Source organism: Salinisphaera orenii subsp. orenii MK-B5 (genome assembly GCF_003788635.1).
Taxonomy (GTDB): domain Bacteria; phylum Pseudomonadota; class Gammaproteobacteria; order Nevskiales; family Salinisphaeraceae; genus Salinisphaera; species Salinisphaera orenii.
The window spans coordinates 111,989-161,560 of record NZ_AYKH01000042.1; the positions used below are offsets into that span (position 1 = coordinate 111,989).

The 49,572-nt window shown below is 66.3% G+C and carries 43 protein-coding genes (1 of these 43 running past the window's edge); 15 read left to right on the top strand and 28 right to left on the bottom strand.

Translation table 11 applies throughout. The features are described from left to right. Positions 1 to 1,594, top strand: the 3' portion of a protein-coding gene (locus SAOR_RS15130; protein WP_123632150.1) for a TonB-dependent receptor. The gene continues 437 nt to the left of window position 1, outside the view; 1,594 of the gene's 2,031 nt are visible here — the last part of the coding sequence; the start codon falls outside the window, past its left edge; its stop codon occupies positions 1,592 to 1,594. A gap of 87 nt (positions 1,595 to 1,681) precedes the next feature. Here the strand turns inward: SAOR_RS15130 and SAOR_RS15135 are convergent, their stop codons facing one another. The 6 genes from SAOR_RS15135 to SAOR_RS15160 form a co-directional block, all read right to left on the bottom strand. Continuing rightward, the gene (locus SAOR_RS15135; protein ID WP_123632151.1) at positions 1,682 to 2,821 is read right to left on the bottom strand and encodes a CaiB/BaiF CoA transferase family protein; all 1,140 of its coding nucleotides are present in this window, start codon (positions 2,819 to 2,821) and stop codon (positions 1,682 to 1,684) included. A gap of 54 nt (positions 2,822 to 2,875) precedes the next feature. Then, on the bottom strand, positions 2,876 to 4,546 hold the full coding sequence (locus tag SAOR_RS15140; protein ID WP_123632192.1) for a long-chain-fatty-acid--CoA ligase: 1,671 nt from the start codon (positions 4,544 to 4,546) through the stop codon (positions 2,876 to 2,878). A gap of 41 nt (positions 4,547 to 4,587) precedes the next feature. Continuing rightward, a complete protein-coding gene (locus SAOR_RS15145; protein ID WP_123632152.1) occupies positions 4,588 to 5,736 on the bottom strand; it encodes an acyl-CoA dehydrogenase family protein in 1,149 nt (382 codons plus the stop codon). Between the two features lie 42 nt (positions 5,737 to 5,778). Further along, positions 5,779 to 7,092, bottom strand: a complete 1,314-nt coding sequence (locus tag SAOR_RS15150; protein ID WP_123632153.1) for a TRAP transporter large permease — start codon at positions 7,090 to 7,092, stop codon at positions 5,779 to 5,781. 114 nt (positions 7,093 to 7,206) lie between these two features. Next, the gene (locus SAOR_RS15155; RefSeq protein ID WP_185015717.1) at positions 7,207 to 7,713 is read right to left on the bottom strand and encodes a TRAP transporter small permease; all 507 of its coding nucleotides are present in this window, start codon (positions 7,711 to 7,713) and stop codon (positions 7,207 to 7,209) included. A 43-nt stretch (positions 7,714 to 7,756) separates the two neighbouring features. Then, a complete protein-coding gene (locus tag SAOR_RS15160; RefSeq protein WP_185015718.1) occupies positions 7,757 to 8,863 on the bottom strand; it encodes a C4-dicarboxylate TRAP transporter substrate-binding protein in 1,107 nt (368 codons plus the stop codon). 418 nt (positions 8,864 to 9,281) lie between these two features. On the opposite strand from SAOR_RS15160, the gene SAOR_RS15165 reads away from it, so the two are divergent. From SAOR_RS15165 to SAOR_RS15180, 4 genes are read left to right on the top strand one after another with little or no spacing between them, the layout of a single operon-like run. Further along, positions 9,282 to 10,466: a thiolase family protein gene (locus tag SAOR_RS15165; RefSeq protein WP_123632156.1), complete on the top strand. Its 1,185-nt coding sequence runs from the start codon at positions 9,282 to 9,284 to the stop codon at positions 10,464 to 10,466. Between the two features lie 55 nt (positions 10,467 to 10,521). Beyond that, positions 10,522 to 11,280, top strand: a complete 759-nt coding sequence (locus SAOR_RS15170; RefSeq protein ID WP_221180027.1) for an SDR family NAD(P)-dependent oxidoreductase — start codon at positions 10,522 to 10,524, stop codon at positions 11,278 to 11,280. Next, positions 11,277 to 12,281, top strand: a complete 1,005-nt coding sequence (locus tag SAOR_RS15175) for an NAD(P)H-dependent flavin oxidoreductase (protein WP_185015719.1) — start codon at positions 11,277 to 11,279, stop codon at positions 12,279 to 12,281. The genes SAOR_RS15170 and SAOR_RS15175 overlap by 4 nt, the downstream gene beginning before the upstream one ends. 43 nt (positions 12,282 to 12,324) lie before the next feature. Further along, the gene (locus SAOR_RS15180) at positions 12,325 to 12,969 is read left to right on the top strand and encodes a TetR/AcrR family transcriptional regulator (RefSeq protein WP_123632158.1); all 645 of its coding nucleotides are present in this window, start codon (positions 12,325 to 12,327) and stop codon (positions 12,967 to 12,969) included. On the opposite strand, the gene SAOR_RS15185 is transcribed toward SAOR_RS15180, so the two are convergent. Next, positions 12,950 to 14,512, bottom strand: a complete 1,563-nt coding sequence (locus SAOR_RS15185; protein ID WP_123632159.1) for an AMP-binding protein — start codon at positions 14,510 to 14,512, stop codon at positions 12,950 to 12,952. The genes SAOR_RS15180 and SAOR_RS15185 overlap by 20 nt on opposite strands. Before the next feature lie 229 nt (positions 14,513 to 14,741). On the opposite strand from SAOR_RS15185, the gene SAOR_RS15190 reads away from it, so the two are divergent. Next, complete coding sequence (locus SAOR_RS15190) at positions 14,742 to 15,548, top strand: enoyl-CoA hydratase/isomerase family protein (protein WP_123632160.1); 807 nt, start codon at positions 14,742 to 14,744, stop codon at positions 15,546 to 15,548. A 489-nt stretch (positions 15,549 to 16,037) separates the two neighbouring features. Here SAOR_RS15190 and SAOR_RS15195 read toward each other — a convergent pair whose 3' ends face one another. Together SAOR_RS15195 and SAOR_RS15200 are read right to left on the bottom strand one after the other, a co-directional pair. Then, the gene (locus SAOR_RS15195) at positions 16,038 to 16,445 is read right to left on the bottom strand and encodes a CoA-binding protein (RefSeq protein ID WP_245965499.1); all 408 of its coding nucleotides are present in this window, start codon (positions 16,443 to 16,445) and stop codon (positions 16,038 to 16,040) included. Between the two features lie 10 nt (positions 16,446 to 16,455). Next, positions 16,456 to 17,304: a hypothetical protein gene (locus SAOR_RS15200; protein ID WP_123632161.1), complete on the bottom strand. Its 849-nt coding sequence runs from the start codon at positions 17,302 to 17,304 to the stop codon at positions 16,456 to 16,458. A gap of 53 nt (positions 17,305 to 17,357) precedes the next feature. Between SAOR_RS15200 and SAOR_RS15205 the strand changes: the two genes are divergently transcribed. After that, entirely contained in the window at positions 17,358 to 17,861 is a 504-nt protein-coding gene (locus SAOR_RS15205; RefSeq protein ID WP_245965500.1) for a hypothetical protein, read from the top strand. 433 nt (positions 17,862 to 18,294) lie between these two features. Here SAOR_RS15205 and gpmA read toward each other — a convergent pair whose 3' ends face one another. The 4 genes from gpmA to gorA all read right to left on the bottom strand — a co-directional run bounded on the left by gpmA (position 18,295) and on the right by gorA (position 21,921). Then, the gene (gene gpmA / locus SAOR_RS15210) at positions 18,295 to 19,044 is read right to left on the bottom strand and encodes a 2,3-diphosphoglycerate-dependent phosphoglycerate mutase (protein WP_123632162.1); all 750 of its coding nucleotides are present in this window, start codon (positions 19,042 to 19,044) and stop codon (positions 18,295 to 18,297) included. 44 nt (positions 19,045 to 19,088) lie between these two features. Continuing rightward, a complete protein-coding gene (locus SAOR_RS15215; RefSeq protein WP_245965501.1) occupies positions 19,089 to 19,502 on the bottom strand; it encodes a 3D domain-containing protein in 414 nt (137 codons plus the stop codon). Positions 19,503 to 19,548: 46 nt separating this feature from the next. Further along, positions 19,549 to 20,409: an alpha/beta hydrolase gene (locus tag SAOR_RS15220; RefSeq protein ID WP_123632163.1), complete on the bottom strand. Its 861-nt coding sequence runs from the start codon at positions 20,407 to 20,409 to the stop codon at positions 19,549 to 19,551. Positions 20,410 to 20,571: 162 nt separating this feature from the next. Beyond that, complete coding sequence (gorA, locus tag SAOR_RS15225) at positions 20,572 to 21,921, bottom strand: glutathione-disulfide reductase (RefSeq protein ID WP_123632164.1); 1,350 nt, start codon at positions 21,919 to 21,921, stop codon at positions 20,572 to 20,574. 161 nt (positions 21,922 to 22,082) lie between these two features. Between gorA and SAOR_RS15230 the strand changes: the two genes are divergently transcribed. Beyond that, positions 22,083 to 24,158, top strand: a complete 2,076-nt coding sequence (locus tag SAOR_RS15230) for a M3 family metallopeptidase (protein WP_123632165.1) — start codon at positions 22,083 to 22,085, stop codon at positions 24,156 to 24,158. Between the two features lie 45 nt (positions 24,159 to 24,203). On the opposite strand, the gene SAOR_RS15235 is transcribed toward SAOR_RS15230, so the two are convergent. Then, on the bottom strand, positions 24,204 to 28,475 hold the full coding sequence (locus tag SAOR_RS15235; RefSeq protein ID WP_185015721.1) for an EAL domain-containing protein: 4,272 nt from the start codon (positions 28,473 to 28,475) through the stop codon (positions 24,204 to 24,206). Positions 28,476 to 29,054: 579 nt separating this feature from the next. Between SAOR_RS15235 and xth the strand changes: the two genes are divergently transcribed. Both xth and SAOR_RS15245 read left to right on the top strand, forming a co-directional pair. Further along, on the top strand, positions 29,055 to 29,828 hold the full coding sequence (gene xth / locus SAOR_RS15240) for an exodeoxyribonuclease III (protein ID WP_123632167.1): 774 nt from the start codon (positions 29,055 to 29,057) through the stop codon (positions 29,826 to 29,828). A 383-nt stretch (positions 29,829 to 30,211) separates the two neighbouring features. Next, entirely contained in the window at positions 30,212 to 31,111 is a 900-nt protein-coding gene (locus SAOR_RS15245) for a DMT family transporter (protein WP_123632168.1), read from the top strand. A 377-nt stretch (positions 31,112 to 31,488) separates the two neighbouring features. Here SAOR_RS15245 and SAOR_RS15250 read toward each other — a convergent pair whose 3' ends face one another. Beyond that, complete coding sequence (locus tag SAOR_RS15250; protein WP_245965502.1) at positions 31,489 to 32,439, bottom strand: Gfo/Idh/MocA family protein; 951 nt, start codon at positions 32,437 to 32,439, stop codon at positions 31,489 to 31,491. Between the two features lie 200 nt (positions 32,440 to 32,639). Here SAOR_RS15250 and SAOR_RS15255 point away from each other — a divergent pair, with 200 nt between their 5' ends. Beyond that, entirely contained in the window at positions 32,640 to 33,029 is a 390-nt protein-coding gene (locus tag SAOR_RS15255; protein ID WP_123632169.1) for a DUF2267 domain-containing protein, read from the top strand. Between the two features lie 256 nt (positions 33,030 to 33,285). Here the strand turns inward: SAOR_RS15255 and SAOR_RS15260 are convergent, their stop codons facing one another. Beyond that, complete coding sequence (locus SAOR_RS15260; protein ID WP_123632170.1) at positions 33,286 to 33,552, bottom strand: hypothetical protein; 267 nt, start codon at positions 33,550 to 33,552, stop codon at positions 33,286 to 33,288. Between the two features lie 544 nt (positions 33,553 to 34,096). Here SAOR_RS15260 and SAOR_RS15265 point away from each other — a divergent pair. Further along, a complete protein-coding gene (locus tag SAOR_RS15265) occupies positions 34,097 to 34,306 on the top strand; it encodes a hypothetical protein (RefSeq protein ID WP_123592180.1) in 210 nt (69 codons plus the stop codon). A gap of 841 nt (positions 34,307 to 35,147) precedes the next feature. Here the strand turns inward: SAOR_RS15265 and SAOR_RS15270 are convergent. Beyond that, entirely contained in the window at positions 35,148 to 35,657 is a 510-nt protein-coding gene (locus SAOR_RS15270) for a hypothetical protein (RefSeq protein WP_123632171.1), read from the bottom strand. A gap of 401 nt (positions 35,658 to 36,058) precedes the next feature. On the opposite strand from SAOR_RS15270, the gene SAOR_RS15275 reads away from it, so the two are divergent. Next, entirely contained in the window at positions 36,059 to 36,550 is a 492-nt protein-coding gene (locus SAOR_RS15275; protein WP_123632172.1) for a hypothetical protein, read from the top strand. Between the two features lie 105 nt (positions 36,551 to 36,655). Beyond that, positions 36,656 to 37,414, top strand: a complete 759-nt coding sequence (locus SAOR_RS15280) for a class I SAM-dependent methyltransferase (protein WP_123632173.1) — start codon at positions 36,656 to 36,658, stop codon at positions 37,412 to 37,414. A 310-nt stretch (positions 37,415 to 37,724) separates the two neighbouring features. Here the strand turns inward: SAOR_RS15280 and SAOR_RS15285 are convergent, their stop codons facing one another. The 11 genes from SAOR_RS15285 to SAOR_RS15335 all read right to left on the bottom strand — a co-directional run bounded on the left by SAOR_RS15285 (position 37,725) and on the right by SAOR_RS15335 (position 49,356). After that, positions 37,725 to 38,762, bottom strand: coding sequence for an oligopeptide/dipeptide ABC transporter ATP-binding protein (locus SAOR_RS15285; RefSeq protein ID WP_123632174.1), 1,038 nt, complete (start codon positions 38,760 to 38,762; stop codon positions 37,725 to 37,727). A 5-nt stretch (positions 38,763 to 38,767) separates the two neighbouring features. Then, complete coding sequence (locus SAOR_RS15290; RefSeq protein ID WP_123632175.1) at positions 38,768 to 39,736, bottom strand: ABC transporter ATP-binding protein; 969 nt, start codon at positions 39,734 to 39,736, stop codon at positions 38,768 to 38,770. Beyond that, complete coding sequence (locus SAOR_RS15295; RefSeq protein ID WP_123632176.1) at positions 39,733 to 40,584, bottom strand: ABC transporter permease; 852 nt, start codon at positions 40,582 to 40,584, stop codon at positions 39,733 to 39,735. The genes SAOR_RS15290 and SAOR_RS15295 overlap by 4 nt, the downstream gene beginning before the upstream one ends. Then, entirely contained in the window at positions 40,584 to 41,603 is a 1,020-nt protein-coding gene (locus tag SAOR_RS15300; RefSeq protein ID WP_123632177.1) for an ABC transporter permease, read from the bottom strand. The genes SAOR_RS15295 and SAOR_RS15300 overlap by 1 nt, the downstream gene beginning before the upstream one ends. 3 nt (positions 41,604 to 41,606) lie before the next feature. After that, on the bottom strand, positions 41,607 to 43,226 hold the full coding sequence (locus SAOR_RS15305) for an ABC transporter substrate-binding protein (protein WP_123632178.1): 1,620 nt from the start codon (positions 43,224 to 43,226) through the stop codon (positions 41,607 to 41,609). Positions 43,227 to 43,501: 275 nt separating this feature from the next. Beyond that, positions 43,502 to 44,320: a transporter substrate-binding domain-containing protein gene (locus SAOR_RS15310; RefSeq protein WP_123632179.1), complete on the bottom strand. Its 819-nt coding sequence runs from the start codon at positions 44,318 to 44,320 to the stop codon at positions 43,502 to 43,504. A 182-nt stretch (positions 44,321 to 44,502) separates the two neighbouring features. Continuing rightward, positions 44,503 to 45,075 carry a DUF1989 domain-containing protein gene (locus SAOR_RS15315; protein WP_185015722.1) on the bottom strand — a complete coding sequence of 191 codons (573 nt, stop codon included), beginning with the start codon at positions 45,073 to 45,075 and terminating at the stop codon, positions 44,503 to 44,505. 131 nt (positions 45,076 to 45,206) lie between these two features. Further along, positions 45,207 to 46,835 (bottom strand): amino acid ABC transporter permease/ATP-binding protein, encoded by a 1,629-nt coding sequence (locus SAOR_RS15320; RefSeq protein WP_123632181.1) that lies wholly within the window; start codon positions 46,833 to 46,835, stop codon positions 45,207 to 45,209. A 262-nt stretch (positions 46,836 to 47,097) separates the two neighbouring features. Then, positions 47,098 to 48,204, bottom strand: a complete 1,107-nt coding sequence (locus tag SAOR_RS15325) for an oxamate carbamoyltransferase subunit AllG family protein (protein WP_245965503.1) — start codon at positions 48,202 to 48,204, stop codon at positions 47,098 to 47,100. Then, positions 48,201 to 48,848, bottom strand: coding sequence for an SRPBCC family protein (locus SAOR_RS15330; protein ID WP_123632182.1), 648 nt, complete (start codon positions 48,846 to 48,848; stop codon positions 48,201 to 48,203). The genes SAOR_RS15325 and SAOR_RS15330 overlap by 4 nt, the downstream gene beginning before the upstream one ends. Next, positions 48,838 to 49,356, bottom strand: coding sequence for a (2Fe-2S)-binding protein (locus tag SAOR_RS15335; RefSeq protein WP_123632183.1), 519 nt, complete (start codon positions 49,354 to 49,356; stop codon positions 48,838 to 48,840). Before SAOR_RS15335 ends, SAOR_RS15330 begins: the two co-directional genes overlap by 11 nt. A gap of 26 nt (positions 49,357 to 49,382) precedes the next feature. Here SAOR_RS15335 and SAOR_RS17005 point away from each other — a divergent pair. Then, a partial coding sequence (locus tag SAOR_RS17005; RefSeq protein WP_221180021.1) for a hypothetical protein occupies positions 49,383 to 49,572 on the top strand: 190 nt, incomplete at its 3' end.

The following is a 49,572-nucleotide window of genomic DNA, read 5'->3' on the forward strand; positions in this document are numbered from 1 at the left end:
CCTGCTCTACGGCTCCGGCGCCATCGGCGGCGTGGTCAACGTGGTCACCGATCGCATACCGCGCCGGGCGCCCGACGGCCTTGAGGGCAGCGCCGACCTGGAGCGCGGTTTGGGCGGCGGCGGCACGCGGCTCCAGCGGCTGGACGTCACCGGCGGGCTGGGCGACTGGGCGGTGAACCTCCAGGGCCTCAAGCGTCTGACCGACGATTACGAGGCCGACGACGGCCGCCGCATCGACAACAGCTACACCGATACCGACACCTACAGTCTGGGCAGTTCCTACGCCGGCGACTGGGGCTATGTCGGCGGTGCCGCCAGCCACTTCGGCCGCGAGTACGGCATTCCGGGCGAGGCGGCGCGCATCCGCATGACCCAGGACCACTACGACCTCGCCGGCGAGGTCTACGACGTCGCTCCCGGCATCACGCGGCTCGAGTTCTCCGGCGCCTACACGGACTATCTGCACACCGAGGGCGAGGCCGAACCGGAAGCGTTCTTCGACAATCGGGAGACCGAGGCGCGCGTGGCCGCCGAGCATGCCCCGATCGCGGGCTTCACCGGGGTGTTCGGCCTGCAGGGCTTCGACCGCGACTTCCGGGCCTACGGCGAGGAGGCGTCCTTCGTGCCGGCGACCGAGACCCGCTCGCTCGCGGCCTTTCTGGTCGAGGAGCGGCCGCTGGGCGAGGCCTGGACGATCCAGGCCGGGGGCCGCGTGGAATATCAGGAACAGGACACCCGCGCGCCCTACGACGACACCGACCACACCCCGATCAGTCTGTCGCTCGGCCTGCGCCGCGATATCGGCACGTACTACGTGCTCACGGCCAGCCTCGGCCGCTATCAGCGCGCGCCCGCCACCGAAGAGCTCTACAGCTTCGGCCCGCACGAGGCCACGCTCACCTACGAGCGCGGCGACAGCGGCTTCGACGAGGAGACCGCCGACAGCCTGGAACTGGGCTTTCGCAAGACGCGCGGACGCATGCGCTTCGACACCAGCCTGTTCTACACGGCCTACGACGACTACATCTTCGCCCGCTCCGTGGACGCCGGCCTGAACGCCGACGGCAGCGGCACGCCGGGCGGCGACGGCGTGGCCGACCGCGTCGACGAGGACGGCAACTTCACCCCGGACGGCGAGCTCCTGCTCACCGACTACGCCGCCGCGGACGCCACCTTCTACGGCGGCGAGGCCGAGATCGGCTACGACCTGCTGACCGGAACGCACCGGCTCACCGCGCGCGTGTTCGGCGACTACGTGCGGGGCGAGCTGGACGACCGCGGCGACCTCCCACGGATCACGCCCGGGCGCTACGGCGCCGGCCTGGACTACGACGGCCCCCGATGGCTCGCCAACGTCGAAGCCCTGCGGGCGAGCCATCAGGGCCGCGTCGCCGAGCTCGAGGAGGAGACCGCGGGCTACACCGACCTCAGCGCGTTCGTCGGCTACCGGATCGCCTCATCGGACGACACCGAGGCCATGGTCTATCTGCGCGGCGACAATCTGCTGGACGACGAGATCGTGCGCCACACCTCGTTCCTCCGCATCGCCCAGCCCGGCCGGAGCCTGCTCGCCGGCCTTCACGTGGAATTCTAGCTCGGCGCCTCTCGGGCCCGGATGCGGCCGGGCCCGGGCGGCCCGCGCGTGTCACCAGTGCATGATATATCGATGGCGGATCGTCGATCAGCCGGCTACGACGCCGGACGCATACAGTGCGTCACGCTCGGCTTGCCCGTATCCCAGCTCACGCAGCAGATCGCGCGTGTCCGCACCTGCCGCGCGAGCAGGAAACGCCACTTCAGGGCGGGTCCGGCTCAATTTCGGGGCCGGCGCCGGCGCCGGCGCCGCCCCGCGCTCCTGCGTCAGGAAGGTCCCGCGCGCCACATTATGCGGATGCGCCGGGGCCTCATCCATCGCCAGTACCGGCGCGAAACAGACATCCGTGCCTTCCATAATTTCGCACCACTCGTCGCGCGTCTTCTGGCGGAAGACGCGAGCCAAGGCGCGCCTCATTGCAGGCCAGTCCGACGACGACTGCCGGGCTCCCAACTCCTCCTGCAATCCGGTCTTTTCCAGTAGTAGCGCGTAGAACTGGGGTTCGATGGCGCCGATGGCCACATGGCGTCCATCCCGCGTTTTATACGTATCGTAGAACGGCGCACCGCCGTCGAGCAGGTTGGTACCGCGCTCATCCGCCCACCGCCCGCGACGGCGCATGTCATAGATCATGCCCATCAGGGCCGCCGAACCATCGGTCATGGCCGCGTCCACGACCTGACCCTGGCCCGAGCGCGCAACCTCCCAGAGCGCACACATGACGCCGAACGCCAGCATCATGCCGCCACCACCGAAGTCACCGACGAGGTTCAGCGGCGGGACCGGGCGCTCACCCGCGCGGCCCATGGCATGCAGCGCCCCACTCAGCGCGATGTAGTTGATGTCGTGGCCCGCGGCACCGGCCAGCGGGCCGGTCTGCCCCCACCCCGTCATGCGTCCGTAGACCAACCGCGGATTGCGTTCGTGACAGATCTCCGGGCCGAAGCCGAGACGCTCCGCCACCCCGGGCCGGAAGCCTTCGATCAAGGCATCGCAGCCGTCCGCCAGGGACAGCAGGATCTCTACGCCCTCGGAGGTCTTGATATCAATGGCGATCGACGCTTTCCCGCGCTCGCTGGCCGGGCGATCGCCGTCGTTGCCATCCGCTTTCGAAGGCCGCGTCACGCTGATGACGGTTGCCCCCATGTCGGCCAGCATCATGCCGCAGAACGGCGCTGGGCCCAGACCTTCGATCTCCAAAACCCGCAGTCCTTCCAGTGGTCCCATTCGCTCTCTCCCGGCCGGGCAGATCATCTGCCGCGAACCGCGGCCGTCAATCGATCAGGACGCCAGCCGCTCGGCCATGCGTGTTTGCACATCCTTCCATTGAATCTTGCCGGTACCCGAGCGCGGCAAGGCATCAACGAACTCGACCCGAGTCGGCACTTTATAGGCCGCCATTCGACTCCGACACCATTCCCGTACAGCGTCGGCGCCATTACCCGCCTCGTGGCCCGGCTTGAGCACCAGCGCCGCGACCGGCGTTTCGCCACGGCGAGGGTCGGCGATACCGACCACGCAGGCCTCCTGAACGGCCTCGTGTTCGTAGAGAATCGACTCGACCTCGGTCGGCCATACCTTGAAACCCGAGGCGTTGATCATGCGCTTGAGCCGATCGACCATGCAGAAATAGCCGTCCTCGTCGATCAGGGCCAGATCGCCGGTGCGCAGAAACCGCTTGCCGTCGACGTTCATGAACGATTCGGCATTGGCCTCCGGCGCGTGCCAGTACGACAGCATCACCTGAGGCCCGTGCAGAATCAGCTCGCCCGGCTCGCCGGGCGCCACCGGCGCCAGGGTGTCGCAGTCAATGATTCGCGCATCCACATCGAACGTCGGCACCCCCAGACACTGGCGTTTGCCGCGCTGAACCGGATTGCCGAGCACGAAAGCAGCGGTCTCGGTCATGCCATAGGCTTCGTTGAACACGATCCCGTAATCGTCATATAACCGTCTCGCCACGGCTTCCGGCATGGCAGCGCCGCCACCCATCAATAGATAGAGACTGCTGATGTCGGCGTCCTCGACCGCCGGCTGAGCGAAGAAATCCGTGATCATTGCCGGGGGCGCCGACCAGCAGGTGACGCGATAACGTTCGATGAGCGTCAGGGCGACTTCGCGATCCCAGCGCTGCATCAGCACCATCGTGGATCCAACATAGATCGGCACGTTCATGCCGCCCTGCATGCCGAGAAAATGGAAAAGAGGCGCAACCGCCAGATTGACATCGCTGGGCTTCGTATCACGCCACAGCGCCGAGCCCGAACACGCTGCCATCACGGTCGCGTGCGTATGCAAACAGCCTTTCGGGCGACCGGTGGTTCCGGAGGTATAGCCCAGCACCGCCCAGCTGTCCGGACCGGCCCCCGTCGCCGCCGGCGAATACCCGTCATTCAATGCCTCGTTCCATGACGTGACGCCCGCGACGTTAACGGGCTCGACGTCCGCGGTGACGTCGTCCGGCAGCATCAGATCCGTCGGCGTTGTCTGATATTCCGCGTAGGCGTGACGAATCACGCGGGACAGACGTCCGTCGTCGAGCAGCGGCACCACGCGCTCGTAGAGCTCCTGCGCCACCAGCGCAATCCGTGCCTGGCTATCATCGACGAGCTCGGCAACCTCGCGGGCCAGGTACATCGGATTCGCCGGAACCACCACACCGCCGGCTCGCAGCACCGCATAGTAGGCGATCACCAGTTGCGGACAGTTCTGCGAATAGATCAGCACGCGATCACCGACTTCGAGACCGCACGCCTGCTGCAGATAGCCCGCCATCGCCGTCACGGTGCGATCGAGCTGAGCGTAGGTCATTACGCTGTCGTAGAACACAATGGCCGGCTTGTCGGGGTATCGACGCGCCGAAATCTCGAGATTCTCGTCGAGCGTCGTCTGCGGCCGCGTCAAAGAATAAGGCAGGCCGCTGGGCCAGAAACGGTAGTGCGAAGTCTGCATGAGGCTATTTCTCTCCGGTCTCCAGGCGCACCGGTTATCGCCTAGTCGAGCGTGCGGGCGACCAGCTCTTTCATGATCTCGTTCGAGCCGCCATAGATCTTGCCCACGCGTGCATTCGCGTACATGCGGGCAATCGGATATTCCATGATATAGCCGTAGCCGCCGTGCAGCTGCAGGCACTCGTCGACGACTTCGCAGTTCTTCTGGGTCGTCCACCACTTGGCCATGGCGGCCGTGGCCGAATCGAGCTCGCCGGCAAGCAGGCGTACCATGCACTGATCCACGAAGGTCGTGGCGATCGTGGCCACCGTCTTGCACTCGGCCAGCTTGAAACGCGTGTTCTGAAAATCCGACAGGTTCTGGCCGAAGACCTTGCGGCTGTGTACATAGTCGCTGGTCAGTTCGATCGCACGGTGCATCGAGGCCTGGGCCGACAGAGCGATGATCATGCGCTCCTGGGGCAGCTGTTGCATGAGTTGCGCGAAGCCGTCGCCTTCCTTCGGGCCCAGCAGGTTGGCCCGCGGCACACGCACATCGTCGAAGAACAATTCCGCGGTGTCCTGCGCCTTCTGACCGAGCTTTTCCAGAATGCGTCCGCGCCGAAAGCCGGGCAGATCCGTGGTCTCGACCATCACCAGCGAAATACCCTTGGCGCCGCGCTCGGGATCGGTCTTGGCAACCACGCAGATCAAGTCGGCGTGGTATCCATTGGTGATAAAGGTCTTCGCGCCATTGATGACAAAGTCGTCACCGTCGGCCACGGCCTTCGTACGCACGCTTTTCAGATCGGAGCCCACGCCGGGCTCGGACATGGCGATGGCGGCAACCATCTCGCCGCTGGCCATCCGCGGCAGCCAGCGTCGTTTCTGCTCTTCGGTACCGTAGGAGAGGATGTAATGCGACACGATGCCGTTGTGCACGCCGATGCCGAAATTGACCAAGGCACGATTCATCTCGATGTTGAGCACCGCCTCATGGCCGAAATGGCCACCGCCGCCCCCGTACTCTTCGGGCACGCTGGCACACAGTAGCCCCACGGCGCCGGCTTTGGACCAGGCGTCCCGATCGACGTGGCCCTGCTTTTCCCAGCGCTCCTGATGCGGAGCGAACTCGGTTTCGAAAAAACGTGCGACCGAGTCGCTGAACAGTGTCAGCTCCTCGGTCATCCAGGGGGATGTATAACCGTCCATGTCATGTCCTTAGAGTCTTGTAATTCGTCACGCGCTGCGAAACTAGCCGGCGAATGACATCTGGGGCAGCCAGAGCGCGATCTGGGGGAACAGATATAGCAGCACGAGCACAAATATCTCCGCCGCAAAGAACCAGATCAGGCCACGGAAAATCGTGTTCAGCGGCACCAGATCGCCGACCGCGCCCTTGACCACGAACGCATTCAGCCCGAGTGGCGGCGTAATGAGGCCGATCTCGATGAATTTCACGACCATGATCCCGACCCAAAGCATGTCGAAACCGGCGCTTTCGAACAGAGGCAAGAAGATCGGCAACGTCAGCAACAACAGTCCCAGTGGATCGAGGAACATGCCGAGTACGATATAAATCAGTCCCGCCACGAACATGAGCATCAGCGGACTCGTACCGCTGCCACCGGCCAGATCGGCCACCATGAAAGGCAGACCGGTAAGCGCGAGAAAGCGCGTGAAAAGCGTGGCGCCGACGGCGATGAAAAAGATCATGCCGGTGCTGCGGGCGCTTTCCACGAGGCTGTCCTTGAGCACCTTGAAGGAGAGCCGGCGCATGCCCGCAGCAATCGCCAGCGAGGCGATGCAGCCGATTGCCGCGGCCTCGGTCGCGGTTGCGATCCCCGCATAGATCACGCCCACCACTGCCAGAATCAGCAACGGCAGCGGCCAGACTTCGCCGAGCACGGCCAGCCGATCCGACCAGCTGATCGATTCGTCGCTCTTGGGAGCGAGGCGCTTGTCGAAACGACAGCGCACGATGATCATCGCGCCATAGACGCAGGCGGTCAGAAGTCCCGGCAGCAGGCCAGCGAGCAAGAGCTGTCCCACCGGTTGCTGGGCAAACAGGCCATAGAGCACGAGCATGATGCTGGGCGGGATCATGGAGCCAAGCGTTCCCGACGCCGCCACGACTGCGCTCGATAACGCCGGCTGATAACCGGCCTTGAGCATCTCCGGAATCGCAAGCCGGCCCATCGCCGCAGCGGTCGCGAGCGACGAGCCCGATGCCGCTGCAAAACCGGCGGAGGCGAAGTTGGTGGCCACCGCGAGCCCGCCGGGCAACCCCGACAACCAGAGCCGCGCGGCGCGATAGATGCTGGCCGCCAGCCCGGCATGAAAACTGATCGCCCCCATGAGGATGAACAGCGGTATCGCCGACAGTTCCCAACTCGTGACAAAGGCGAACGACATGCTTTCGGCCGAGCCGAGCATCGCGCCGAAACCCCGCAGATAGTACAGCCCGCATAGCGCCACGGCCCCGAGTGCCACGCCGATCGGTACGCGTAGAGCAAGCAGGGCCAGTAACGCGGCCACACCGATTATGCCTACTGTTTCCGGCGCCATTACCCACACTCCCGGGCGGTCGTTCGTAAAGCGTTAACGCAGGGCTTGTCCGGCCGCTGGCGAACGCAAGAGTCCCGTATCGCAGCCATGCGCCACATCAATGCCGTTCTATAGCTACGCGGATTCGGCATCCCGATCCCGCGCCCGACCGCCCAGCAAACGGGCGATCTGAAGGCCGACAACCAGCGCCATACCCAGCACGCCGAAAAAGAACACCCAACGCATCGGCCAGGTCGGCAGATCGAACAGATACAGATCCTGATACTCGCCTCTGCGATATGCGCCCATGGCGCCCTGCAGACAGGCCCACCCCAGTACGGCGAGATAAATCAAGGTCAGAACGGCCGCCATGCCATCCATCAGACGCCGCCAGAGCGGGGTCAGCCGTTGCGTAAAGACTTCCACAATCACGTGTTCCCCGGCCGCGGCCACTGCAGCCAGCGGAAGGACCGTTACCGCGACCATGTAGTAGTACTTCACGATTTCGATCGTGCCGTAGAGCGGCGCATTGAACAGATACTTGCTCGCCACGTCGGCGCCGATATGGATGGCCATGGCAGCCAATGCCAAGCTGGCCACGAACACGAGCAGACGGCGCAGCCCATCGATCAGATGCGTCATCGACAGTACTCCGGGATCCATGCGATCAGGAGGCGCTGACCGTCTAGAACTCGACCTTTGAATAGATCCGCTCGTTGATTGCCTCGACGAGCTTTTCATTGTCGCCGTCGGCTTTCTCGACAATCCGCTCCCACTTGTCGAGCCGCGTCAGGTAGTCGTCGACGAGCTGTTCCGGATTGTTCACACCCCGCTTTTCGGCCAGCGCGGCCACGCGCTCACGTTCCTTGGCCAGGTACTTGTCGTAGCTGGTTTTCAGCGGCTCGCCCGGCTCGACGAACGTCACCCCACTGTTTCGGGCGGTTTCAAATGCTTCGGCCGCGTCATTGGCGTAGCCGCGCGAGACATTGACGATCGCCTGGGCCGCATTGCGCTTGAACAGCTCACGCTGCTCCGGAGTCAATGCCTGCCAGCGCTGCGTATTCATGTTGATGAAGCTTGCACCCATGAAAGTGCCCATCGGCATGTCGACGATATAATCGACGACATCGGCCAGCCCGTAGCTCTTGAGATAAGCGGCGCCCGCAAAAGCGCAGTCGGCCTGCCCACGACTGAGCGCTTCATAGGTTTCCGAGGTGGCAATACTCACCGGCGTCGCGCCGAAATGTGCCGCCAGCCCGTTCCAGGCCGTGGCCGACTTGATCCGCTTGCCGCGTATCGAGGCCAGATCGGAGACCGCGCTGTTGCACATCAAGTAGTACGGCGAGGTCGAATAGAAGGCGATCGGCTTGGCGCCGGCCTGCTTCCACTCCTCCAGACATTGAGGACAATGAAGCAGCACTGTTTCCGTCATGGCCGCCGCTGCACTGACCTCGTTGTCAGCGAACAGGGCGAGCTCGTTGAGCGTCGCTTCGGTAGGCAGAGTGCTGGGTATATAGACATCCACGACCAGCCCCATATCCACCGTCCCGTTGCGGATGCCGGTGAGCGTGTTGCTGCTACCCACCATCGTTCCATCCGACAGCAGGCGAAATTGCAGCTCGCCGTCGCTTTGCTCCTCGAGTGCCTCGAAGTAAGGCTCGAGACCGTCTACATGGAAGGTATGAGACCGGGGCACATAGCTGCCATAGACGAAATTCTCCGCTGCGTGAACGGAAACCGCAGCGATACAGCCGACAAGAATCAGCCCCGCGTATCCGATCTTCGTGAACAAACGCCTCATCGCTCTCCTCCTGATGCATCGATGGCCGCTCGCCTTGATGCTGGTTAGGGCTGGCCCGTTACACCGGGCTGCCATGGTTTTAATTGTTGTCGCCGACCGGCCTGCGCGATCGTTTTAAGTGTCCGTGCCGCACGTAGTAGCCGCCTTTATGTATACCGTATACAGAGTTCAAGGCGTACATCAACCGCTTTATCTCGCGCTTGTCGTTCTGGGCGGTGCCACCGTCTGCGCTCGTCAAGGTCGTCACGCTAGCGACCGGTTATTGGTATAGAAACATTACTTGCTTGTCGATTACAAGTATATAAATTATAGTCGCAGCCATTAGGGCATACGCATCGCCGCGGACCGCTTTGCCGAGCCGGACTCTGCTCGGCATCTCCGACACCACTCCCTGCAAGGAGGCTTCAGCATGCACCACGAGGCCGTCATCGTTGACGCAATCCGCACACCGATGGCCAAGGGCAAGGCCAGCGGTCGACTTGCCGGCACGCACCCCGTTGAGCTGCTGTCGACCGCTCTGGCCGCGGTGACCGACCGCAATCAACTGGATCCCGCGTTGATCGACGACATCCTGATCGGCTGCGTGGGCCAGGTCGGCGAACAATCGGCCACACCCGGCCGAATGGCGGCGCTGGCCGCCGGCTTTCCCGAGCATGTGCCCTCGACGACGATCGATCGCAAATGCGGCTCCAGCCAGCAAGCGGTCCACTTCGCGGCTCAGGGCATCATGGCGGGAGCCTACGACATCACGATCGCCGGCGGCCTGGAATCGATGAGCCGCGTACCGCTCGGCATGGCCCGCCAAGACAAGGACCCCTTCGGCCCCTCCGTCGGCGAGCGTTACGACCCCGGGCTGGTCGGCCAGGGAATCTCTGCGGAACTTGTCGCAGCACGCTGGGGTTTATCGCGCCGCGAGCTCGACGAGTACTCGGCGCGTTCGCATCAACGCGCGGAGGAGACCCGTGCCGGGGGCGGTTTCGATCGCGAAATCGTTCCCGTGGCAACCGAAAGCGGGCTTTTCGACGCCGACGAGACGATCCGGCCGGGCACTACGGCGGACGCTCTCGCCGAGCTGACACCCGCTTTCGAGAGCGCCGAATTTCAGGCGCGCTTCCCGGATATCGGCTGGCATATCACGGCCGGCAACTCGTCCCAGATCACCGACGGCGCGAGCGTGATGCTGATCATGAGCCGCGCGAAAGCAGAGGAACTAGGGCTGAAACCGCGCGCGCGTTTCATCGCCTTCGACGTCTGCGGCGACGACCCGCTACTGATGCTCACCGGCCCGATTCAGGGAACACGACGCGTACTGGCTAAGGCGGGCATGCAGATTGGTGGCATCGATCACTACGAAGTCAACGAAGCGTTCGCTCCCGTGCCACTCGCATGGCAACGCGAATTCGACGCCGACGATACACGCCTCAATCCGCGCGGTGGCGCCATCGCACTCGGCCATCCCCTGGGTGCCTCGGGTGCGCGGCTGATGACGACAATGCTGCACGCGCTCGAGGACAGCAACGGACGTTTCGGACTGCAGACCATGTGCGAAGCCGGCGGCATGGCCAACGCCACCATCATCGAACGGCTCGACTGACGTCGCCGCAAAGCGCCCGAACAACTTAAAACGCAGGGAGACGCAACAAGTGAAAATGCAGAACATGAGCGCAGTCGTCACCGGCGGCGCCTCCGGCCTGGGGCTTGCCAGCGCCCACCAGCTGATTGCCGACGGGGCCCATGTCGTCGTTTGCGACATCAACGACGAGGTCGGTGAACAGGCCGTGGCCCAGCTCGGCGATCGGGCGTGCTTTGTGCACGCAGATGTGACCGATACCGATCAGATGAACGCGGCTTTCGATAGCGCCGAGACGCTCGGCAGCTTGCGCGCGGTCGTGCACTGCGCCGGCCGCGGCGCGCCGTTGCGATTAGTCAACAAGGACGGCTCCCCCGGCTCGCTCGAGACATTCGAAGCGATCGTCAGGCTCAACGTCATCGGCAGCTTCAACGTCCTGCGCCTTGCGGCCACGCGCATGGCCCAGAACGAACCAATCGACGACGAACGCGGCGTATGCGTTCTCACAGCCTCGATCGCCGCTTTCGAGGGCCAGATCGGACAGATCCCATACAGCAGCTCGAAGGCCGGCGTGGTCGGCATGACGCTGGTTGCCGCTCGCGATCTGGCGAGCAAGCAGATCCGTGTATGCACCATCGCACCCGGGCTGTTCGATACGCCGCTGCTCGCCAATCTATCGGAGCCCGTACGCGAGTCGCTGGGCAGTGCCGTGCCGAACCCGTCGCGTCTGGGCAAGGCCGAGGAGTTCGCGAACCTGGCCGCCCACATCGTGGCCAATCCGATGCTCAACGGCGAAACCATACGGCTCGACGGGGCACTGCGGATGGCACCGCGATGACCAACCCGCAACAATCGGCCACGACACATGCCGGAGGCGCGCTGCCCGGCATGCTCAACGACACACTCGCACTGCCAGCGGTCGCGGCACCCATGTTCATCCTCTCCGGCCCCGAGCTGGTCATCGCGCAGTGCAAGGCCGGTGTGGTGGGCTCCTTTCCGGCACTTAACGCCCGCCCCGAATCGGAGCTCGCCATCTGGCTGACACGCATCGAAGACGCCCTGGAGCAGGCGCGCACCGAAGATCCCTCGGCCCGGATCGCGCCCTATGCGGTCAACCTGATCTGTCATCCGAGCAATGAGAGACTCGAGCACGATCTGGCGATCTGTGCCGAGCACGAAGTACCGATCGTGATCACGAGCCTCAGCGCGCCGGAGCGCGTGGTGCCGAGCGTGCACGCCTATGGCGGCCTGGTGTTTCATGATGTGATCAGCACGCGCCATGCGCACAAGGCGATTGCCGCCGGGGTCGACGGATTGATTCTGGTATCCGCTGGCGCCGGCGGTCATGCCGGCACGCTCAGCCCGTTCGCCTTCGTTTCCGAGGTCCGTTCTTTTTTCGACGGACCGATCCTGCTGTCCGGCGCAATCACCCAGGGGCGTCAAATACTGGCTGCCCGGGCGCTCGGCGCCGACCTGGCCTATCTCGGAAGCTTTTTCATCACCGCCCGAGAAGCCAACGCGGCGTCTGATTATCAACAGATGGTTCTAAACGCCGAAGCCGCTGATATCGTCTATACTGATTTGTTTTCCGGGGTTCATGCCAACTATCTAGCACCGAGCATTCGCGCGGCCGGGCTGGACCCGGTCGATCTTCCGGCCGGCGACAAAGCGCAGCTCAGGGTGGCTGAACACGGCACCAAACAGATCAAGGCCTGGCGCGACGTCTGGAGTGCGGGCCACGGGGTGGGCACCATCATCGAGACCGCTCCTGCCAATGTATTGATCGAGAGGCTGATCGACGAATACCGGCAGGCCCTGAGCGAGGTCCGCGCGCTATAGCAGAAACCGAGCAGATCGACGCAGCCGCCGTGAGGATCATCAAATGAGCAGCACCTCGACCGACCATCGTACCCCGCGTCGCCGAACTCAGGCCGAGCGCACCGAGGAATCGAGTCGTCGTCTCATCGAGGCTGCCATCGATCTGATCCTGGAACGCGGTTCGCGCGGCACCACGCTCAAGGAAGTCGGCGAACGCGCCGGCTACAGTCGCGGTCTGGCCAACTATCGATTCGGCTCGAAGGAGGGCCTGTTTCTCGAAGTGCTCCTCTACAGCCGGCGACACTGGCGTGAGCAGCTCGAACGCGAACTGGGCGACCAACGCGGTCTCGACGCGATCCTGGCAGCGACGGATGCATTTCGGCGCTATCTCCGCTGCGCGCCCCGGCACTATCAGGCCATGATCATGCTGTGGTACGACGCGGTCGGCCACCCCTCGGCGCTCAATGCGAAACTCGCTGCCCACCACAGCATCCAGCTGCGAGACGTGCGGGGCTGGGTCGAGCAGGGCATCGCCGACGGCACTATCGATGCCGCGACCGATCCCGCCGGCTTTGCGGCCAGCTTCTATTCATGCATGTTCGGCACGGTGTATCAGTGGCAGCTGCAACCGGAACTTTTCGACTTGGATCGTATGTTCGAGAACTACAAGTTCCTTGTATTACGCGCGCTTACCCCGGACCGCAACTAGCATTCCCGGCTGACCGATAGCGTGCTTTAAGCAGGCGACGCGGGATCTTGCCATTCTCCTGGCGCGGCGAGGCATCGAGGAACTCGATGCGACGCGGTACTTTGACATGCGATAACGCCTCGCGGCAGTGCGCCACCAGATCGGAGGCCAGCGCTTCCGAAGCGGCCACACCAGGGCACGGCAACACGCAGGCCAGCACGGCTTCGCCATACTCCGGATCGGGGACACCCACCACCGCGCAGTCGCCGACCTGGGCGTGCCGATGCAACACCTCCTCGATCTCCTTGGGATAGATGTTCACCCCACCCGAAATGATCAGGTCGGCGCGCCGATCGCTGATATACAGATACCCCGCCTCATCGACGTGGCCCAAATCACCCAGCGTCGCCATGCCGTCGTCACGATATACGCTGGCGGTCTTCTCCGGATCGTTGCGGTATTCAAATCGCGGTCCATTGGCGAAGTAGATCGTGCCTATCTCGCCCGGCGGCAATTCACGACCGTCGTCGTCCAGGATATGCAGCTCGCCCACGGTCGGGCGGCCGACCGACCCCTTGCGTTGCCGCCACTCCGCCGGGCCGATAACAGTCTGACCGATGCCTTCCGAGCCCGCGTAATACTCCCAGACCACCGCTCCCCACCACGCCAGCATCTGCTCTTTGACATGGATCGGGCACGGCGCGGCGGCATGAATGGCATAGCGCAGGCTCGACAGATCGTAGCGCCGGCGCGTCGCCGCCGGCAGATCGAGCAAGCGTACGAACATGGTCGGCACCCATTGGCTGTGGGTCACCCGATAAGTCTCGATGGCGGCCAGTGCGGCCTCGGCGTCGAAGCGTTTCATGACCACACAGTGGCCACCACAGGCCACGGTCCGCATGCAGTAGGCATGCGGCGCAGCGTGATAAAGCGGCCCGGTCGACAAATAGACGCTATCGGCCCCCACATCGAAGATGCGTTGCCAAAGCGCAATGTCGGGCTCCAGGTGCCCCCGGTATTCGGACGACAGCATGGGTTTGCATACACCCTTGGGCCGGCCGGTGGTTCCGGAGGAATAAAGCATCTCTCGCCCCACCGGCCGACTCGAAAGATCCGGTGTGTGCGTACACGCCGATATCGCTTGATCGTAATCACATACGGCGTCGCTCGCTCCGACACCGACTCCGTAGTGAACAATGTCGCGCGCAGTCGCACGGTGTCGGGCCTCACCGGCAACGGGCGTCAGTGCCGCACTGGAGAGCAACCAGCGTGCCTCGCTGTTGTCGAGAATGTAGGCGATCTCGTCAGCCTGCAGATGACGGCTGATCAGTGTGTAGTAGACCCCTGCGCGTTTGGCCGCCCAGGCGATCTCGAGCAGCCGCAGCCCGTTCTCCATCAATACCGCGATGACGTCGCCGGCCGCCAGACCGGCCGAGGCCATCCACCGGGCTCCTGCATCGGCACGGCGGTCGAGCTCGGCATAGGTCAGGTGTTCGCCGGTATCGGCGATCGTGTAGGCCGGTTTCCCGGGTTGGCGTTGCGCCCATTCCCGCAATGTCGTCATCTTGTCCTCCCGTACGCATATTCGGACGCACCCGGCGTCGAATGCGGTATCGCTTTTCTATCGAACGTTTTTCCAGGACCGGCACCGTTGCGGCCATCGGCCGGCCGGTTCGCCCGTAACGGTCCCATCCGCTGGACCGCGAAGCAGAACAGCCATGCTAGTTATTCTTGCTTGTCGCAATCAAGTTATTTCGTATAGAGTTTAATCAGCCTCATCATAGGACTTAGGCATGCGCGTATTCGATATCGATACTATCCCGGACGGTGCCGCACCCTGTGTCGTTCAAGATTTCGATGGCGTCCGCCTGATCCGACTCAACGAGCCACGTCGTCGCAATGCGCTCACGCTCGCGTTGCGCGCAGCCCTTGCCGATATTCTCGACAAGACGCTGGACCGGGACGATATTCGCGCAATCGTACTGGCGGGCTCGGGACCAGTCTTCTGCGCCGGTGGCGATATCACGTCGATGACAGAACTCGACGCGGTCAGCGGCCGGCCACGACTCCAACGTGTCCATCGTCTATTTCGCCAGCTCTACGAGGGACCGAAGCCCGTGATCGCGGCCGTCGAGGGCAAGGCGGTCGGCGCCGGTCTCTCGCTTGCCACTGCCTGCGATCTGATCATAGCTGGCGGAGATAGCCATTTCGGTGCGCCGTTCAACCGTGTGGGCGTGATGCCCGACCTCGGCCTGCTGTTCACACTCCCTGCGCGCATCGGCCTGGGCCGCACTAAACTGCTCGCGCTCACCGGCGATCTGGTCGATGCGAAGACCGCCGAAGCCTGGGGACTGGCAGAGGTGGTGACACCGGCGGGCGATGCGCTCAACGAGGCGCTCACGCTGGCCACACGCATCGCATCGGGCGCACCGCTCGCCCATACCATGACCAAGCAGATGCTGGCGCGCCTACCGCTGTCCAGCGAGACGTTCCTGGCCGCCGAGGCCGACGCCCAGGCTCTACTGTTCTCGACAGCCGATTTCTCGGAGGGCCGAGACGCCTTCCTGGCGAAGCGCGAACCAAGCTTTTCCGGGCGCTGATTCAGAGCGCGCATCGCTACGCGGCGACAAAGACGCGTCGCAGTACGGAAGCGCAAGGCCGACAATAAAAAGAGGCCGCGCCCACTCAAGAGCCGAAAAACAGGCATCGATTCGACGCCATGACCCGGTCATGTCCGGGGTTGAGTCGGCCCCGTGTAATCCACCCACCGGGCGGCGGCACGACAAGGGAGTGCGTCGGCGACCGTGACGCGACCGATCGGAATCGATGAGCGAAATGGCCAAACACACGGCCAACCCCGCCCCGCAAGCCGGCGTGGGAACGCCCAGCCCTCGCGCCGGAGGGACCCGCCAACCCGCTGCGGGCCGAACACTGTCGAGCGGCAAAGCCAAGCTGTCCGTCTGATCAGGACGGCTACACCTGTCCATGACAGAGCCCAATCGGCGTTGCAGAGGGTACCCGACCGCGCGGCCCGCATCCGCCCCGAGACGCCCGGGCGGCATCATCCGCACGGGGCCCCGTTCGCGCGTTCAGCCGAGCAGCCGCCGGTATTCCTTGAGCATGCAGCGGTCCATGATCACGTCGATGCCGGCGTCGGCGGCCTTCTGCGCGGCCGCCTCGTGGATCACGCCCTCCTGCAGCCAGAGCGCGTGCACGCGACGCTCGATGCAGGCGTCGACGATCTGGGGCACATGTTCGGGCGCGCGGAAGACATCGACCATGTCGGGCATGCCGGTGACGTGGCGCAGGTCCGGAAAGGCGTTCTCGCCCAGGACCTGATCCTCGTTCGGGTTGACCGGCACGATCTGATAGCCCTCGCTCTGCATGGCCTCGGCCACGCCGTGGGAGGGCCGATCGGCCTTCGACGACAGGCCGACCACGGCGATACGACGCGCCCGCGCCAGCGTTTCACGAATGGCGGTGTCGGAATCGAGCATCGGCATGGCGTTACGCGCCCGTGCCGGCGTTCATCTGCTCGGGGATCCGCTCGCCGGCGGCCGCCAGCGTGTCGGTGATCGCCTGCCGGAGCGCCTGGTTCGTCCAGGTCATGTCCGACTCGGCCTGCAGATCCGCGTACTGCTGCAGTGTCGCGTCATCCACGTCGCGATAGACATAGAGCAGCATCAGCGGCACGCGCTGCTCGAGCTGGTCGCGAATGCCCTCGCGAGTGTTGCTGACCATCTGCTCCACGCGCGAGTCGCTGGCCTGCTGGGCCGGGTCGACCACGGCGTCGCGGCCCTTGATCATGCCCCGCAGCAGGGTGACGTTGAACTCGGTCTGCAGCGAGATGACCTCCATGTCGTCGGCCAAGCCGTCGATGATGCGCAGACGCTGCTTGCGCGCCTCGGTCGCCGGCTGGTCGACGAAGGCGCGAAAGCCCTCGGCGAAGTCGTCGCTGCCGGCCGCGGACTCGAGCTCGATCATGCGCGTGGCCAGCGGCGCGGCCAGCTTGTCCGCGGCCGAAGCCAGCGCCGGCTTGCGATCGGCCTCGGCAGCGCGTTCGCGCAGACGCTCGGCCACGCCGGCCTGGAGCTTCTCGGGGGCATAGACGTCGTAGACCGCGTCACGCAGGCGCTGGCGCTCGGCCTGGCTCACGCTGTCCGGCACGTTGTTCTCGAGCGACTCGACCACGGCCGGAGCGGCCTGGGCGAGCAGGTCCGGCACGTTGTAGGCCTCGATCACACGGTTGGAGGCCGCGGTCTGGGCCTGTTCGCCGGTGGGCCCGGAGGCGCAGCCGGTCACGGTCAGGGCGGCAGCCAGGGCCATCATCAGATAGGATTTTGCAAGCGGTTTCACGTTCCACCTTCGCTTTGAACGACGCCGATACTGTACGCCAAACCGACCCCGTCGTGCCCACCCCGGGCGCCGTGCTCACCGTGGGCACGCTCGGCCAGGCGTCGCTGCGGGCGCTGCTGGAGCGCCTCGGCATCGAGCTGGTGAGCGTCGCGGACGGCGCGGCGATCCCGGGCAGCTTCTGGGGCGACGAGGAGGCGGGCCTGCTGGGCGACCGACTCTACGTGCGCGCCGACACCCCGGTGCACTCGGCGCTCCACGAGGCGGGCCACTACGTGTGCATGGACGCCGATCGCCGCGCCGGGCTCGACACCAACGCTGGCGGCGACTACGACGAGGAGAATGCGGTCTGCTACTGGCAGATCCTGGCGGCCGACGCGTTGGCCGGCATGGACCGCCAGCGCATGTGCGCCGACATGGACGCCTGGGGCTACACCTTTCGCCTGGGCAGCGCCGCGGCGTGGTTCGCCGAGGACGCCGAAGACGCCCGCCTGTGGCTCATCGACGCCGGCGTGCTGGCGCCGGATGGTCGGACACTGCGCTACACGCTGCGCAGCTAAGGCCCGTCAACACGTCACGCGAGTCCGCGTCAATCGCTGTGGTGCGGCAAGACGAGGCGTCGTGCGCGCCGCGCCAGTCACACTGCGCCAGCGTGCGACAACGCGGGATGGCCGCGCCACAGCGCTTGGCCCGAAGGGTTGGGGCCGCACATCCCGCGTTGCGGCGTTGCAAGTCTTGATCATGGCGCGCCACGGTCGGCGACTCGCGCCTTGCCGCACACGAGGTGCGGTCGCCAATTCGCCGCTCGTATGAGATGCCAACAAGCCCTGGACGCCGAGGACCCAGAGCGTGGGCGTGGATATGGACGCGGGCCGAAGCGCCTGAACCGCTGGACGAGCCCAGCCCCGGCCTAAGGCCTCACGCCTGCGGGCCGTTCGGCGTTCGACCACGCCGTCAGCAAGCCCGGGTTGTCCGCGCGCCACGCGCCCGACGTTACTTGGCCCGGGCCTGGTCGGCCACCGCCTGCGCGGCCTGCTCGGCGGCCGCCGCATCGCCGAGATAGCCCGACTCGACCACATTGAGGTTGCCGTCGAGCCGATACCGCAGCGGGATGCCGGTGGGGATGTTGACCCCGGTGATCACATCGTCGGCGACACCGTCAAGATACTTCACCAGCGCACGCAGGCTGTTGCCGTGCGCGGTGACCAGCACCGTCTCGCCGGCCTTGAGCCGCGGCGCGATCGCGTCGTGCCAGTAGGGCAGCACCCGATCCAGGGTCAGCGCCAGCGACTCGGTGCCGGGCAGCACGCGCGCATCCAGATGCGCGTAGCGCGGATCGAAATGCGGATGACCCGGATCATCGGCGGCCATCTCCGGCGGCGGCACGTCATAGCTGCGGCGCCAGACATGCACCTGCTCGTCGCCGTGGCGAGCGGCGGTCTCGGCCTTGTCCAGCCCCTGGAGCCCGCCGTAGTGGCGTTCGTTGAGGCGCCAGTGGCGCACGACGTCCACCCAGGGCTGCTCCATTTCCTCGAGTGCCAGCCAGAGCGTCTTGATCGCGCGCTGGAGCACCGACGTGAAGGCGATGTCGAAGCGCAGCCCTTCCGCGGCCAGCATCCGCCCGGCCGCACGGGCCTCGGCGCGACCGGTGTCGGTCAGATCCACGTCCACCCAGCCGGTGAAGCGGTTCTCGAGATTCCACTGGCTCTGGCCGTGGCGTAGCAGTACGAGCTGCCCGGACATCGTCTCTCCTTGTCCTGTGAATTGTGCCGCCGGGGCGGCCGGCCTCAGCTGTCGTTCGGCTCGGCCCAGCTGATCTGGATGTCCTTCTGGACCCCCCACTCACGAGCGGCCTGAACGTCCTTGCCCATGTAGATGTCGATCTTGTTGTTCCAGCGACTGGCCATCTTGTCGCGCACGACATAGACCCCCGGCAGACCTTCGATCTTGACCCGGGCGCCGTGGGTCAGCCCCTGATCGACGAGATCCCGCGAGACCGCGATGGCCCGCATGCCGGGCCGGAGCTCGTCGCCCCAGGCGGCCACCGCCGGCTTGTCGGCGGTCGTCTGCCAGGGCACGGAATTGTATGCCGAAGCCGAGACGCTGAGTTCCTTCCATTCGACCGACTCCGCCTGGGCGGGCAGGGTGGCCGCGCACAACAGTGCGAGCACGCTGATCGTCACTGCCTTGAAACGACGCATGATCGGTTTACCGCTCAAATAGGACCATAACCCTACACGATGAAGCTTAACGGTTCCTGTCCGAGACCACTTTCGTAACGAAATCAGTAATGTCGTCGAGCTGGTTTCCGGCAAGACGCAGCGGCGCCGCAAGGGGTGCGATCAGCCCCACATGGGTGGTTTCGGGATAGATTTTCAATCGGGCCTCGCCGCCCCGATCATTGACCCGGGACGCCATGTTTCGGCTGTTTTCCGGCGCCACGGTTCGGTCGGCGGCGCCGTGCATGAGCAGCATCGGCGGCGCCTCGCCGGTGACGAAATGGATCGGCTGGGTGCGTGCCCAGGCGGCCCGGGGCGCGAAGATCGCCTGTAGCACCGGATCTTCGATCGGCAGGAAATCGTAGGGTCCGGCCATGCCGACCAGCCCGGCCAGATCGCCCACCGACGCGCCGGCGGCCGCGAGATAGCGTCGGTCCGCGGCCAGCATCGCGGCGATGTGGGCGCCGGCGGAATGCCCCGCCACGAACAGATGACCGGGATCGCCGCCGTAATCGGCGGCATGCTCGAGCGCCCAGGCCACGGCCCGGGCGCCGTCCTCGACGAAGGCGGGGAAACGCGCCGGGGGGTAGAGCCGATAATCCGGCAGCACGGCAATGAACCCGCGCGAGGCCAGCGCCTGGCCGACGAAGCGATAGCCCGCCTTGTCGCCGTCCTGCCAGCTGCCGCCGTAGAAGAACACCACCACGGGGGCGCCGGCTGCGAGCCGATCGGGCACATAGACATCCAGGCGCTGGCGGTCGCCGTCGGCGTAGGCGATGTCGGCGTGGCGGTCGTAGCCCCAGCGCGGGGTGAGCGCGTTGGCCCAGAACTGGCCGGAACAGGCCGCCAGCAGGCCCGAGACGAGACTCACGACGAGGGCGCGGGCCATGGCCACGCTAGGCGTGCCCGGCGCATGTCCGGCCGCGCGGGATGCCGGCGGCACACGCCGACGCCGCCCACTGCCGGCGGCCGCGTCCCGCCGGCCAGCGGGCCGGGCGGACCGCCGCCGGGTGACGCGATTCGTCGCCAGTCGCCACCGTCGCCGGCGCGTTCAGGTCATGGTGACGAACTCTTCCGCACTCGTCGGATGAATCGCCACGGTATTGTCGAAATCGGCCTTGGTCGCGCCCATCTTCACGGCCACGGCGAAGCCCTGGAGCATCTCGTCGGCGCCGTCGCCGATGACATGGGCACCCACGATGCGCTCGTCGTCACCCACGCAGACGAGCTTCATGTCGCTGGGCACCTTGTGCTCGAGCACGCCGTGATAGAGCGCGACGTAGTGGCTGGTGTAGACCGTGACGGCCGCGTCGCCGTACTCGGCGCGCGCTTCGGTCTCGGAAAGGCCGACGCTGCCGATCGGCGGATGCGTGAACACCACCGTGGGGATGTTGTGATAATCCAGCCGCGAATCCGGCTTGCCGCCGAACAGGCGGTCGGCCAGCCGGCGGCCGGCCGCGATCGCCACCGGCGTGAGCTCGATCGCGCCGGTGACGTCGCCGAGCGCGTGCACGCCCGGCACGACGGTGTCCTGCCAGGCATCGACCGGAACGGTGCCGTCGGCGTTGACCTCCAGGCCGATCCGCTCGAGGCCGATGGCATCGCTGTTGGCACGCCGGCCGATCGCCCAGATCAGGCGATCGAAGGGCGCCGAGGTGTCGCCGTCCTCGAAGCGCACCGCCACGCCCTCGCCGGCCTCGACGAGTTCGGCCGCCGAACGGTTCATCTGGACGTCGATCCCGGCCTCGCGCATCCGCTCGATGAGCGTCTCGCCGAGCAGCGCGTCGAACTCCTTGAGCACGTGCTCGCGGCGCAGCAGCAGCGTCACCTCGCTGCCCAGACCGTTGAGCACCCCGGCGAGTTCGCAGGCGATATAGCCGCTGCCGACGATCGCCACCCGCCGGGGCCGTTCGGTCCAGCTGAAGAAACCGTCGGAATCCGTGCCGAGGGCAGCGCCCGGGATCTCGGGCCACTGCGGCTTGCCGCCCGTGGCGATGAGCACATGGTCCGCGCTCAACTCGCGTTCGCCGACGGCGATGCGGCGCTCGTCGACGAAGCGGGCCTCGCCTTCCACCACGATCACGCCGGCCTTGTCGAGGTTGCCGCCATAGATGCGATTCAGCCGGCGGATGTAAGTCTCGCGGTTGGCGACCAGCCGCGCCCAGTCGTGCGTCGGCGGGGCGCCGGAAAAACCGTAGTCGGCGGCGTGCGCGGCGCGTTCGGCGAAATCCGCGGCATGCCACATGACCTTCTTCGGCACGCAGCCGATGTTCACGCAGGTGCCGCCGAGCCGGCCGCGCTCGACGAGGGCGACGCGCCGGCCGTGGGCCGCGGCCCGGCGCGCGGTCGCCACGCCGCCGGAGCCGCCGCCGAGGACGACGAGATCGTAGTGTTCGCTCATGGCGTGTCCACAGAATGTCGGTGCCGGCATTGTAGAAGGCCCGGACGGGCGTGTCAGGGTCGGCAGCGCCGACCGCGCCGCCTCTTGGATTGGGCCCCGGCGGCCCGCATGATCGGGGCTATCGTGCGGCGCGCACGCCCATTTGCCAGGACACCGACCCCATGACCGACACCCGCGACAATCCCCTGCTGCGTCTGGTCGAGACCGACCAGCTGCCGGAATTCGACGCCATCGCCCCCGCGCACGCCGAGCCGGCCGTGGATGCGCTGATCGACGAGGCCCGTGCCGCGGTCGACCAGGCGATCGCGAAAGCGGCCGACACCGCACCGACCTGGGCGAACCTGATCGCCCCGGTCGATGCCGCCCAGGACCGGCTGGGGCGGGCATTCTCGCCGGTGTCGCATCTGCACTCGGTCATGGACTCGCCGGCATGGCGCGAGGCCTACCAGGCCTGCCTGCCGAAACTGACCGCCTTCTCCTCCGAGATCGGCCAGAACGGCGACCTGTTCGAGGCCGTGCAGCGCCTGCGCGACTCGGCCGAGTACGCGCGCCTCGACGCGGCGCAGCAGCGCGTGATCGACGACATGCTGCGCGATTTCCGCCTGGCCGGCGTGGCCCTGGACGACGACGCCAAGGCCCGCTATCGCGAGATCGCCCAACGCCGCAGCGAACTGGCGACCACGTATCAGCAGAACCTGCTGGATGCGACCCAGGCCTGGCGTCGGCACATCACCGACGAAACCGAACTCGCCGGCCTGCCCGACTCCGCCCGCGCCCTGCTCGCGCAGAACGCGGCGAGCAAGGATCTCGACGGCTGGCTGGTGACGCTGGACGCGCCGAGCTTCATCGCCGTGCTCTCGCACGCCGCCGACCGCGGGCTGCGCGCCGAGGTCTACGAGGCCTTCTCGACCCGCGCCTCGGACGTGGGCCCGAACGGCGGCGAGTACGACAACAGCGCGCTGATGGACGAGATCCTGGCGCTGCGCCACGAGGCCGCGGGCCTGCTGGGCTTTGCCAACTACGCCGAACAGTCGCTGGCCACCAAGATGGCCGACAGCCCCGACCAGATCGAGCGATTCCTGCTGGATCTCGCCGAGCGCACCCGCGACACCGCCCGCAGCGAACTCGACGCCCTGCGCACGCTGGCCCGCGCCGACGGCATCGACACGCTCGAGGCCTGGGACGTGCCCTATTACGCGGAACGCCTCAAGGAGCAGCGCTACGACTTCTCCGACGAGGATCTGCGGCCCTATTTCCCCGCGCCGGCGGTCGTCGACGGCCTGTTTCGGGTGGTCGAGCGGCTCTACGACGTGCGCATCCGTCAGCGTCACGATGTGCGCACCTGGCACGACGACGTCACCGTCTACGAGATCCGTGACGCCGACGGCGCGCCGCGGGGGGTGTTCTATCTCGACCCATACGCCCGCGAGGGCAAGCGCGGCGGGGCCTGGATGGACGGCTTCCAGAATCGGCGCGTGCACGCCGACGGCATCCAGCTGCCGGTGGCGTTTCTCACCTGCAACTTCTCGCCGCCGATCGGTGACGCCCCGGCGCTGCTCACCCACGACGAGGTCACCACGCTGTTCCACGAGTTCGGCCACGGTCTGCACCACATGCTCACGCGGGTGGACTACGCGCCCGTCGCCGGCATCGCCGGGGTGGAATGGGACGCGGTGGAACTGCCCAGCCAGTTCATGGAGAACTGGTGCTGGGCGCGCGAGTCGCTGGACCTGTTCGCGGCCCACCACGAGACCGGCGCACCGCTGCCGGCGGATCTGTTCGACAAGCTGGCCGCCTCGCGCAACCACATGGCCGGCTGGCAGATGCTGCGCCAGGTGGAGTTCTCGCTGTTCGACCTGCGCCTGCATCGCGACTACGACCCGGGCCGCGGCGCGCGGGTGCTGGAGACGCTCGACGCAGTGCGCGCCGAGGTGGCGGTGATGACGCCGCCGTCGTTCAACCGCTTCCCGCACAGCTTCATGCACATCTTCGCGGGTGGCTACGCCGCCGGCTACTACAGCTACAAATGGGCCGAAGTCCTCTCCGCCGACGCCTTCTCGGCGTTCGAGGAGACCACGCTGTTCGACACCACCACCGGGCGGCGTTTTCTCACCGAAGTGCTGGAGCGGGGCGCCACCCGGGACGCGATCGACAACTTCATCGCCTTCCGCGGCCGCGAGCCGTCGATCGACGCGCTGCTGCGCCACAGCGGCCTGGACGAACCGCGCGCCGCCTAGGTGTCCAGCGCTCCGGTATCGGACCCCTTGCCGAATGAATCGGCATCAGAGCCGGGCGCCGGTGCGCCCGGCTGCAGCGCATCCAGCAGGGGGCAGCGGGCGGGCGTAGTGAAAGCCCTGGGCGTAGTCGATCTTCAGGGCGCGCACGACGTCCATGATGGCCGCGCTCTCCACACACTCGGCGATCGTCTGCTTGCCCATCAGATGGGCGATGCCGTTGATCGCCTCGACCATGGCCCGTACGGAGCGATCATCGCGCATGTCGCGTATGAAGCTGCCGTCGATCTTGATGTAGTCGACCGGCAGCACGCGCAGATAATGGAACGACGAGAGACCGACGCCGAAATCGTCGAGTGCGAAGCTGCACCCGAAACCGTGCAGTGCATCGATGAAGTGCTGAGCCTGGCTCAGGTTCGAGATCACCGACGTTTCGGTGATCTCGAAGCACAGTTTCGTCGGATCGACGCCGGAGGCGCGAATCGACTCGATGGTGGTCTCTGCGCAGCCCGGATGGGCGAGTGAGGTGCCGGAGAGATTGATCGACACCCACGCGACGCCGTCCAGTAACGCGACGTTCGCCGCCAGGCACTCCAGCGTCTTGCGCAGCACGGCCAGGTCGAGCTCCCGGATCAACCCATAGCGCAGGGCCGCCTGCATGAAACGGTCCGGCTCGATCAGCTCGTCCTCCGCGCCACGCATGCGCACGAGCGTTTCGTAGCCACGCACGCTGTCATCGGCCACCGCGCAGATCGACTGGGCGTACATCTCGATGCGGTCGTCCCGGAGGGCGCTGCGTAGACGGTTGGCCCAGTTCATATCGATCCGCCGACGCCTGACCACGGCGTCGTTCTCACCATAGCGCTGCAGCGTGCCCGGGCCCACATCCTTGGCCGCGAAACAGGCCGCATCGGCCGCCTGCAGCACGGTCGCCGTCTGGCCGGTGGTCGCGTCGATCGCCACCGCGCCGATACAGGCCCCGACGCGCAGACGATAGCCGTGCCACAGGAACTCCTGAGCATCGATCGCTTCAATCAGGCCGTTGGCAATTCGCTCGGCATCCTCGATCGAGCAGTGGTCGAGTAGCAGAGCGAACTCATCGCCGCCGAGCCGGCCGAGCAGGTCCTGCTGGCGGATCGTCTCCAGCATGCGGGACGTCAGCTGGCGCAGCAGTTCGTCGCCGGCGTGGTGGCCGTAGGTGTCGTTGACCACCTTGAAGTTGTCCAGATCGATATAGCACAGGGCATGCACTTCGCCGCGTTCGCGCGCATTGTCGACCGCGCGCCCGAGTAGACGTTCGAATTCGCGCCGATTGATCAGACCGGTCAGCGCATCGTGCGTGGCGTGGTAATAGACCTCCTCGCTGAGCCGCTTCTGCTCGGATATATCCTCGCAGGCGATGACAATGATCGGATTGTCATCGGCGTCCCGGGCCTGCCGGGCGTTGGCCCGGACCCACAGCATGCTGCCATCGGCGCACTCGAGCCGCGTCTCCCAGCGCTGGGGCTCGCCGGCATTGTCGCGACAGCGCTGCAGCTCGCTAGCGAGGGCGCGTGTATCCGTGTGCAGATCGGCAAATGGCCGCCCCACGACCGCCTCGTCGCCATAGCCCAACTGCCGAGCGCCGAAGCGATTGATCGAGATGATCCGATCGTGCCGGTCCAGGCTCAGATACATCAACGGATTGTCGTCGTAGAGTCCACGAAAGCGCGCCTCGGTGGCCCGCAGCGCCTGTTCCGTGGCCTTGATCGCGGTGATTTCCGACAGCGTAAGCACGACCCCATCGATACGATCGTCCACCGTGCGATACGGCAGCATCCGCCGGATGAACCAGCGGCCTTCGCCGGTCTGTTCCTCGCTCTCGACGGTCGTCAGCGTGTCCAGCACCCGGCGCACGTCCGCCGCCAGGTCCAACGGCGCACTGAGACGGTTCGAGATATCGTCCACCGGGCGTCCGATGTCGTTGTCGATCAGGTTGAAGAGCGCGGTCGCTGCCGGAGTGAAGCGTTTGATCCGGCCCTGCTTGTCCAGAAAGATCGTTGCGATATCGGTACTGCTCAGCAGATTGACGAGGTCGTTGTTGGCCAGCTCGACCTCTTCGACCTTCTGCTGCAACTCGGCATTGACCGTATTGAGCTCCTCGTTGAGCGACTGCAACTCCTCCTTCGAGGATTCCAGTTCCTCATTCGCGGACTGGAGCTCCTCGTTCATCGACAACGATTCTTCGTTGGCGGCCTTGAGCTCCTCGTTGGCCCCTTCCATCTCCTCCGTCGAGGCCTGCAATTCCTCCTGCGTCGAACGCAGTTCATGCTCCAGCTGTGCGACCAGCTCGGCATCGCCGCCGTCGTTCGAGACCCTGTCCGGCGCCTCCGTCGAAGGGGCCTTGTCCGCATCGCACATACTGATCAGCACATAGGGCTCGTCGAGGCCCGCCGGCGTGAACCGGCGCGCGACGATCCTGACCTCCCGGTATTGCTGATCGCGCAACATGCGCGCCTGATCCTCGACCCGCGCGGGCCCACCATCCAATACCGTCTTCACGGCAGCACGCAGCTTGTTGCGCAGTCCGCGCCGCGCCAGCGTCAGCAGGTGGGTGGTCGGCTCGCCCATGGGAAAATCGAGGAACTCGCCCACCGAGCCGTGCATGTATAGCGTTTCGAACCGGGCCGTGACCACAACACTGGCCGGTGCATAGTCGCTGAGCAGCAAGCGCTGTGTGGCCTCGACGATCCGCCGCTGCGGCCTCGTTTCCGGCTGTGCGGGCGCGTGGACCACGGGCGCACTACGCTCGGCGGGCGCCGGCGTGGTCAGATCGAACCCGCCCAGACCGCGGGTATCGCCCTCCATGCGTCGATAGAGCCGCCACTTGCGCGATATGACCGAGAAGAGATCGTAGTGCTTGCCGATGTATTCGGAATTGCCTAGGAAAAGCGCTCCCTGCGGCCGCAGGGCGTAATGAAACAGGCGAATGACGCGCTTCTGAATCTCCTGATCCAGATAGATCAGCAGGTTGCGACAGCAGATCAGGTCGATGCGCGAGAACGGCGGATCCGAAATCAGGTTCTGGACCGCAAAGACCGTGACCTCGCGAATGCTCTTGTCAATCCTGAAACCGTGGTCGATACGCGTGAACCATCGTTCCAGCCGCTCGGGTGACACGTCCTCCGCGATCGTTTCGGGAAAGACGCCGCTGCGGGCCTGTTCGAGTGCGCGGGCGTCGATATCGGTCGCGAACAGCTGCAGACGCTGCCGGCTGCCGGCCGCCTCGATCGCCTCGTACAGCACAATGGCTATCGAGTAGGCTTCTTCGCCCGTGGCGCAACCCGGCACCCACACCCGGATCGGATCAGGGCTATCCCGCTGACCCACCAGTGCGGGCAGCACCTGCGCTTCGAGCGCCTCGAAACCCGCCGGGTCGCGAAAGAAGCCGGTGACCCCGATCAGCAGGTCGGCGAACAGGCGATCCAGTTCCTGCGGATCCTCCGACAGCATCTTCAGATAGGCGTCCGATGTCGATACCTGGCACACGCCCATGCGCCGCTCGACCCGCCGCGAGAGCGTGCCGGCCTTGTAGTGACGGAAATCGTGGCCGTGGCGACGTCGCACCGTATCGAGAATCGCGTCCAGCGTTTCCGAGGGCGCATCCGCCACGTCGGAATCGGCCGACAGCGGCCCGCCGCCATCGACGTAGGCGTGACGAACGTAACGCCGCAACTCGGTCGGCATCTGCTCGACGGGCAATACATAGTCGGCCATGCCGGTATCGATCGCGCTGCGCGGCATGCTGTCGAACTGGGCCGTCTCGGGCGACTGCACGATGGTCAGTCCGCCATGGGCCTTGATCGCACGGATACCTTCGCTGCCATCACTACCGCTGCCGGAAAGCACGATACCCACCGCTTTCGGGCCCTGATCGGCGGCCAGGGCACGAAAGAAGCGATAGATCGTGGTCGGAATGCCGTGGCGCGCCGCCATGGGCATCGGTTGCAACCTGCCATCACGGATATCCAGATGCCGGTTCGGCGCGATGACGTAGACATGATCGGCCTGCACGGCAACCGGCGCGTCCACGATGCGCACCGGCATTAGGGTGACCTTGGCGAGCAGCTCCGACAACTGGCTATGGTGATCCGGCGCCAGATGCGACACGACCACGAAGGCCATACCGCTGTCGTCGCCCATCGCGGTGAAGAACGCCTGGAAGGCCTCTAGACCGCCTGCACTCGCCCCGAGGCCGACAATGGCTGCGGGCGAGCCACGCTCGTGTTCATTAAACGAACGCGCGTCATGACCCGGTTCGGGCTCGGGATTGCTGTTCATTTCGCCTCGGCCTCTGCGACGTGCCCCGCCGCGCGTTCGCTCTGCCCCGGAATAACGCATCTGCAGCGCGGACGCCGCGGATTACGGCCCCCCCCTTGCGAGCATTCGAGCCGCTCGGCCCAATCCCGCCGAATGTGCGCACGTATTGCCCCTCGACGCGCCGGCGCGTGCCGCCGCCATCGTGGTAGTTGACACATGAGCACGATATTGCATCGATCATCGGCTTTTCAGACTGGACTATGCAAGTAATGACGTCCAACCCCACGACGACACCGAACGGCCGGCCGCAATCCGTGTCGTTCTTGCCGACCGTGCCGGGGCCCGGACGCCTTGATGCCGCAGTACGATCGTCACCGCGGCACCGCCTACTGTCCAACCCGTCTGGCCGCGGCAGGCAAGACGTTTGGGTGGCGGATCGTCGCGACCGAGCGTCACGGCGGCGATTACAATGGGGCCGGCTACCGGCTCGAACAGAACCCGATACATCGCGTGCGCCCGCGGGGAGGCACGGTCTCGAACCGCACTCCGCCCTGCCGCCCCCCGCACGGATCACGCACTGTCGTACGCAAGGAATCCCCGATGCAGATCGCGACCTGGAACGTCAATTCGCTCAACGTCCGCCAGGAGCACGTCCTCGCCTGGCTGGAGAACAATCCGGTCGACGTGCTCGCACTCCAGGAAACCAAGCTCACCGACGATCGGTTTCCGAGCGCGGCCTTCGCCGAGGCCGGCTACCACAGCGTGTTCACCGGCCAGAAGACCTACAACGGCGTGGCCCTGCTCTCGCGAGACGCACCTACGGATGTCGAATTCGCCCTGCCGGGGCTGGTCGACGAACACAAGCGCGTGATCGCGGCCACCGTGGCCGGCGTACGCGTGATCGGCGTCTACTGCCCCAACGGCGCGGCGCTGGATTCACCCAAGTTCGACTACAAGCTCGACTGGTTCGCTGCCCTGGCCGAATGGGTGGCGGCCGAAGCCGCGGTCCACGACCGGCTGGTGCTCACCGGCGATTTCAACGTCGCCCCGCGCCCCGAGGACACCCACGACCCCGACAAATGGGAAGGCCGCATCCTCTGCTCGCCGCCCGAGCGCGCGGCCCTGGAGAAACTGCTCGACACCGGTCTGACCGACTGCTGGCGCCTGTTCGAAGAGCGCGAGGGCCGGCACCGCTTCACCTGGTGGGATTACCGCAACGGCGGCTGGGCCCGCAACGCCGGCCTGCGCATCGACCACGTGCTGGCCTCGCCGGCACTGGCCTCCGCCTGTCGCGACTGCCGGGCGCATGTGGGCGAGCGCGGGCGCAAGCGTCCCTCCGACCATGTCCCCGTGGTCGCCGAATTCGAACTCTAGGCGCGCTCGAGGGCCGTCGCTCATCCGGCAAATGCTGCTCGCACGGACTGTCCCCGCTCCTGTCGGCCGCGGGCACTGCAGGCGCCGGGCGCCCCGGCGTGCCGCCGGAGCGCCGTCCAAGACGCAAAAGCTCATCGGAAGGGGATACGCACCGTCGGGACGACAGCAGGCGTGCGGGCCGCGCGCATCCGCAGGCGCGGCCGGCGTGTAGACTGCGACGCCGCGGGCACCGGCGGCCACCGCATCACCGGGCGTCGGCACCACGAAGACCACACCGCCTGAGCGCCGCCGCGCGGTATCCGGGCTAAAGTTACACCGCTACAACCGCTGCCGGTCAGCGTTCCGCCCACCGGCTGAAGTCCGCATTTCGTTCTGGAGACCGAATGAAGTTCTCGGCCATTGCACTGGTCATGTTCGCCGCCTTTCAGTGGGGGCTCGCCGGCGGCCTCGGCAGCCTGCTCATCGACCGGGACTGGGACCCGGAGACCATGTCGTTCTGGCGCGCCCTGATCGGTCTGGCTTGCATGGTGCTTTGGCTGGGCGTCATGCGCCTGCGCGGCAGACGCATGACGCTCAACCGGCGCCTCGTGCTCTGGTCGCTCGTCGCGGGGCTCGGGGTGGCCGGGAATTTCGCCTTCTATTTCATCAGCATCAGCGAAGGCAGCGTGGCGGTCGCGGCGACGCTGATGTACAGCGCGCCCATCTTCGTCTATCTGGTGTCGTTCATCAGCGGGGCGGAGCGGCCCACGCCGGTGAAACTGGCGGCAGTGGCGCTGGTCATGGCGGGGATCGTGCTGCTGACCGGCATCTACCGCGCCGAGGCGGGCGCGATCACCCTGCTCGGCCTCGTCAGCGGCCTGCTCGCGGGTCTGTCCTACGCGCTGTTCATCTTCGGCTTCAAGTACGCCGGCGCACATGGGCCGACGCCGAGCGTGCTCGCGATCGCCTTCGCAGCGGGCGCGCTGGTGCTGCTGCCCCTGACCGATCCGGGCCAGATCGTCGCGGTCACCGTGTCTCCCGACGTCGTCTGGTTTGTTCTGCTCGGGCTGCTCGGCGCGGGGCTGTCGTTCTACTGCTACATCACCGGGCTTCGCCACAGCCTGCCGACCGCCGCCTCGATCGTGGCGATGGTCGAACCGGTCACGGCGACGCTCTTCGGTCTGCTGGTCATGAACGACGGCCTGAGACCGGCCCAGGTGCTCGGCATGATATTGATCCTGGCCGCGGTCACCGGCCTGAGCGTCATGCAGAGCCGGGCTTCGCGAGAGACCGGCGCCTTATAGCGGATCGCGCGGGCGTCCCGCGGGACATCTCGCGGACGCGCGCCCGACGCCTGCATTCCGGCCGCGCTCGCCGCTGCGCCGCGCGGTCAGGCTGGCCAGCCGGCGCTGACGGACGCCGCGCGGCCCCTTTCGGGCATCGATCGCGAGGCGCGTTGGCCGAAGCCACCCAATGACGATGCGCCATGGTCCGTCGCATCGGCCCTGCGGTGGTTTTAGGCACCCGGCCCGCACCAGGAATGCCCGCCGCCCGTCTATCGACGATCATGCCGAGGCCGGACGCGTTCGGGCTCCAGTCGACATGGCGCGTCTGGCCGACCCCGTGCCGACCCGGCGCCGTGGCGAACGGCCGGGCGCGGGACGCGGCGCCCCGGGTGGTGTCAGTAGCGGCTCGACTCCGCCACGGCGGCATTGATGCGCTCGAGCGTCTCGACCACGGCCAGGGCACTGGCGCCGTCCGAGCGCGACGGCGTGCGCTCGCGAGCACAGTCCATGAAGTGCTGCAGTTCCAGCCGCAGCGGCTGGCCGTCGCCGCGATGGACGACCTCGCTGCCCTCGTCGTGGTTCTGCAGATCGGCATCGATCCACTTGCGGTGCAGCGTCACGGTCTGGGCGACTTCGTCGTAGACCAGCATCCCGGCCGCGCCGCGGACGATGGTGCGGCGGGCGGTCTCGGGCCAGAGCCAGGAGGTGTGGATGTTGCCACGCACGTCGTTGGCGAATTCCAGATGCACGTGGACCTCGTCCTCCACCTCGAGCCCGAGCATGCGATGGCCGGTGCCGCGTACGCGTTCGGGCGCCTCGCCCACCAGATAGAGCATGATCGCCATGTCGTGCACGCCGATGTCCCAGATCACGTTCTCGGCGCTGCGTGCCCGCCCGAGGTTGAGCCGCTCGTGGCGGATGGAGAACAGTTCGCCGATCTCGCCGGCGGCGACGTAGTCCCGCATCCAGGCGATCGCGGGCTGATAGATGAGCAGATGCCCCACCATCAGGATCACGTTCCGATGCTCGGCGGCGTCGACCAGCTGGCGCGCCTCGGCGGAACTGTGCGTGAGCGGCTTCTCGACGAACACGTCCTTGCCGGCCTCGATCGCGGCCATGGCGATCTCGAAATGCGACGGCGTGGGCGTGGCGATCGCCACCGCCTCGCAGTCGGAGGCCAGCGCCGCGCGGTAATCCGCGAACAGCGCCGCCTGCGGGTAGCGTTCGCCGTACTCGTTGAGCCGTTCGGCGTTGCCGTCGACGATGCCACCGAGCGCGTCCAACTCGTCGAGATTGCGGATGATGTTCTTGCCCCAGGCACCGGCGCCGATCACCACGATTCGCATACGTCCGCCCATCCGTCACGCAACTGCAACGCGCGACAGTGTACGCGTTCGACCCGCCGTCGACACCGCGCGGCGGGGCGTGTGTTCCGTGTTTGCCCTGATAGCCAGGCCCGGCTGTGATCGTCACAGTGCCGACAGATTCGACGCAGGGCACGGCCGAACCGCCGTGCCGAACGCTTTACACGATCAAGGAAGAAACCATGCAGACCGAAGAATTCATCAAACGCGTGGCCGCTGCCGACGAGATCGGCGACACCCAGACCGCCCGCACCGTGACCTACGCCACGATCGAGGCGTTGTGCATGCATCTGTCGCAGGAAGAGAACCGCCGCATGAGCTCGCAGCTGCCGGGCGATCTGTCCAAGGCGGCTCTGGCCGGCGGCCAGCAGGCCCCGGCCACGCGTGAATCGCACGTGCCGCTCGACACCTTCTACGAGCAGGTCGCCACCCGCGCCGGCATGACCGCCGCCGACGTCCAGGGCCCCGCCCGCGTCGTCGTGCACACGCTCGGCAAGGCGATCACGAACGGCGAATTCGCCGACGTCACCTTCGACCTGCCGCCGGATCTCAACACGCTGCTGGCGAGCTAGGCCCGCTCGGCACGGCTGGCGCGCACCGGTCGTGCCGCTTCAACGGCCCGTGGTCTGGCCCGTACAGGCTCGCAAGCCGAACCCATCCGGGCCCGGAAACTGCCGACGGCGCCGGAATCGGCAGCGCCTCCGAAATCGCGATCGTGGTCGCCCTTTACCGTGCGGCGCCGCGGGATTCGAAAGCGCAGCCGGCGGCCACGATGCACGCAACGCGTTGTTCTACCGGCGCCCTGGCGGGTGCACTGTGCAGAAATGCCTAGGCCGCCGCCGGGGAGGTCACCTCGGTCTCGACGCGGTCGACGACCCGACCGTCCGGCGCCCGCACGATGATCCGGTATCGCCCCGGTACGACGAAGGCCAGTGCGAGTGCCTCGCCACTCACTTCGAAGGCGTCCGGGTCGGGGCCCTCGACCACCACCCGGCTGCCCAGCGCCAACCCGCGCAGATGAATGGCGGTCTGGCCGTCGGCGGGCACGGTTTCCAGCACGGGCGTGTACGGCTTGAAGAACGGATCGCGGGACATGGTGCGGCCTCCGCAGGTTTGGGGACGGATAGCCTGCGCCGGCCATGTTGCCGGCACGTGACCGCACCGACGCGATGCAAACGCCAATCCCTCCGGCCGCTCGCACAATGGCCAGAGAATCCGTGGCCCCACGAACATCATCGGGCGAGCCATGCCGTACGGGCCGCGGCGACGGACGGGTCGCGCTCGAACCACCGGCGCGTCCGTACGGCATGGCTTGGCGATCGACCATTCAAAGGTGCTCCTGCCGGGATTCGAGCCGCCGGCCAGGGTGCGAAACCTTCGCTGCGCCAACGATCGGCACGATTGAACGCCGCGAAACTTCGCATTGTTAAATTAAATCGAGAAAACGAGACCGTTTTAAGTTTTCTGTCATCTGCGCGGCGCTATAATCCGCATCGCTGAGCAGCCCCTCACGCCCGCGTCGGGGCTGCTTCTTGTTTCCCCGAGTACTGAGATTCGCCTACGGAACACATACCGGAGTTGCCGCACGCGGCGATTTCCAGTTTTAGTCGTTTCCGGAACGCCTGAGGAGGTTGAAAAAATGTTGGTGCATGTCCGTCAGGCGGGTCTGTCCGCCTGGATAACCCTGCTGGTCGCCGCATCCCTGGTTCTGGGTGGCCTGGCCACCCTGTTCACGAACGACGCGTTTCATTGGCCGGCGGTCGTCGCCGGGCTGGTGATCGCGGGCATTCAGATCGGCGTGAGTCGCAACGCGATCGCGCAGAAGCGCGCCGGTATCCGCTCGGCTTGAGCCACCGAGCGGAACCGGGCGACCGGTCACGATAAGAGTACCCGTCACGACCCCGCCCCGGCGGGGTCGTCTATCGTGCGTGAGCCGGCCACACCGACAGGCAGAATACGGCGGACCGCTCGGCAGCCTGCGCCGTCGCCACCGCCCTCCGCTTCCAGCGGCCGCGGCCGACCTGCGTGCCCGTCATTACGCCGGTCGGATCATCCATCGTGCGGGCCGACCCGCCGCAGCGCACCCACGCGGCACGGCACGATGCGGGTCACGCCACACACGAGGCAGCCCGGGGCCTGGCTGCTCGGCAACCGGACGGGCTATCGCCCGGGCCACACGCCAGCCCGACGCCGACCGAACGGCCGCTGCATGACCGGCGACAAGCCGGCGCGATACTCGGCACGCAATGGATCGCGCCGACGAACCCACGCCGGCCTTGCCCCTACCGGAATCGCGCGGCGCGGTCACATCGAGCCTCTGGGGGATCAGTCTCGCGCCGGGCTTCGCCATCGGCGCTCCTTCAAGAGGCGATTCGCCCGCTGGAGGAGATATCCGCTATCCGCCGATGTCGCCGTGATCACGATACCCTCGCGACACTCGACTGCGGCCTCGCAGAGCCACGATCCGGAGACCGCCCCGCACCCCGCCACGATGACCATGCGTACGCCGGCCACGGCGAGCGATCGCATGCTCCGATCGCCTCACACCGGCGGCGATCCGGCACTGATGGACTCGTACGGCGCGGCGTGACAGGGTCACGAGCAGCAGGCCGGGAGGACAACCGGATCATGGCCGCGGCGGCGACCAAGACGCCGTGAGGCCACCAGGCAGCGGCGGGCGCCGGCGAACCTCAGGCGACGCGGTTCTCGCGCCGCGCGGTCCCGCCTTCGAGCATCCGCCACACCTGCCGGATGTGACCCAGTCGCCAGGTATCGCCGGTGCGCGACTGCGCGTCGAGCATCGGCGCCAGCGTGCCGTGGGCCCGTGCGGCCTCGCGAACGGCTGCGATTTCCGCGGCGCGCGCCGGCCGTTGCGGCAGCCGGGCCACGCCACAGGTGATCAGGCGCGCGACGAGGCCCATCACCATGAGTGCAAGCGGCGGCGCGAAACGCTCGACGAGCGCGCCATCGGCCGGCTCCGCCGGCCCCTGGCCGGCCACGACCATCAACGTCATGGTCGCCCACAGGGCCCCCGCCAGGAACAGGCCGAGTGCCGGCAGCGCGCGGCCGCTAACCAGCAGGGCCAGGGCGGGCGACGGGCGATAGTCGTCGAATACGAAAGGCGCGTGCGGGGCCGCCACCCGCCCCGCGTCACGCGCCAGCGGGGGCGAGTCGCCGGATTCGATACCGGGACTGTGCATTTGGGTACTCCTTGGCAATAAGGGCGGCGCGGCGCGACGGTCCGCGCGCGGGTGTTCGTGTTCAAAAGGCGATCGGTCGCGCCGGGCCCGACGGTGGGACGCCTAGCCCACCAGTCCGTGTCGGCGGCGACGCCGAGCGGTGTGCGATCGAGCCGGGTGCGTATCCGAGATCACTGCGGCCGGCGAGGGTGTCGACCGCTGCGCAACCGATCGGGGCGATCGGTTGTCTTATCGTGCCGGGAGTATGGGATGCGTCCGCCGTGCGCACCATCCGTATTTGCGCCGATCGCGACCCGCAATCCACCGCACGGCAATGGCTGCCAGCGGTGCGTCATCGGCGTGCGATTGCGCGGCGCATGCGACTGACATAGAGTTCGCGCCGGAGCGCAAGGAGACAGTCCATGCCGGATCTTCCGCGTAGCGCAGGGGCCTCGCATCGGCGGCGGCCCGACGACGAAGCGCCTTCGGCGTTCGATATCGCCTGCCGGGTGAACGAACGCACCAGCGCCCTCGTGATCGACGATCGCGACACCCCCGGTGCAGCGCTGGCCACGGCGGCCACCGCGGCCCTGGCGCTGTATGAACTGGATTCTCGATTCACGCACGCCTCGGCCCGCGCCGAAACGGCGCTGCTGGGTATCGACAATCCCTCCCAGTCGGCGGTGCGGGCCAACGCGCTCGCCGGCCTGATGCTGCTGGAACTGGCCACACCCGCCCCCGATATGCGCATCGTCGAGCAACACCTGCTGCGCACGCTGCACCTCGTCGAAGTCTACTGTGGCGGCCGCGAACGGCTCCATCGTGCGATCGACGACCTGCGGCTCGGCCGCCGCGCGCAGAACGACACCCGCGTCGGCCCGCATCCCGAAAGCCGGTACCCGCACATACCCTGATAAGCTGAACGTCCATGGCGGTGGCGCAACGCGCGCGACGCGCCGGATCTTGAACTTGTGTGCCGCCGAGGCGTCACACAGGTGCCACCCGACGGCTGCCATCGCATGAGCCCATCCCCCCGACGCGCCACGCCCGCCCACGTCAACAATCAGGCGCATGTGGACCAATATGCAGCCGGTCGATACCGTTCGCCGTCGCAGCGGTTTGTGAACTGGCGCGAGCACCGCATCGCCCGCGAGCTGCTGGCGCACAGCGCCGATGCCGGCTCGACCCATGTGGTCGACATTCCCTGCGGCTACGGGCGTTTCTATCCGCTCTACAAGACCATGGGCTATCAGGTCACGTGTCTTGACCGCTCGGATGCCATGATCGAGTGGCTGCGCAGCAACCAGGCGCAGGAACAGGCCGACCGGGAGCGCGTCCAGCGCGCCGACATCCTCGACCGCCTGCCGGTCGACACCGATGTCGACCTCGCCGTGTCCATCCGCATGTTCCAGCACATCCCCAGCCGGGAGAGTCGGCGTCAGGCGCTGGCCGTGCTTGCCGAGGCCGGCAACGGTCGGGTCCTGATGACCTACTACGATCGCCGCTGCCTGCACTACTGGACCAAGCGCATGGTCCGACGCCTGCGCGGCAAGCGCGTGGGCATCAACATGCTGTCCGGGCGCACGATGGACAACGATATCAAGAGCGCCGGCCTCAAGGTGGTTCGCCGAAAACGCCTGCTCTGGGGGCTGCACGCCCAGACCTGGGTGCTGCTCGAATGGGCCAAGAAACCCGTCCGCGGCGTGCAGATCGCGCTCGGCGCCCTGCTCGCCGAACGCCTGCTGCAGCCGGCAACGCAGCTTGTCGCAGCCATCTAGTCGGTCTCGAGCGTCTCCGGCTCCAGATTCAGCGCGGGCGAAAAGACCGCCGCCGACTCATTATCGAAAAACGCGCCCGCCTATCGGCACTTTGCGCCGAAGAGCGGGTACATACCCGCTTCGTATGCCAGCCGGTACGTCGTGTTATTTGCCCGTAATTCCCACAATAGGGTGCCACTCGGTACGAGATGGCGCGGCGCTTTCTGACGCAAACGACCACTGGCGCCGAGGGGCACCGCATGTCGCGGACGCCATACCGTATATCCGGTATCTGCGCCGCTCGAACGCAGGCCATCGCCACGCCCATCGTTTATTGAAAACGTAGAGCGGAGAGCGGGCTCGCTTCATCAGCGAAATGACAGGCCGCTTCATGCCCCTCCGCCAGCCGTTGCAGGCGCGGCTCATTCCGTTGGCACTGGTCGACGCCGCGCGGGCAACGGCCGTAGAAGCGACACACGTTCGGGTCCGGATTGACCGGGCTGCGCGGATCGCCCGGCAGGTGAATACGCTCGACTTCGCTTTCCTCGATCGTGCGCGGGATCGCCGAAATCAACGCGCGCGTGTAGGGATGCGCGGCCTGCTCGAAGACCTGTTCCGCGGTGCCGGTTTCCACGATCCGCCCGAGATACATCACGATCACGCGGTCGCAGAGCAGCCGCACGACGTTGAGATCGTGAGACACGAACAGATAGCTGATACCCAGGCGGCTGCGCAGATCGGCGAGCAGCTTGAGAATCACCGCCTGGACCGACACGTCGAGCGCCGAGGTGGGTTCGTCCAGCACCAGCAGCCGCGGTTCGGGCGCGAGCGCGCGGGCGATATTCACGCGGGCTTTCTGGCCGCCGGACAACTGATGCGGCAAGCGGTCCAGCAGCTCTTCCGGCAGGCCGACGTCGCGAGCCAGTTCGGCCACCCGCGGCCGGCAGTCGGCTGTCGCCATTTTCTTCAAACGCCGCAACGGTTCGGCGATCGCATCGAAGGCGCTATGGCGCGGGTTGAGGCTGTCGTGCGGGTCCTGAAAGACCACCTGAATCGCCCCTCGTTCGGGCGAGCGCGCGAACGCGCGCGTATTGATGGCGGCAATATCCTCGCCTTCGAACAGGATCGCGCCCGCGCTGGGTTCGATCAGCCGCGTGATCAGGCTCACCAGTGTCGATTTGCCACAGCCGGACTCGCCCACCAGGCCGACGCTTTCGCCCGCGCCGATGGTGAAATTCACATCATCCACGGCATGCAGCTTCGGCGCCGGGCACGGCTGATGGCGGGCCCAGCCGCGCAATGCACGCATCGGCGCCGACTCGCCGTCGGAGACCGGATACAGCTTGGACAGCCCCTGAACGTCGAGCAACGGTTTTATAACGGCCTCCGACAAGCGAAATAATGATCGGGCGCCTGCGCGTCGGCGTCGAAGCGCGGGCCGGGGTCGTCACATTCGGCGACCCGGCGCGAGCAGCGCTCGGCAAAACGACAGACCGGCAGATCGGCGTTGAGCGGCGGAATACGCCCGGGCACCGATTCCAGCGCATCGAGCGCGGTGGTGCTGGTCGGTGTCGCCCCCATCAGGCCGGCGGTATACGGATGGCGCGGCGCAGCGAACAACGATGCGGTCGGCGCGGTTTCGACGACCTGACCGGCATGCATGACCGCGATCCGGTCGGCGTACTGCGAGGCCAGCGCCAGATCGTGGGTGATCAGCAGCGTGGCCAGCCCGGTCTCACGGCCGAGCTCGGCCAGCAGATCCATGATCGTGGCCTGGGTGGTCACATCCAGGCCGGTGGTGGGCTCGTCGGCGATCAGAAGCCGCGGTTTGCAGCACAGCGCGATCGCGATCATCACGCGCTGACACAGCCCGCCCGACAACTCGAACGGATAGGCATCGTAACGCCGCCCCGGGTCAGGAATACGGACCTGTTCGAGCGCTTCGATCGCGCGCCGTTTGGCATCGCCCCGGGCTACGGGGCCATGCCGACGCAGCACGTCCTCGATCTGGTGGCCGACCTTGCGAATCGGGTTGAGCGCGGTACGCGGGCTCTGAAAGATCATCGCCATCTCGCGCCCGCGCACTTCGTCGAGCTCGCGGCGTTTGGCCTTGAGCAGATCCATGCCGCCGAAGTCGACCCGCCCGTTCGGGATACGCGCCGCATCGTCGAGAATACCCATGATCGAAAACGCCGCGACCGACTTGCCGGAGCCGCTTTCGCCCACCACGGCCAGGGTTTCGCCGCGTGCGACCGACAGCGCGATTCGGTCGAGCACATGCACCGTGCCGGCACGGCTGCGAAATTCCACGCTCAGGTCGGAGACTTCCAGCAACGCACTCATGTACGGCGTCTCGGGTCGATCAGGTCGCGCAGCCCGTCGCCCATCATGTTGAAACAGAACACCGCGAGCATGAGCGACACACCGGGAAACACCGCCAGCCACCATTCACCGGAGACGATGAACTGGGCGCCTTCGGCCACCATGATCCCCCACTCCGGCGTGGGCGGGCGCACGCCCAGGCCGATGAAAGACAGGCCGGCCGCGTTCAATATCGCCCAGCCCATGTTCAACGACAGCTGTACCATCATCGCCGGCAGGATGTTCGGATACAGATGACGCGCGAGCACGCCGATATTGCCGTTGCCGGCCACTTTCGCCGCCGCGGCAAAGCCGGAGTCGCGCCGTACGCCGATCTCGGCACGGGCCACGCGCGCATAGAACGGCAGATTGATCACCGCCGTGGCATAGACGATGTTCTCCACGCTGTTGCCGAGCACCGCGACGATGCCCATCGCCAGCACGAACAGCGGAAAGGCCATGACCGTATCGATGACCCGGCCGATCACGCGGTCGGTCCAGCCGCCGTAGTAGCCGGCCAGGCTACCCAGCACGCTGCCGCCGAAGAATGCCAGCGCGACGGCCGAGAGCGCGATCATCAAATCCAGCCGTGTCGCCACGATCACCCGGCTGAGCACGTCTCGCCCCAGATGGTCGGTGCCGAACCAATGCTCGGCCGACGGCGCCATGAGCTTGATCGCGGTATCGCTGGCCAGCGGGTCGTAGGGCGCAATCCACGGCCCGAAGGCCGCCAGCAGCACGAGCAGAAAGAACAGGCCGAAAGAGACGACCGTCAGCGGGTTTTCGCCGAGCACATAGCGGGCGTGGGTGAACGTCGAGGTGGCAGCCATTAGTTCGCTGCCCTAATCCGCGGATCGATCACCGCATACAACAGATCGATCGTCAGATTCAGGGTGACAAACAGCAGCGCCATCGCCAGCACGAAGCCCTGGACGGCCGCATAGTCGGAGGCCACCAGCGCATCGATCGCGAACGAGCCGATCCCGGGCCAGGAAAACACCTTTTCGACCAGCACGTTGGCGCCCAACAGAAAAGAGAACACCATGCCCAGCGTGGTGAGCACCGACAGCAGCGCGTTACGCAGCGCATAGGTGAACAGCACGGTACGCATGGCCAGGCCGCTGGCGCGGGCGGTCCGGATATAGTCGCTCGACAACACATCCAGCATGGCCGCCCGGGTCATGCGCGCGATCGGCGCGAGCGCAAAGATGCCCAGCGTGAGCGCCGGCAGGAAGATATGCGCCAGGCTGGCCCGAAAGACCTCGAAATCGCCCGCGATCAGGCTATCGACCAGATAGAGCCCGGTCACCCGATCCGGCGCGATATACATGAAATCCAGCCGCCCGAGCGGCGCGGGCGCCCAGCCGAGCTGGTAATAGAAGACATAGACCAGCAGCAGGCCCGTGAAGAAGACGGGCATCGACACACCGGTCGTCACGATGATGCGACAGATATGATCGACCAGGCTGTTCGGCCGCGTCGCCGCGAGCACGCCGAGCGGTATCGCGACCACGATCGCAATCAGCAAACCGAGCAGGGTCAATTCGAGCGATGCCGGCAGGCGCCGGCCCAGCTCTTCGGTGACATCACGCCCGGTGCTCAACGACACGCCCCAGTCGCCCGCGGCCAGCCCTTTGACATAGCTTGCGAACTGCACCGGCAGGCTGCGATCCAGGCCCATGGCATGGCGTACCTGGGCAATGGATTCGGCGTCCGCGGCCGGGCCGGCGTAATACACCGCCGGATCGCCCGGCAGGGCACGCGTGAGGACAAACGTCACCAGAATCACGCCGAAAAGGGTCGGCAGTGCTTCGAGCAGACGCTTGGCAATCGTTGCCAGACCGGCCATGCGTCAGGCTTTCTTCAACGGCCGGCAATCGAGCTGGCGATGGAACCAGTACTCGTAGCCTTTCACGTTCTTCTGCATCGCCACGTCGAGGTTCGGCTGCCAGAGCGGAATCAGCGGCACGTCCTCGAAGGCGATCGCGATCATCTTCTTGATGTTCGGCACATAGGCCGGGTCGTCGACCGGGATATGTAGTGTGTCGTCGACAAGCCGATCGATGGTCGGATTGCTGTAGTTCATCGAGTTGAACAGATGGCCTTTCACATAGGCCCAGAAGAAGTAGTAGTCGGGGTAGTTCAGCCAGCCGCCGAAGTTCTTCAGGTGCATGGCCAGGCTCTTTTCGACCAAGGCCTGGGTGCGCCAGTTGGCGCCCGGAATCTTGTCGATGGGCGTACGGATACCGATCTTGCCCAGGCTTTCCTGGATCAGCAGCGCGGTGGGCTCGGTCCATTGCGCCAGACCGAGATTGATCGATAACGGCACTTCGAAGCCGTTGCCGTGGCCGGCTTCCTCGAGCAGCGCGCGGGCCTTGTCGAGGTCCGTGTCGTAGGGAAACGGCTGTGGCCAGTCCGAGGATTCCGGCGTGAACGACTGGCCGCCGTGCATCATGCGCCCGCGCCGGTAGGCGGCCGCATCGAATATCTGTTTATAAGGCAGCGCATAGGCAATGGCCTGACGCACGCGCTTGTCGTCGAAGGGCGCCATCTCCACGTTCAGGCCCAGCGCGTTGATACAGTTTTCGATCGGCACGCCGGCCACGTTGATCTTGTCGCTGGCATGCAGGTCGGCCGCTTCCTTGGGCGGCAGATCGAGCGAGATATCGGTATCGCCGCGTTCGATGAGCGCGCGCCGCGTGGACGCCGATGGCACTTCACGGATGATCACCCGCTTGAGTGCCGGCACCTCACCGTTCTGCCAGTCGTCGTAGCGCTCATAAACCGTCTGTTCGCCCGGGTCCCAGCGCAGCAGTTTGTAGGCCCCGCCGCCGGCCGGCGTGCGATGCAGATAATCGGTTGCCCAGGGATCGTCATCGGTCGCATGCGCTTTTGCGACTTCCGAATTGATGATGATCGGCACCGGCACGGCCAGATCGGGGAGCGTGAGCTTGCTCGGGCGCAGGAAGTTGATCTTGAAGGTGTGCTCATCGACGACTTCGAACTGCTCGGGCTTTTCCAGCGAGCCGGCTTTCATCTGCACGGTGGGAAAGCCGCCGACGGTGACTGCGCGGTCGAACGACCATTTCACATCGTTGGCGGTAATCGGCTTGCCGTCCCAGAAGGTAGCGGTCTTGCGCAGATGGAATAGCGCCGACATCTTGTCGTCGGCCACTTCCCAGCTTTCGGCCACCTCGGGCACGAGTGTTTCGTAATCGTACGACACGATGCCGTCGTCAAGTGTTTTCGTGCCGTAGCCGAGCAGCCGGTCGTAGAGATTGACCGCGATCGCATAGCTGGGCCGGTTCGTGCCCTCGCGATGGATATCCATGCTGTTCGGGCCGGCGCCGGTGATCACGATGAGCGTTTCGCGGTTGCCGGCCGCGTGCGCGGGCATGAATTTGAACAGCGGCAGACTGCCGGCCGCGCCGGCCATCAGGGCGCTGTTCTTGAGAAACGCGCGACGATCCATGAAACGACTCCCGTAAGAATGAATGGGCGAGCACGCCGGGGCGCACCCGCCGCTCAGGCGCAGGAGCTGAATGCAATATGTGTACCACCATGCATGCAACAGCCTTGGATTGACGCGACACTACGGTGTGGCCCCGATCGCCCCTCGGTCCCGGGTGAAGCACAGGCGCCGCGGCATCGCTCAAAACGCGACGCCCCTTACCGCGGCCCGGGCGGGCACTCGCGATAAGGGGCGTGCGACGAGAAGCCGGCCGCGGGCGGCCGGGAAAGGCGCTATCAATCGTCGGATTTGATCAGCGCACTCACCGGGATGTCCCACTTCTCGGCATGCTCCTCGGCGGGACCTTCGTTCATGTACCAGTCCATGTCCTCACGGAGGTCGCCCTCGAAGTCGCTGTCCGGGCGCAGCGCGATGCCGACCTTCGTCGTCTTCGGATCACGGAAGGCGATCTCGAACTGACCCTCGTTCTGGGTCTTGGCGTACGCCAGCGTCGTCAACGTTTCGAGAATGCCCGCCAGGCGGCCGTTGGCCAGATGCGGCACCTCCTGTGCCACGGACCGGTAGGACTTGGGCTCGATCGCGGGTTCACCGCGGGATTCGCAGTGCTTCTCGCTGGCCTTCGTCACCGCTTCCATCTCCGGCGCGCTGCCAGTCAGGATGCCGATGTTCTTGCCGCACATGTCCTCGTAACCGGTGATGGTGTCCGCGTCCTCGGCCCTGATCATGACGGCGAAACCGTTCTCGATGTAGTTGATGAAATTCACCGTCTTGCGCCGCTCGGCCGTGTTGTAGATATCCGACACAACCATGTCGACCCGGCCGCTCTTGAGCGACGGCAGCAGACCGTCGAAGGCCGCGGTGGACAGTTCGTAATCCCAGTCGCCGTGCTCGGACATCGCCTCGATCATGTCCATTTCAAAGCCGATCACCTTGGAGCTGTCTTCGGAGGAGCGGTAGCTCAAGGGCGGAAAGTCAGCCGAAGTGATGATCTTGTACGACGCAGCGTCGGCGGCGAACGCCGGAGCGCTGGTCACGGCCGCCGCCAGCAGCGCCGACGCGGTGAGGAGTTTCTTGAAAGGAGTGGTGTCGGTCATGGCTCATACCTCTACGGTTTGGGATGGTTTGCCTTCGGAACGTTGCTCGATGAGATGCGGGAAACCCGCGACGTGGATAACGGCTCTCGGCGACACCGCCCTGCCCGGTGTCGTGGTCGTCGCCCCCTCGTGCCGAGCGCCGTGTGCCTGGACACGACGGCGTCCGGCGCCGTGGCGGGCGATCAACGACTGATCACGACCTCCACGGGGGTCGGTTCGCAACCCGAACACGGGTTGTGGCGTTGCGGGCAGTTGGACAGCACGGCGATCACCGGCATGTCGCAGTGCAATTCCACGTAGTCGCCCGGCCCGGACAGACAGGGCGCGATGCCAATCGCGCCCTCGCCGTCCACGGGGACGTTCATGAAGAAATTCACGTTGGCCACGACATCGCCGGGGCCCAGGCACCAGCGGGCCATTTCCGAGATGAAATTGTCGCGACAACTCGGCGTGTTCTCGACGCCGTAGCGAACGGCGTTGATCTGCGAACTGCAGCACCCGGCGAGCGTGTCGTGGGACCCGCAGGTGTCTGCGGTCACGGTCATCATCGGACGCGCCAGCTCCGAATAGAGCGTGACGCCCTTGCCGACATAGATCGTGCGGGCCAGCTTGATCGTGTTGGCCGCGTTGTACCGCTCGACCGGCATCTCGGCCGAGAAACAGAGAAAATCCACGGCCTGTGCGCCGTGCAGATCCGTTATCTTCAGCCGGTCGCCCTTGTCGAGACGCGCTGACCAGGGGCGTTCAGCGGGCACGACCTCGCGTCGCGATTCGGTAGCAGTGGCGGCTGTCGTGTCGTCGTCCATGTCATCAACCCTCTTGTACGGCTCGATTCACACCGCCGCCAGCGCCACCTCACGTCGCGTGCGGCGGCGCCCGTCGCGGCTCACGTCTCGGCGGTTTTCGACTGGCCCTCGGAACGCTGCTCGATGAGATGCACGAAGTTCTTCGTGCGCGGATTGTCCGGCGCGTTGAAGACGGCATCGGGCGAGCCGGCCTGCACGATCTCGCCGTCTTCCATGAAAACCACCTTGTCCGCCCAGTGGCGCGCGAACACGATCTCGTGGCTGACCACGACCATCGTCATGCCGGACTCGGCGAGCCTGCGCATCAGATCCAGCACCTCGTTGACGAGCTCCGGATCGAGCGCGGAAGTCGGCTCGTCGAACAGCAGCAACTTCGGCCGCGTCGCCACCGCCCGGATGATGGCGATGCGCTGTTGCTGGCCGCCGGATAACTGATGCGGATAGTGATTCTCGTATTCGGCCAGCCCGGCCCAGGCCAGCAGTTCGCGGGCGTCGGTCCGGGCCTGGGCGCGGTTCGCGCCGTGCACGCGCACCGGCGCTTCGATGACGTTTTCGATCACCGTCATGTGGTCGAACAGATTGAAGTGCTGAAAGACCATGCCGACGCCGACCCGGGCCCGCGACCGCGCGGCATCCCGAACCGGTACCGTGCCCGAGGGCGAGGACTGGTAGCCCACGAACTGGCCGCCCACGGTGATCTCGCCGTCGTCGACCGTCTCCAGCCGATTGATCGTGCGCAGCAGCGTGGTCTTACCCGAACCACTGGGCCCGATCAGGAACACCACCTCGCCGGGCAAGATGTTGAACGACACGTCGCGCAGCACACGCGTGCCGTGGAACGACTTGGACACCTTGTTGATCACCACGTAAGGCCGCCGTGATCCCGCCGCGGCAGGCTCTTCACCCTCCCCGGCCGATGCGCGGGCCGGGCCGAGAAACTTCTGCAGCGCCGGGGCCTCGGCCTCGACCCCGTCGCCCTCGCGCGGCGCGCCGGGAACCGGCTCGCCGCCGCGGCCCCGCCCGGCCTGGGCGGCCACCGCGATGGCATGGCCGCGCCGCTCCAGATCCAGATGCCGCTCGAGATAGTTCTGTGCCAGGGCGATGAGCGTGGTCGCTGCGAGGTAAAGCACGCCGGCGGCGAGAAACACCTCGACATACTGAAAGTTGGTCGAGACCACCTGCTCGCTGCTGAGCGTCAGCTCCTGCACGGTGATCACCGAAGCCAACGAGGTGTGCTTGACGATGACCATGCCCTCGTTGGCCATCGCCGGCGCGATCGAGCGCATGGCCTGGGGCATCACCACGCGATGCATGATCTGCCAGGAGGTCAGCCCCAGCGCACTGGCGGCGTCGCGCTGGGTCTTCTTGATCGACTGCAGACCGCCGCGGATGATCTCCGACATGAAAGCGATCTCGTTGAGCATCAGCCCCAGAATGGCGGTCCAGAAGGCACTCAGATTGAGCCCGAACAGCGGCAGCACGTTGTACCAGAACAGCAGCTGAAGCAGGATCGGCGTGCCGCGCATGACCCAGATATAGGGGATGGGCAACAGCCGCAGGATGCGAAAATCGGACATGCGCATCATGGCCATGCCGAGCGAGAACGGCAGGGCCGCCGCGAACGCCACCACCGCGATGATCATCGCCGTGCGCAACCCTTCCCAGAGCAGCGGTAGCGTCAGATAATTCAGAAATGCGCTGAAGTCCATTGAACCCTCATCTCGGTGTCACGAATCCACACACGAGGCACTGAGTGCCACGCGGTCGGGTCGCGACGAATCGTCGTGTCTGTATCCCGGTCGGCGCCGACCCACCCTTCGCGCCGACCGCCCTGTCGATCGATCACCGGTCGAACCGCGTCCGCGCGGCACGACCGCTGTGTTGCGCTGCAACATCGCGCGGTGACATCCACCGCTACAACGTCTGCTGTGTACAAAAAAGCGGTGCCGCGCCACCCCCGGCGCGACACCGCTACCCCCTGAACAGATCCACGCCCGGCGCGTAGACGCCGCGTCCGACGAGCCCACCCGCGGCCGAGGCGTCGACCATGGCCAGATTCACCAGCGGCGAACGCCCGCTGTGCACGACGCGATGCCTGCAGACGAGCCCGGTGTCCGGCTCGAGCAGCGATTCCGCGCACAGTTCCCGTGCAGGTGGCAGCACCTCGGCCCAGGCCGCCAGCAGATCGGCAGCGAAGGCCAGCGCCTGGCCACCCAGCCCGCAGAAATCGATGACCGGGCTGTCGCCCACCGCACCCAGCACCGGCGCCTGTTCGCGACCGGGCAGGTACACGCCGGCCGGCGGTGTGGCGGCGACCGTGCGCCAGCCGACATCGCCGGGAAAGCGCAGACCGAACTCGACGCCGTTGCCGCCGGCCGCCGCGATCGAGCCCCCGCGACGCCGCAGCGCCCAGGCGCTGGCCGCCATGAGCACGGGCAGCACGAAATTGGCGTTGTCCTCGATCGTGCGCGCGTAATCCGCCGGCAGCTCGCCCAATGCCTGCCGAAACGCAGCGTTGACCACGCCCACGCGGGCATGACATTCGTCGCCCGCGGCGAGCCCACGCTCGATCCAGCCGACAACGGGCAGCGGCGCCTCGGCCAGACGGCCGGCCAGCACATCCAAGGCCCATTGCGCCTGAGCGCGCAGGTTGACTACGCACACCGGGTCCGCGGAGCCGAAACGCAGCGCCGGCGGTGCGCTCTCGGCTAGCGGTGCGAGCACTTCATCGGCCTCGTCACCGACACGGAACACCGGCATCGCGCTGGAGACGACTTGGGCGAGCGGCGTGACCACGCCGTGGTCCTGCGCCGGCGCCAGCCGTATCGCGCCGCGGTCCAGCGCCTCGGCGGCCGCGCCGGCATCGCGACCGCCGTGGACGAGCGCATGAATGGCGGCATTCCGGATCGCGTGCGGCACATCGGCATCACCCAGGGGCGGGCCGGCATGCAGCAGCACGTCATCACCCAGCGAGGGCCGCGCCTCGCCCAGCCGGCAGACACCGCGCAGCGCCGCGCCGTCGAAGGCTCGACGCGCCTGCGCCGTCTTCACCGCCAGATCGTGCGGGGCGATACTCACCGCGATGACCTGCGCAGCAGACGGCGCCAGTAACTCGCGATCACCCGCCACACGAGACGCAACACATTGACCGAACCGCTGTCGACCGGCGTCAGGCGCGGCCGCGCCGCGACCGGCTGGCCGCCATCGCCGGCCGCGGGCCGGATGGCGCCGCCCTGCTCGTCCACATCCGGGTCCGCATCGGCCGTCGTCGTGGGTTGCGCTTGCAGCGCGTGCTGCAGATTGTCGGCGAAATCGCGAGTGAGCTGATCGGCCAGCGCCTGAACGATGCCTTCACGGCTGAACTGGGCGAGCTTGCCGGTGATCGAGAAACGAACCGACAGGTCGACGGCGGTCGCCGCGCCTTCCGCGACCACCGCGAACGCGGCTTCGCCCTTCACCCGGCTGTTGCTCTTGCGATCGGTACCGCGGCCTTCCAGGCCGCCCCTGCGCCGGTCGTCGTCGAGTTGGAGATCGCCCTCACCGGTGAAGGCGGCGGTTATCGGACCGAGCTTGACCTGAAACAGCAGTTTCAGATGAGAGCCGTCGACCGGCTCGCGCAAGGACGCCCCCGGCAGACAGTCGACCAGCAGCGCCGGATCCTTGAATGCCCGCCAGACGTCGTCGGCCGGGACATCGATGGTGAAACGCTGTTCAACGTCCATCGGTCGTCTCGTGTCGATGGGTTTCGAGCACGCGCGCGATCGCGCGGACAATGCCCCGGTAACCGGTGCAACGGCAGAGGTTGCCGGCCAGCTCCTCGCGGATGCGCGCCTCGTCGGCGTCCGGCAGCCGCGTGACGATGTCGCGCGCCGTGATCAGCATGCCGGGCGTGCAGTAGCCGCACTGCAGCGCATGCTCTTCGCTGAAGGCGCGACGCAGGGCCTCGCCGAGCGGATCATCGTCGAAGGCTTCGAGCGTGCGGATATCGCGGCCCGCGAAGCGGCTGGCCGACTGCAGACAGGCACGCACCGGCTCGCCGTCGACCTGGACGGTGCAGGCCCCGCACACCCCCTGCTCGCAGCCGAGGTGGGTGGCGGTCAGGCCACAGTGCTCGCGCAGCACATCGGCGAGATGGGTGCGCGGCTCGGCGGTGACCTCTCGCGCCTGCCCGTTGACCTCGAGCGTGAAGCGCACCGCATCGGCCGCGGGAAATTCGAGTTCGACGCTCATGTACGCCCCCGGAGATCGACAATGACGTGGGCCAGCAGCTCGGCATGGAGCGCGCGGCGGTGATCGGTGAGGGCCAGGCCCTCGCCGTCGAGCAGGGCGGCGCGCGCGGCCGGATCGGCGAGTTCATCGAACAGACCGGCGCGTTCGATGACCACCGGCGCGCCGTCGAGCGCGGAGAAGACGAGCCGCTCGACGGCGCGCGCGGGATCGGCCACG

What these genes read in the sequence shown, in the direction of transcription:
- SAOR_RS15135 (WP_123632151.1), bottom strand. Translation starts at nt 2,821, where the DNA reads ATGGGACCACTGGAAGGACTGCGGGTTTTGGAGATCGAAGGTCTGGGC.
- SAOR_RS15140 (WP_123632192.1), bottom strand. Translation starts at nt 4,546, where the DNA reads ATGCAGACTTCGCACTACCGTTTCTGGCCCAGCGGCCTGCCTTATTCT.
- SAOR_RS15145 (WP_123632152.1), bottom strand. Translation starts at nt 5,736, where the DNA reads ATGGACGGTTATACATCCCCCTGGATGACCGAGGAGCTGACACTGTTC.
- SAOR_RS15150 (WP_123632153.1), bottom strand. Translation starts at nt 7,092, where the DNA reads ATGGCGCCGGAAACAGTAGGCATAATCGGTGTGGCCGCGTTACTGGCC.
- SAOR_RS15155 (WP_185015717.1), bottom strand. Translation starts at nt 7,713, where the DNA reads ATGACGCATCTGATCGATGGGCTGCGCCGTCTGCTCGTGTTCGTGGCC.
- SAOR_RS15165 (WP_123632156.1), top strand. Translation starts at nt 9,282, where the DNA reads ATGCACCACGAGGCCGTCATCGTTGACGCAATCCGCACACCGATGGCC.
- SAOR_RS15170 (WP_221180027.1), top strand. Translation starts at nt 10,522, where the DNA reads ATGCAGAACATGAGCGCAGTCGTCACCGGCGGCGCCTCCGGCCTGGGG.
- SAOR_RS15175 (WP_185015719.1), top strand. Translation starts at nt 11,277, where the DNA reads ATGACCAACCCGCAACAATCGGCCACGACACATGCCGGAGGCGCGCTG.
- SAOR_RS15180 (WP_123632158.1), top strand. Translation starts at nt 12,325, where the DNA reads ATGAGCAGCACCTCGACCGACCATCGTACCCCGCGTCGCCGAACTCAG.
- SAOR_RS15185 (WP_123632159.1), bottom strand. Translation starts at nt 14,512, where the DNA reads ATGACGACATTGCGGGAATGGGCGCAACGCCAACCCGGGAAACCGGCC.
- SAOR_RS15190 (WP_123632160.1), top strand. Translation starts at nt 14,742, where the DNA reads ATGCGCGTATTCGATATCGATACTATCCCGGACGGTGCCGCACCCTGT.
- SAOR_RS15195 (WP_245965499.1), bottom strand. Translation starts at nt 16,445, where the DNA reads ATGCTCGATTCCGACACCGCCATTCGTGAAACGCTGGCGCGGGCGCGT.
- gpmA (WP_123632162.1), bottom strand. Translation starts at nt 19,044, where the DNA reads ATGTCCGGGCAGCTCGTACTGCTACGCCACGGCCAGAGCCAGTGGAAT.
- SAOR_RS15215 (WP_245965501.1), bottom strand. Translation starts at nt 19,502, where the DNA reads ATGCGTCGTTTCAAGGCAGTGACGATCAGCGTGCTCGCACTGTTGTGC.
- SAOR_RS15220 (WP_123632163.1), bottom strand. Translation starts at nt 20,409, where the DNA reads ATGGCCCGCGCCCTCGTCGTGAGTCTCGTCTCGGGCCTGCTGGCGGCC.
- gorA (WP_123632164.1), bottom strand. Translation starts at nt 21,921, where the DNA reads ATGAGCGAACACTACGATCTCGTCGTCCTCGGCGGCGGCTCCGGCGGC.
- SAOR_RS15230 (WP_123632165.1), top strand. Translation starts at nt 22,083, where the DNA reads ATGACCGACACCCGCGACAATCCCCTGCTGCGTCTGGTCGAGACCGAC.
- SAOR_RS15235 (WP_185015721.1), bottom strand. Translation starts at nt 28,475, where the DNA reads ATGAACAGCAATCCCGAGCCCGAACCGGGTCATGACGCGCGTTCGTTT.
- xth (WP_123632167.1), top strand. Translation starts at nt 29,055, where the DNA reads ATGCAGATCGCGACCTGGAACGTCAATTCGCTCAACGTCCGCCAGGAG.
- SAOR_RS15245 (WP_123632168.1), top strand. Translation starts at nt 30,212, where the DNA reads ATGAAGTTCTCGGCCATTGCACTGGTCATGTTCGCCGCCTTTCAGTGG.
- SAOR_RS15250 (WP_245965502.1), bottom strand. Translation starts at nt 32,439, where the DNA reads ATGCGAATCGTGGTGATCGGCGCCGGTGCCTGGGGCAAGAACATCATC.
- SAOR_RS15255 (WP_123632169.1), top strand. Translation starts at nt 32,640, where the DNA reads ATGCAGACCGAAGAATTCATCAAACGCGTGGCCGCTGCCGACGAGATC.
- SAOR_RS15260 (WP_123632170.1), bottom strand. Translation starts at nt 33,552, where the DNA reads ATGTCCCGCGATCCGTTCTTCAAGCCGTACACGCCCGTGCTGGAAACC.
- SAOR_RS15265 (WP_123592180.1), top strand. Translation starts at nt 34,097, where the DNA reads ATGTTGGTGCATGTCCGTCAGGCGGGTCTGTCCGCCTGGATAACCCTG.
- SAOR_RS15270 (WP_123632171.1), bottom strand. Translation starts at nt 35,657, where the DNA reads ATGCACAGTCCCGGTATCGAATCCGGCGACTCGCCCCCGCTGGCGCGT.
- SAOR_RS15275 (WP_123632172.1), top strand. Translation starts at nt 36,059, where the DNA reads ATGCCGGATCTTCCGCGTAGCGCAGGGGCCTCGCATCGGCGGCGGCCC.
- SAOR_RS15280 (WP_123632173.1), top strand. Translation starts at nt 36,656, where the DNA reads ATGAGCCCATCCCCCCGACGCGCCACGCCCGCCCACGTCAACAATCAG.
- SAOR_RS15290 (WP_123632175.1), bottom strand. Translation starts at nt 39,736, where the DNA reads ATGAGTGCGTTGCTGGAAGTCTCCGACCTGAGCGTGGAATTTCGCAGC.
- SAOR_RS15295 (WP_123632176.1), bottom strand. Translation starts at nt 40,584, where the DNA reads ATGGCTGCCACCTCGACGTTCACCCACGCCCGCTATGTGCTCGGCGAA.
- SAOR_RS15300 (WP_123632177.1), bottom strand. Translation starts at nt 41,603, where the DNA reads ATGGCCGGTCTGGCAACGATTGCCAAGCGTCTGCTCGAAGCACTGCCG.
- SAOR_RS15305 (WP_123632178.1), bottom strand. Translation starts at nt 43,226, where the DNA reads ATGGATCGTCGCGCGTTTCTCAAGAACAGCGCCCTGATGGCCGGCGCG.
- SAOR_RS15310 (WP_123632179.1), bottom strand. Translation starts at nt 44,320, where the DNA reads ATGACCGACACCACTCCTTTCAAGAAACTCCTCACCGCGTCGGCGCTG.
- SAOR_RS15320 (WP_123632181.1), bottom strand. Translation starts at nt 46,835, where the DNA reads ATGGACTTCAGCGCATTTCTGAATTATCTGACGCTACCGCTGCTCTGG.
- SAOR_RS15330 (WP_123632182.1), bottom strand. Translation starts at nt 48,848, where the DNA reads ATGGACGTTGAACAGCGTTTCACCATCGATGTCCCGGCCGACGACGTC.
- SAOR_RS15335 (WP_123632183.1), bottom strand. Translation starts at nt 49,356, where the DNA reads ATGAGCGTCGAACTCGAATTTCCCGCGGCCGATGCGGTGCGCTTCACG.